52 protein-coding genes (2 of these 52 only partly in view) are annotated in these 56,774 nt (G+C 60.9%); 25 read left to right on the forward strand and 27 right to left on the reverse strand.

Features of this window, described 5'->3' with window-relative positions:
- Positions 1–225 carry the 3' portion of a DUF488 domain-containing protein gene (locus G7025_RS04155; RefSeq protein ID WP_181076800.1) on the forward strand. The gene continues 252 nt to the left of window position 1, outside the view, so 225 of the gene's 477 nt are visible here — the last part of the coding sequence; its start codon lies beyond the left edge, outside the window; the stop codon is at positions 223–225.
- On the opposite strand, the gene G7025_RS04160 is transcribed toward G7025_RS04155, so the two are convergent.
- A complete protein-coding gene (locus G7025_RS04160; protein WP_253508114.1) occupies positions 182–1,003 on the reverse strand; it encodes a hypothetical protein in 822 nt (273 codons plus the stop codon). The two genes, G7025_RS04155 and G7025_RS04160, sit on opposite strands and share 44 nt — an antisense overlap.
- Before the next feature lie 371 nt (positions 1,004–1,374).
- Here G7025_RS04160 and G7025_RS04165 point away from each other — a divergent pair, with 371 nt between their 5' ends.
- Positions 1,375–1,704, forward strand: coding sequence for a DHCW motif cupin fold protein (locus tag G7025_RS04165; protein WP_181076801.1), 330 nt, complete (start codon positions 1,375–1,377; stop codon positions 1,702–1,704).
- A gap of 42 nt (positions 1,705–1,746) precedes the next feature.
- On the opposite strand, the gene G7025_RS04170 is transcribed toward G7025_RS04165, so the two are convergent.
- Both G7025_RS04170 and G7025_RS04175 read right to left on the reverse strand, forming a co-directional pair.
- Positions 1,747–2,214 carry a copper chaperone PCu(A)C gene (locus tag G7025_RS04170; protein WP_181076802.1) on the reverse strand — a complete coding sequence of 156 codons (468 nt, stop codon included), beginning with the start codon at positions 2,212–2,214 and terminating at the stop codon, positions 1,747–1,749.
- On the reverse strand, positions 2,214–2,819 hold the full coding sequence (locus G7025_RS04175; RefSeq protein ID WP_181076803.1) for an SCO family protein: 606 nt from the start codon (positions 2,817–2,819) through the stop codon (positions 2,214–2,216). Before G7025_RS04175 ends, G7025_RS04170 begins: the two co-directional genes overlap by 1 nt.
- A 194-nt stretch (positions 2,820–3,013) precedes the next feature.
- Between G7025_RS04175 and G7025_RS04180 the strand changes: the two genes are divergently transcribed.
- Together G7025_RS04180 and G7025_RS04185 are read left to right on the forward strand one after the other, a co-directional pair.
- Entirely contained in the window at positions 3,014–3,397 is a 384-nt protein-coding gene (locus G7025_RS04180) for a DUF2946 domain-containing protein (RefSeq protein WP_181076804.1), read from the forward strand.
- 62 nt (positions 3,398–3,459) lie between these two features.
- On the forward strand, positions 3,460–3,981 hold the full coding sequence (locus G7025_RS04185) for a putative natural product biosynthesis protein (protein WP_181076806.1): 522 nt from the start codon (positions 3,460–3,462) through the stop codon (positions 3,979–3,981).
- Between the two features lie 33 nt (positions 3,982–4,014).
- Here G7025_RS04185 and G7025_RS04190 read toward each other — a convergent pair whose 3' ends face one another.
- From G7025_RS04190 to G7025_RS04200, 3 genes are all read right to left on the reverse strand, one after another.
- Positions 4,015–8,886, reverse strand: coding sequence for a dermonecrotic toxin domain-containing protein (locus tag G7025_RS04190; protein WP_181076808.1), 4,872 nt, complete (start codon positions 8,884–8,886; stop codon positions 4,015–4,017).
- A gap of 413 nt (positions 8,887–9,299) precedes the next feature.
- Positions 9,300–9,575 carry a hypothetical protein gene (locus tag G7025_RS04195; RefSeq protein WP_181076809.1) on the reverse strand — a complete coding sequence of 92 codons (276 nt, stop codon included), beginning with the start codon at positions 9,573–9,575 and terminating at the stop codon, positions 9,300–9,302.
- Positions 9,576–9,644: 69 nt separating this feature from the next.
- Positions 9,645–10,118 carry a hemerythrin domain-containing protein gene (locus tag G7025_RS04200; protein WP_181076811.1) on the reverse strand — a complete coding sequence of 158 codons (474 nt, stop codon included), beginning with the start codon at positions 10,116–10,118 and terminating at the stop codon, positions 9,645–9,647.
- Between the two features lie 293 nt (positions 10,119–10,411).
- Between G7025_RS04200 and G7025_RS04205 the strand changes: the two genes are divergently transcribed.
- Positions 10,412–10,618, forward strand: a complete 207-nt coding sequence (locus G7025_RS04205; RefSeq protein ID WP_181076813.1) for a PLD nuclease N-terminal domain-containing protein — start codon at positions 10,412–10,414, stop codon at positions 10,616–10,618.
- Positions 10,619–10,679: 61 nt separating this feature from the next.
- On the opposite strand, the gene G7025_RS04210 is transcribed toward G7025_RS04205, so the two are convergent.
- Positions 10,680–11,240: a type 1 glutamine amidotransferase domain-containing protein gene (locus tag G7025_RS04210; RefSeq protein ID WP_181076814.1), complete on the reverse strand. Its 561-nt coding sequence runs from the start codon at positions 11,238–11,240 to the stop codon at positions 10,680–10,682.
- Positions 11,241–11,326: 86 nt separating this feature from the next.
- Positions 11,327–11,830, reverse strand: coding sequence for a DUF4142 domain-containing protein (locus G7025_RS04215; protein WP_181076815.1), 504 nt, complete (start codon positions 11,828–11,830; stop codon positions 11,327–11,329).
- A gap of 195 nt (positions 11,831–12,025) precedes the next feature.
- On the opposite strand from G7025_RS04215, the gene G7025_RS04220 reads away from it, so the two are divergent.
- The 5 genes from G7025_RS04220 (at position 12,026) to acpP (ending at position 14,043) form a co-directional block, all read left to right on the forward strand.
- Positions 12,026–12,250, forward strand: coding sequence for a hypothetical protein (locus tag G7025_RS04220; protein ID WP_181076816.1), 225 nt, complete (start codon positions 12,026–12,028; stop codon positions 12,248–12,250).
- Positions 12,251–12,252: 2 nt separating this feature from the next.
- Entirely contained in the window at positions 12,253–12,684 is a 432-nt protein-coding gene (locus G7025_RS04225) for a DNA methylase (RefSeq protein ID WP_181076817.1), read from the forward strand.
- Complete coding sequence (locus G7025_RS04230; RefSeq protein WP_181076818.1) at positions 12,681–13,421, forward strand: DUF72 domain-containing protein; 741 nt, start codon at positions 12,681–12,683, stop codon at positions 13,419–13,421. The genes G7025_RS04225 and G7025_RS04230 overlap by 4 nt, the downstream gene beginning before the upstream one ends.
- Positions 13,422–13,541: 120 nt before the next feature.
- Complete coding sequence (locus G7025_RS04235) at positions 13,542–13,793, forward strand: hypothetical protein (protein ID WP_181076819.1); 252 nt, start codon at positions 13,542–13,544, stop codon at positions 13,791–13,793.
- A 10-nt stretch (positions 13,794–13,803) separates the two neighbouring features.
- Positions 13,804–14,043: an acyl carrier protein gene (gene acpP / locus G7025_RS04240; RefSeq protein ID WP_181076821.1), complete on the forward strand. Its 240-nt coding sequence runs from the start codon at positions 13,804–13,806 to the stop codon at positions 14,041–14,043.
- A 354-nt stretch (positions 14,044–14,397) separates the two neighbouring features.
- On the opposite strand, the gene G7025_RS04245 is transcribed toward acpP, so the two are convergent.
- Positions 14,398–15,324, reverse strand: coding sequence for an alpha/beta hydrolase (locus G7025_RS04245; protein ID WP_181076822.1), 927 nt, complete (start codon positions 15,322–15,324; stop codon positions 14,398–14,400).
- 141 nt (positions 15,325–15,465) lie between these two features.
- On the opposite strand from G7025_RS04245, the gene G7025_RS04250 reads away from it, so the two are divergent.
- The 5 genes from G7025_RS04250 (at position 15,466) to G7025_RS04270 (ending at position 20,215) form a co-directional block, all read left to right on the forward strand.
- Positions 15,466–16,053, forward strand: a complete 588-nt coding sequence (locus tag G7025_RS04250) for an NUDIX domain-containing protein (RefSeq protein WP_181076825.1) — start codon at positions 15,466–15,468, stop codon at positions 16,051–16,053.
- A gap of 96 nt (positions 16,054–16,149) precedes the next feature.
- On the forward strand, positions 16,150–16,740 hold the full coding sequence (locus G7025_RS04255; RefSeq protein ID WP_181076827.1) for an antibiotic biosynthesis monooxygenase: 591 nt from the start codon (positions 16,150–16,152) through the stop codon (positions 16,738–16,740).
- A complete protein-coding gene (locus G7025_RS04260; RefSeq protein ID WP_181076828.1) occupies positions 16,737–18,575 on the forward strand; it encodes an amidohydrolase in 1,839 nt (612 codons plus the stop codon). The genes G7025_RS04255 and G7025_RS04260 overlap by 4 nt, the downstream gene beginning before the upstream one ends.
- A gap of 22 nt (positions 18,576–18,597) precedes the next feature.
- The gene (ycaC, locus tag G7025_RS04265; RefSeq protein ID WP_181076830.1) at positions 18,598–19,215 is read left to right on the forward strand and encodes an isochorismate family cysteine hydrolase YcaC; all 618 of its coding nucleotides are present in this window, start codon (positions 18,598–18,600) and stop codon (positions 19,213–19,215) included.
- 118 nt (positions 19,216–19,333) lie between these two features.
- Positions 19,334–20,215 carry a LysR family transcriptional regulator gene (locus G7025_RS04270; protein WP_181076832.1) on the forward strand — a complete coding sequence of 294 codons (882 nt, stop codon included), beginning with the start codon at positions 19,334–19,336 and terminating at the stop codon, positions 20,213–20,215.
- On the opposite strand, the gene G7025_RS04275 is transcribed toward G7025_RS04270, so the two are convergent.
- Positions 20,202–21,239 carry an AraC family transcriptional regulator gene (locus tag G7025_RS04275; protein WP_181076834.1) on the reverse strand — a complete coding sequence of 346 codons (1,038 nt, stop codon included), beginning with the start codon at positions 21,237–21,239 and terminating at the stop codon, positions 20,202–20,204. The two genes, G7025_RS04270 and G7025_RS04275, sit on opposite strands and share 14 nt — an antisense overlap.
- Before the next feature lies 1 nt (position 21,240).
- Positions 21,241–22,155: a GGDEF domain-containing protein gene (locus G7025_RS04280; RefSeq protein ID WP_181076836.1), complete on the reverse strand. Its 915-nt coding sequence runs from the start codon at positions 22,153–22,155 to the stop codon at positions 21,241–21,243.
- A 398-nt stretch (positions 22,156–22,553) separates the two neighbouring features.
- Between G7025_RS04280 and G7025_RS04285 the strand changes: the two genes are divergently transcribed.
- From G7025_RS04285 to G7025_RS04305, 5 genes are all read left to right on the forward strand, one after another.
- Positions 22,554–25,067, forward strand: a complete 2,514-nt coding sequence (locus G7025_RS04285) for a TonB-dependent receptor (RefSeq protein WP_181076838.1) — start codon at positions 22,554–22,556, stop codon at positions 25,065–25,067.
- Positions 25,068–25,198: 131 nt separating this feature from the next.
- Positions 25,199–27,064: a phytase gene (locus G7025_RS04290; RefSeq protein ID WP_181076840.1), complete on the forward strand. Its 1,866-nt coding sequence runs from the start codon at positions 25,199–25,201 to the stop codon at positions 27,062–27,064.
- Between the two features lie 63 nt (positions 27,065–27,127).
- Positions 27,128–27,820 (forward strand): protein TolQ, encoded by a 693-nt coding sequence (gene tolQ, locus G7025_RS04295; RefSeq protein WP_181076842.1) that lies wholly within the window; start codon positions 27,128–27,130, stop codon positions 27,818–27,820.
- A 14-nt stretch (positions 27,821–27,834) separates the two neighbouring features.
- Entirely contained in the window at positions 27,835–28,281 is a 447-nt protein-coding gene (gene tolR / locus G7025_RS04300) for a protein TolR (protein ID WP_181076844.1), read from the forward strand.
- Positions 28,278–29,048: an energy transducer TonB gene (locus G7025_RS04305; protein ID WP_181076846.1), complete on the forward strand. Its 771-nt coding sequence runs from the start codon at positions 28,278–28,280 to the stop codon at positions 29,046–29,048. The genes tolR and G7025_RS04305 overlap by 4 nt, the downstream gene beginning before the upstream one ends.
- A gap of 819 nt (positions 29,049–29,867) precedes the next feature.
- On the opposite strand, the gene G7025_RS04310 is transcribed toward G7025_RS04305, so the two are convergent.
- The 3 genes from G7025_RS04310 to G7025_RS04320 all read right to left on the reverse strand — a co-directional run bounded on the left by G7025_RS04310 (position 29,868) and on the right by G7025_RS04320 (position 31,883).
- Complete coding sequence (locus tag G7025_RS04310) at positions 29,868–30,413, reverse strand: thioesterase family protein (protein WP_181076848.1); 546 nt, start codon at positions 30,411–30,413, stop codon at positions 29,868–29,870.
- A gap of 176 nt (positions 30,414–30,589) precedes the next feature.
- The gene (locus G7025_RS04315) at positions 30,590–31,015 is read right to left on the reverse strand and encodes a hypothetical protein (RefSeq protein ID WP_181076850.1); all 426 of its coding nucleotides are present in this window, start codon (positions 31,013–31,015) and stop codon (positions 30,590–30,592) included.
- A 145-nt stretch (positions 31,016–31,160) separates the two neighbouring features.
- The gene (locus G7025_RS04320; protein WP_181076852.1) at positions 31,161–31,883 is read right to left on the reverse strand and encodes a pirin family protein; all 723 of its coding nucleotides are present in this window, start codon (positions 31,881–31,883) and stop codon (positions 31,161–31,163) included.
- A gap of 179 nt (positions 31,884–32,062) precedes the next feature.
- Here G7025_RS04320 and G7025_RS04325 point away from each other — a divergent pair, with 179 nt between their 5' ends.
- Together G7025_RS04325 and G7025_RS04330 are read left to right on the forward strand one after the other, a co-directional pair.
- Positions 32,063–33,013 carry a GlxA family transcriptional regulator gene (locus G7025_RS04325; protein WP_181076854.1) on the forward strand — a complete coding sequence of 317 codons (951 nt, stop codon included), beginning with the start codon at positions 32,063–32,065 and terminating at the stop codon, positions 33,011–33,013.
- Between the two features lie 150 nt (positions 33,014–33,163).
- Entirely contained in the window at positions 33,164–34,636 is a 1,473-nt protein-coding gene (locus tag G7025_RS04330) for a winged helix-turn-helix domain-containing protein (RefSeq protein WP_181076855.1), read from the forward strand.
- Here the strand turns inward: G7025_RS04330 and G7025_RS04335 are convergent.
- Complete coding sequence (locus tag G7025_RS04335) at positions 34,583–37,354, reverse strand: ATP-binding protein (RefSeq protein ID WP_181076856.1); 2,772 nt, start codon at positions 37,352–37,354, stop codon at positions 34,583–34,585. The genes G7025_RS04330 and G7025_RS04335 overlap by 54 nt on opposite strands.
- Positions 37,355–37,412: 58 nt before the next feature.
- Positions 37,413–37,811: a helix-turn-helix domain-containing protein gene (locus tag G7025_RS04340; RefSeq protein ID WP_181076857.1), complete on the reverse strand. Its 399-nt coding sequence runs from the start codon at positions 37,809–37,811 to the stop codon at positions 37,413–37,415.
- Positions 37,812–38,025: 214 nt separating this feature from the next.
- On the opposite strand from G7025_RS04340, the gene G7025_RS04345 reads away from it, so the two are divergent.
- Entirely contained in the window at positions 38,026–38,934 is a 909-nt protein-coding gene (locus tag G7025_RS04345) for a LysR family transcriptional regulator (RefSeq protein WP_181076858.1), read from the forward strand.
- Positions 38,935–39,021: 87 nt separating this feature from the next.
- Here G7025_RS04345 and tkt read toward each other — a convergent pair whose 3' ends face one another.
- Entirely contained in the window at positions 39,022–41,076 is a 2,055-nt protein-coding gene (tkt, locus tag G7025_RS04350) for a transketolase (protein ID WP_181076859.1), read from the reverse strand.
- Positions 41,077–41,251: 175 nt separating this feature from the next.
- Between tkt and G7025_RS04355 the strand changes: the two genes are divergently transcribed.
- Positions 41,252–41,476, forward strand: a complete 225-nt coding sequence (locus G7025_RS04355; RefSeq protein ID WP_181076860.1) for a DUF465 domain-containing protein — start codon at positions 41,252–41,254, stop codon at positions 41,474–41,476.
- Positions 41,477–41,714: 238 nt separating this feature from the next.
- On the opposite strand, the gene solA is transcribed toward G7025_RS04355, so the two are convergent.
- From solA to hglS, 5 genes are all read right to left on the reverse strand, one after another.
- A complete protein-coding gene (gene solA / locus G7025_RS04360; RefSeq protein WP_181076861.1) occupies positions 41,715–42,884 on the reverse strand; it encodes an N-methyl-L-tryptophan oxidase in 1,170 nt (389 codons plus the stop codon).
- A gap of 3 nt (positions 42,885–42,887) precedes the next feature.
- Positions 42,888–43,793 carry an EamA family transporter gene (locus G7025_RS04365; protein WP_181076862.1) on the reverse strand — a complete coding sequence of 302 codons (906 nt, stop codon included), beginning with the start codon at positions 43,791–43,793 and terminating at the stop codon, positions 42,888–42,890.
- A gap of 4 nt (positions 43,794–43,797) precedes the next feature.
- Complete coding sequence (locus tag G7025_RS04370; RefSeq protein ID WP_258197636.1) at positions 43,798–44,694, reverse strand: methyltransferase; 897 nt, start codon at positions 44,692–44,694, stop codon at positions 43,798–43,800.
- 44 nt (positions 44,695–44,738) lie between these two features.
- Positions 44,739–45,464: a pyrroline-5-carboxylate reductase family protein gene (locus G7025_RS04375; protein ID WP_181076863.1), complete on the reverse strand. Its 726-nt coding sequence runs from the start codon at positions 45,462–45,464 to the stop codon at positions 44,739–44,741.
- A gap of 166 nt (positions 45,465–45,630) precedes the next feature.
- Positions 45,631–47,007, reverse strand: coding sequence for a 2-oxoadipate dioxygenase/decarboxylase HglS (hglS, locus tag G7025_RS04380; protein WP_181076864.1), 1,377 nt, complete (start codon positions 47,005–47,007; stop codon positions 45,631–45,633).
- A 196-nt stretch (positions 47,008–47,203) separates the two neighbouring features.
- On the opposite strand from hglS, the gene G7025_RS04385 reads away from it, so the two are divergent.
- A complete protein-coding gene (locus tag G7025_RS04385) occupies positions 47,204–49,837 on the forward strand; it encodes an MGH1-like glycoside hydrolase domain-containing protein (RefSeq protein ID WP_258197637.1) in 2,634 nt (877 codons plus the stop codon).
- Between the two features lie 18 nt (positions 49,838–49,855).
- Here G7025_RS04385 and G7025_RS04390 read toward each other — a convergent pair whose 3' ends face one another.
- From G7025_RS04390 to G7025_RS04410, 5 genes are all read right to left on the reverse strand, one after another.
- A complete protein-coding gene (locus G7025_RS04390; RefSeq protein ID WP_181076865.1) occupies positions 49,856–50,182 on the reverse strand; it encodes a hypothetical protein in 327 nt (108 codons plus the stop codon).
- 217 nt (positions 50,183–50,399) lie between these two features.
- Entirely contained in the window at positions 50,400–50,714 is a 315-nt protein-coding gene (locus G7025_RS04395; RefSeq protein ID WP_181076866.1) for an SCP2 sterol-binding domain-containing protein, read from the reverse strand.
- Positions 50,715–50,770: 56 nt separating this feature from the next.
- Complete coding sequence (locus G7025_RS04400) at positions 50,771–51,481, reverse strand: histidine phosphatase family protein (protein ID WP_181076867.1); 711 nt, start codon at positions 51,479–51,481, stop codon at positions 50,771–50,773.
- A 134-nt stretch (positions 51,482–51,615) separates the two neighbouring features.
- The gene (locus G7025_RS04405) at positions 51,616–56,295 is read right to left on the reverse strand and encodes a hemagglutinin repeat-containing protein (RefSeq protein ID WP_181076869.1); all 4,680 of its coding nucleotides are present in this window, start codon (positions 56,293–56,295) and stop codon (positions 51,616–51,618) included.
- 29 nt (positions 56,296–56,324) lie between these two features.
- Positions 56,325–56,774, reverse strand: partial view of a ShlB/FhaC/HecB family hemolysin secretion/activation protein gene (locus G7025_RS04410; protein WP_181076870.1) — the 3' end only. Its footprint extends 1,245 nt past the window's final position; only the last 450 of its 1,695 coding nucleotides appear in the window; its start codon lies beyond the right edge, outside the window; it ends in the stop codon at positions 56,325–56,327.

The following is a 56,774-nucleotide window of genomic DNA, read 5'->3' on the forward strand; positions in this document are numbered from 1 at the left end:
CGCGAGTTCAGGACTTATATCCGCACCCAAGGCACGGTGTTGAACGAGCTGGTTTGCAATGCAGCCCAGCAGCGGATTTGTATGGTCTGTTATGAGGCGGACGCCCGTTTTTGCCACCGCAGTTTGATCGCTGAAGCCGCGCAGGAGTTGACGCCCTCGCTCGACATTCAACACCTACCCTTCAAAACAACGCTATTTGATGATCGTCTTCTTTCTGTCGCTTAGGCGGATAAATCAGGCTCACGATCAACCACTGGCTGGGGAAACGATGAATCGTGCCCATCAAGAGCATGAGCTCTTTGCTCGGTAGATGGGTTTCCAGCTTTTGCCGAAAGGGGAGTTCCCAGCCCTTTGCCCCGTGTTTGCGATAGACGTTCCTATAGAGCTGGCTGACTTCCCAGTCGACAATTTTATGAATATGGGTTCTCAATTCTCCGTCGGTCACACACTCATAAACGTAATGAAAGTCAAAGGGCACTTTTTCAAGGCGCTTGATGCTGGCGTGTTCTTGCTCTTCAAACAGGCTGGGTTGGCGCTGCATTGATTGCAGCTTGTCAATTTCCTCCGAAGTCCATCCTTGCGAGGCTGATTTCTGAATGCGAAGTGCGGTGACGCGTGCAGGTTTGATCAGGCCTAGCGTGACGTTATGCTCAGTCCTGGCTTTATCCAATGCGTCAAAATTCTCATAAATTTTCAGCCTGTCCAGCAACACCCGCCGCTCGCACCAATCACCTGCGGGCAAAACTTTTCCCGCACAAATGCTGTCCACACCGATCTTATGGCTTTCTGGCCTGCGGTCCGCAGGGCTTCGTTCGATGGAGGCTTCGATCCATTGCCACTTGGCAAACTGCTGATCGCTAGTGATCAAGCGGAACGGTACTGGATACAGCCTTATAAGATTGCCTTCCTCATCCATCCCTGCGACGCAGGACGTTTCGGCATATTTTGCGCTTGGGGAAGGGTAGGTTTTGCATAGGATCAATATCCGAACTTTGCGTTTCATGCAGGCCATATCCAGATGTCTTTTTTGAACTGTATCCAGAGATGGGAAAACTGCCAGATAGACGTGTAACCGCATATGCAGATCGACTGCATCACCGCTATGTCAGTCCACGCAAAGGTCGGTATCAGGGCGCATACAGGCGCGCAGGCAGTCGATGACCTGCGCGACGGACGGTCCTTGAATCGCCGGCGGGGTCGGTCTCAAACAAGACGTAAGCGGGGTCGATCAGCATCAGCATGCCTCCTCGGTGATGGGGAAGCAGAATAACAAGCACGGTTGCCTGTATGCCGCAAAACTACTCCATCTGTGTCTACCGCCCCCCTTGTCAGCCCATTAGCCTCAAGCCCCCTTAACTCACACCCGAGCCCCCCATGGATCTTACCGCCGTCCCGTTTTGCACCACCGATTGGTCCAGCGTTGAACCCGTCATCTATCCCGGCGTAACGGGCAGTGCCACCTGGCGCACCGGGCACTTTGGCACGACTCGCGTGCGCATGGTGGAGTACAGCGCCGGTTACCTGGCGGATCATTGGTGCACGCGCGGTCATGTGCTGTTGTGTCTGGAAGGCGAGTTGCACACCGAGCTGGCGGATGGGCGTCGGTTTACGTTGACGGCCGGGATGAGTTATCAGGTGGGCAATGATATGGAAGCGCACCGTTCATCGACGCTGGACGGTGCGAAGCTGTTTATCGTGGACTGATGGACGGGTTGAGGTGAGCCAACCCGAACCAAGCAGCTGCAATCAGTGCTTATGGCTAGGGTCCATGCCGTCTACGCCTCGGGCGGTGGCCTTGACTTCAATCGCCTGCTGTTCGCCCTTGGCATTTTCCACGGTCAGGGTCAGCGGCACCTGGTCACCTTCCTTGATCTGCCCGGTCAGGCCCATCAGCATTACGTGGTAACCGTTGGGGTCGAGAGTCACGGCTTTGCCGGCAGGCAGGGCCACCGAGTCCACGGGGCCCATGCGCATGACGTCGTCCTTCATGCTCATCTCATGGATCTGCACGTCCTTGGCCACCGGCGAGGCTACACGCAGCAGCTTGCTGTCGACGTCGGCGGTGACGGTCATGAACGCGCCGCTGGAGGGCTGGCCCGCAACGGTCGCGCGAACCCAGGCGTCGCTGACCTGCACCTGGGCGCTGGCGTGAGCGGCGAGGCCCAGCAGGGTCAGGCCAAGGGTGAGGCGCTTGAGGTGTTGAACGGCAGTCATTAGCAGACCTCCATGACGGTGAGCAGGTCTTCTGCGCACTCTTGAGCGGTGAGGGATGCCTGGAGCCCCAGGCGCAGGTTGCCACGGGTGTCGAAGACAAAACTGGTGGCGGTGTGGGACAGGGTGTAGGTGTCGCCGGCGGGGATCTTTTCATAAAAGATCCCGAATTCCTTGGCGGCCACGGCGATTTCTTCCGGCGTGCCGTACAGCGCTTCAAAGCTGGGGTCGAAGGCCTTGACGTACTTGTCGAGAATCTCGGGCGTGTCGCGCTCCGGGTCCAGGGTGATGAAGATCACTTGCATGATTTCACCGTCGCGGCCCATCAGCTTCTTGGCCTGGGCGGCGCGGGCGAGGGTAGTGGGGCACACCGCCGGGCACTGGGTGAAGCCGAAGAACACCACCGGCATCAGACCACGGTAGGAACTGAGGGTGACGGTGTCGCCCTCGGTGTTCTTGAGCTTGAACGTGCGGCCCATGATCTTGTCGCTCAAGTCCTTGCCGTACTTGAAGTTCAGTTTGGGGCTGTTGTCACAACCGGCCAGCAGGCCCAGGCCCATCAGGCCCATACCGGCCAGGACCTTGCGGCGGGTGAATAACGTACTCATCAACTGTGCATCCTGTAAAACGCCTGCATTGCGCCGGGTCTAGCCGTCAGGCTGGGAAAAGCAGGCATTTGAAGTAAGAAACGCGAAGGGCGCCAAGTCTACCAACCCCTACCCGCCTGCGTAATCTGCGACGTTCTGCCACAGGGGCGCGTCGCGCTTCATCCGTTGGCGGCGGTGATGGTAGAGTCGCCGCCATGAAATTGAGCCTGCCCGACCGTTCCCTGATCGCCTGGACCCTGTACTGCTGCGTGCTGATGAACCTGTTCGTGTGCGGTTTGAGCCATGGTCAGATGCTCGGCCAGCAGCTCAACGGGATCGGCGGGGCGTTCTGTTCAGTGGACGGCAAACCCGCGCCACTTTCCGATAAAGGGTCGGGTGACGCGGCTTCCAGCAACATTTCGAACTACATTGCCTGCCCGGTGTGCGCAGCCCTGAACGTGGCCCTGGTGTTCCTGATCGGCCTGGCCTGGCTCCTGGGCCTGGGTCAAACCCCGTGCCCGGCCCATGCCCAGCGCAACAAAGCGCCGCCGCGCTACGCCTGGCCCTCGGCCAACCCTCGCGCTTCTCCCGCCTTCTGACGTGTGCCTTGGGCCTCCTGTGACCAGGGGGCATTCTATCGTCACGACTGTGAGTGCGTTTCATGAGCTATCCATCGCCAACCGGCGCCGTTCGCCTGCGCGCAGCACCGGCGCCTGCGCAATACCCCAGCAATGTCCGTTGTTTCGTCCACCTGGACGCCCGTTTGTTGCCCTATTGGCACAGCCTGTTCGACATCTGCCCGGCGCTGCTCAAACTCGACCCGCCCGAAGGCCTGAACCTGTTTCGCAGCTTTATGACCTGGGCCTACCGCAACCAGCCGGCCGGGGATTGGACCTACCACCTGAACGTGTGCCGTTGGTTGCTCGGCTCGGCCTACCGCACGCGCATCAATGAGGAACCCGTTGAAGCGTTCATGGCCGCCGCTGCGGCAGGCTGGATCAATACCGATCACAGCCGGGCCGAAGGTATCGTGCTGGCGTGGCGCACGCTGCGGGTATTCGATTGGAAAGCCACGCCGCCCGTCACCGTTGAACAACCGCCTTTGCCGCCGCCCGGTTGGGATTTCGCCTGGAGCGCGCTGACCCGGCGCGGTGAGTTCCGCGGCTGGCAGGCGCTGACTTGATCTGACTCAGTTGTTCGCGGCGCTGACCTGTCTTCAGTCGATGAAATCCAAGACCTCCTTGATTTTGTCCGGTCTGAAGACACCTTCCGTGCCGCCGTCTGTGACCAGGGTAAAGGTCCCGTCCGGCTTCACATCGATGGCGGTCGCGCTGGCCAGGGTCATTGTCACACCGGGTTTTTGCACAATCGAGAGCAGAGGTTTGCGACCGTTTACTTCCTGACCCAACACACTGGCCATGCCCACAACGGATTTTGAGTTGCTGCCGCCGACGAAAATGACCTTGCCGCCGCCGTCCAATGATTGTTCCAGGGCCGCCAGTTCAGTGGCCGCGTGTCCATGGCTCAAGCCCATCGCCACGTTACTGCCGGTCAGGTGCATCAAGGTGCGTTTGCCATAGACGCCGTTCTTAAGATCCGTCAGTACCACCAGCGCTGAGCAGTCCGACAGACCTCGGGTGGACAACACCGTATCGCTGTCATCGAGCGTGCGGCTGAACCCCATTTCCACCTCTTCGCGGGGGGCCGTCCGGGGAGGGATGACCTCGGCGAGCGTGCCTGGCGCGCTGGGCGTCTCATAGCTGTGGTCGTAAGGAGCCTTGGGCTGTTCGATCAGCTCGTCCAGCCACTTTGGATCGGTGGGGCTCATAACCCCGGTGGGGCCATTCAGTATTTTCCGCCCACCGGCCTGCCATTCGGTCATTACCGCTTTGAGCCGGCTCGTGTACTCACGGGCCGGGCAGGCAATACCGGCCCAGGGATCGACGATCCATGCATCCCGCCATATAGCCTCGGAAAAATCACGGGTTGCCGGCGGGCGCTCCACAGGGCCCCCGATCACGGTGAACGCATGAGCGTTACCCGCCGACCATTCATAAGCCCGGCCACCGCTTTTGGTGACGATGTCCTTCGACAGCTGGCTCATTTCGCCACAGTTGCCGGCTCCGGCCTTCAGGATCATGTCCCCCCGATTCGGTGCATGGGGGTTAGTGGTACGGCGCATCCACTCCACGGTGGTGGCGGCCGCTTCGGCGCGTGCAAGATCGCTGGCTGAGTGCACCTGGTTACCCGGCCCCAGGCCTGTCGCCTTGAGCCCGCGACTGACCGAGTCCTGCGTGCCTTTAGCGTAGAAGGCGTTTTTTTGCTCGGCCGTCAACGTGCTGAATCGAGCGGGTTTGGTCAATGGGCGCACACGTGCCGGCTTGAGGGCAATATCCGGCTTTTCGATGGCGTGGCGGCTTTGCAGTTGATACACCACTTCGCGTTTTTGCTCGACGGTCATACCTGAAACGCTGGCTTTGAGGTCCTGGATCTGGGCCTTTGTGTAGCCATTTTTTCGCAACTGTTTCAGGGCCTTGTCCAGCGGTGGCAGCGCAATCACGTCGGCGTCGAAAGGCACCGCGGCAGTGCCTTGGCGCTGGGTCAGTTCACTGCGGTAGTGCTTGACCAGATCCAGATCCGCCGCGGTGGCTTCGCAGCGAATGAAGTTCACTTTGCCGGTCTGCCCATCCGTAATCAGCGCTTTGTAGAACGCTGCGGTGTCTGCTTCGACGATCAGGTACTTGCGGGTGTCGGCGGGGTTGGAACTGGAAACCACAACGCCACGGACTTCACGGGAATCATTGCAAGCGTCGCTGATTCGGCCAAGTTTCACCGCATAGGTGCGCTCGCGCAGGAACGCGCTGTCGCTGTTGTCGTACATGCCGAATCGAGCGTTTTTGCTGATGTCGCCTTTGACCACGGTTTTGTATCGGACGTGCGCTTTACCGGGCAGCGGCACCAGCTTGCTCCCCAGTTCGGTATCCACCACTCGATTGATGCGCTTTTCGAAAATCACTTCCCGGTCGCCGTTGAACAAGGATTTGCGCGCAGCGGGGAACAGCCGAACGTGCTCCAGCGATTGCAGCTCTTTGCCCGCCAAGTCGGTGACGGGCTCCAGGGCTTTGATGAAGCACCTATCATTGGCGCCGCGTTTGGCTCTGCGCGACAGGGCAGTCGGCGCCGGACAAACATCCTCGAACCGGTCGAGGCGGTCCGTGCGTTCGGTGGACTCCAGATCACTCAACAGCCCAGGCTGGTCGGCATCGTAGCGATAGACCTTTTCGCCCTCTACCAGATCGAAGCCGCTGGAGCGGGCAATGGTGTAAGCGTCGGACGAAACAGGCCGTTCGAGCAGCAGCGGCGCGGCACCGTCGGCGAAGCGTTGCCGGCCGACTGCTGGACCTGTGGCCGCCGCCTCGCGGGAGACAGAGAAGGGATCTTCGGGCCGCTCGGCGGCGCCTATGGAGAACAACGTATTGAGCAAACCGTCGAGGGCCTTTGCTGCGCCGTCGCGGCGTTCGGCCTCGGTGTCGCCTGAAAGGGATTTTTGCGCCCCCAGAACGCTTTCGCCGAGGCCTGCCAGAAACGCCAGCGCCGCCACCGGTTCGGCGATGGGGGCCAGTTTGCCCAGCAGGCCGGCTGCCACACAAAGGTCGTTGAGCCAGGTGTCGCGCGTCACTTCATCGTTGGACTTGATGGTGACCTCTGCATCACGGCTCATCCGCTGGCAGGTCGCCCGCATGATGCTGTCGAACACATCGCCGGTGATGCGTAGGTTGCCGCTGTCGATCACGGTGCCCTCCAGACGATCCCAGGCGCCGGTGCTCAAGTTGCGCAGGGCGGTGTCGACGCCTTTCTCCGGGCGATCCTTGAGAAGCTGGTCACCAAACGGAATCAGCGCCTTCAAGAGGCTCACGACAGCGCTGCTGGAGGTGTCCTGGCGGTCGGACAGGCTGAAGTGCGATGCCAACGCTGTGCGCTTGTTCGGGTCCTTGCATTCATCGGCGATCCATTTGTCCATGCTTTCGAGCGAGGCGAACTTCAGGAACTCTGGCGTGCGGCCTGGGATGTAGAGGATCTGCCGACCGTCACGACGGCCTTTGAGGTAGAGGTACCGGCCGTCGTCCTGCTCGGTGAATCGCAGGATGTCCGTGGATCTGAAACCATTGATATCGAATGCATGCACGCGGACCTTGCCCTTGACCGGTGCGCGTGCCTGCAGTGCTTGGAGCGGCACCGGTTGCTCGGGACCCACCGGCACATTAGAGACGGCCTTCATGACCCACTCATAGTCGCTGCGGGTAAATTGTTCTGCGGCCGGGATTCGGGCACGTTCGGCAGGGGAGGCTCGTTCGTACGCATTGAACTGGTTGCGGGCACTGTAGATAAACTGGCCTTTAAGGATGTCGCGATACTCGTCGGCGTGGTCCGTCCAGAAACTGTCCAGCTTGTCGTTCATGTGTTTCTGGAAGTCGGTGGACCACGCTTCGTGCATGATCTTTGAGGGGGGCAGGGGGAATTCGTTATGTTTGCCGTAGCCTCCGGCATGACTTTTACCGGGGCCGTCGAAGTAGAGGCCGGCTTCGAAATCCAGGTTGTTGGGCACCGCGTCGTGTTCCGAAAAATTCTTGAGCAAGGCATCGGGCAAGCGCAGTGAAGACTTCGGTTCCTTGCCCATGTGCTCCCATCCTGTCTGGGTGTCCGCGCTTTGGGAGCCGTCGAATCGGTTCAGATAGATTGTGTCGGCATCGAAGGGCTTGCCGGTCAACTTGAGGATGATTGCTTCGGCCCACTTTTTCGCTTCCTGACGAACATTCGGCAGCGCTCGATTGACATTGAGCAGGCGCGTAGCGAAATCACGTTTGTCGGCCCTGGACTCTGCCAATGCCGCGAACTGCGCCTGAGCCTGGGTGCCGAGGTTGCCAAGGGCTACACAAGATCGGGTGTCGGCAGACCGCAGTGGGTCATTTGGTGCAATCGGATCAAAGGCCCGCTGTGCGTTCAGGTGCTGGATACGCGCGCGTTGGGCGGCGCTGTCGGCCTGGGGCGGTTCGCCCTGGAAGTCGGCAACCACGCCCAGTGGCGTGGCAATGAAACCGTTGCCTGGAACGATCTGCAGCGACTGATCGGGTGAAGGCGCGATCACCCTGGCCACCTTCATGATCGGGCCGGCGATAGCCCCCCAGCCGGATTCGTCCGTCGGTGAAAACACCGCGACATCATCGGCTTTTTTGACCAACAGCGTACCGGTGGACGGGTTCAGTTCCAGTTGTGCCAGGTCGAGCCCCTTGATCTGCATCCACTCCCGCACCGCTGGATGGTCGAACAGGCTGCGATACAGCTCCAGCCATTGGCCTAACGCCGTTTGGGCGGGCACGCGCACCCAGGCAGGCTCCTCGCCCCGGTTCGCCTTGCTTAGCTCGTCGGTGAAGGCCGTGACCAGGCGTTGCTCATGCGCGTCGCGAGGCTCACTCGACAGCGATTGCTGCACAACCGACCACGCTACGCCGAACACGGACGCCGCTGCGGGGCCGAGGGTGCCGGATAAGGAGTCGACCATGTGTTTGCGGTTTTGTGTGACGCGTTGGTAGTCCGATGGTTGATAGCTCGCATCCGTCGCCAGGGGCACCTGCAGGGAAGGGACGTCGCGTGATGGCTTCAGGCTGTTGCTTGCAAGCGAGGTCGTGGGCAGGTCGGTGGCGCCACGGGCCGCATAAAAGTTGCTGACGATGTTCAGGGGCGCACTGCGCGCGCCGGTGTATTCGAAGGCGCCCGGCAAGGTTGGCATCAGCTCGCGCGTTGCGGCGAGCAGGTCGCCGGATACCTGGTTCCAGGCTGGGTTGTTATGGGTGAGCTTCATCCGTACGCCATTGCTGACCCATTCGATCCGACCCTCTGACGGGACCACGCTGAAGTGCGTGAGGTTGATCTTTTTATTACGCGCGAACGAAGCAAACGGCTCTTGCTTGAGCGTTTCGGTAAACCGTGCCAATGCCTGGCCGAAGGTTGAGTTGGCCGGGATGTTGTCGATGGTTGCGGCGGGTGGGGCGTTTGTCGGGTTGGCTTGCAGTGCAATCACTCTGTCCATGAGGGCGGCGGAGCACGAGCGTCTCAGTAAGTCGTCCGCCTCCTTTACCGAGTCGCCCGGTGCCGCGCGTGTCGATCGGCCACTGTTGGACGTTTCGCCGGGCCGAAGGCTGTCTACATTCTGCGGGTTTTGCCGCGCGAAGGCCGAGGCTGGAAAGCGACTCGCTGGAGATTGAGTTGTACGCATGCAGGTGTCTTCACTGTGAAGGGAGATTCACCTGTGTGGACAATGCATGCCGAGGGTTCCAATGGCGGTGCTGCGCTCGAACCTGTGAGAGGGCGGTGCGACTTGCGCCGATAACCACGGAGTTATTTGTCAGGTCAGGTTTTCACCGAAGCTGTGTAGACACCTATGGTTAACGCAAGCAAATCGCACCCTCACATTTGAATCGCCCTACAACCGCAAATAACCCGTCAGTTACCTGAACGCGCTTTGTCCTTGCGCTCTTTGGAAGTTTCGGCAGGTTTGGGGGCTTTTTTCTGAGGCTGTTTGCGGGGGCTGTCGTCGGTGTGTTTGCTGTCGCTGTTGCCAGTGCTGGAGGCGCTGCTGGGACTGCTGGGGTAGTTGCCCGGCGGCAGTGCCGAACCGGCTGCGCTGTTGTTATCGCCGAATGCCGCAAGGACGGGGCCGGCGAGCAGCGCCGACAGGCAGACGGAAAGTGCGATCCTGCGGGACGTGGTGGTCTTCATGACGCGATCCCCTTATGTCATTGCACAAACCCCGGGCCCCTGGAGGGTGGCCCGTGGTCCGGCCGGCGGTTAGGCGGCCATCGGCTTGGTCATGGTTTTTTTATAGTCGGCCTTCATGGCCTCCATCGCGGCGCCGAGCTCTTCCAGCTGCGCCTTGCCCAGCAGCTTGCGGGCCTGGGGGAACATCTCGGTTTCCTCTTCTTCGATATGGTGCTCCAGCAGTTCCTTGACCACTTTCACACGCCCGGAAAATTCGGTGGTGGACGGCTCGGTCTGCTTCAGATCAGGCAGCACCAGGCTGTCGACGGTGCGGTGCTCTTCCTTGGCTTCGTGGTACATGATGTCCTGCTCTTTGCCACCCGCTTTGCGGAAGGCCGGGTAGAGAATTTCCTCTTCAAGCTTGGTGTGCAGGGTGATCTCCATTTCGAGCTTGGCCAGCAGCTCAGTACGCTTTTTCACGCCGCGCTCGGTGGATTCGCTCAGCTGGGTCAGCAGTGCCTTGACGCGTTCGTGGTCGGCTTTGAGCAGGTCGATGGCATTCATGGTGAAACCTCACGGATAGGATTCGGGCGCGTCGAAGTGCGCGCCTCGTCCGTCAGGCTGTTGCATCAGCCGTACCAACTTAGGCTTTTGCATAAAGATGTTTTTAATCAGCAAGTTAGACGACATCAACGCGAGGCGCGATCGTGCAGCTTGCATGGTCCGGCACCGGTTACCTTGCATTACGCCGCACCGAACCGAGAGGCGCGTGCGGGGTGCTGGAGGCACGCATAAAAATCCGATGGAACCCTGGGCGCAACCGGTTGACCTAAGCCTTAGACCTCAGGAGGTGAAACATGCAATTAGAATATGTCTGGATCGGGTTGGCGGTGGTTGTGCTGCTGTTGGAATTGTGGGCGATCAATGCCGTGCTGCGCAGCACCAGCGGCTGGGAAACCAAGGGGTTGTGGCTGATCATCCTGATCTTCGTGCCGTTGCTGGGGTTGATTGCGTGGGCAATGTTCGGGCCTAAGCGCGAGATGCCGCAGCAGGATAAACACTGAGCATCCGCTGTACAGCAAACAGGCGCCCCATGGGGCGCCTGTTTTTTTAACGATCCACTGATCAGCCGGCCAATGCCTTGGCAATCGCGTCGTTGAAGGCCGGCAGATCATCCGGCGTGCGCGAGGTGATCAGGGTCCAGCCATTGGCCGTGCATTGCTTGACCTGCTCATCCACCCAGCCTGCCGCACCGGCGTTTTCCAGGTCGATGCGCACGCTCTTGTAGGAGGTGAGGGTTTTACCTTTGATCACGCCCGCGTCGATCAGCGTCCACGGGCCGTGGCAGATGGCGGCGATGGTCTTGCCGGCGTCGGCAAAGTCCTTGATCAGTCGTAGCGCTGCCGCGTCCTGGCGCAGGGTGTCGGCGTTGACCGTGCCGCCGGGAATCACCAGCGCATCGAAATCCTGGCTGACCACATCCGACAGTTGCGCATCGGACTCTACGGTCTTGTCCTTTTCGGTGTCGCCTACAAATGTCTGGGTGGTGCCACCCTTGCTGGAGGCGTGAGTGACATTGGCGCCGAAACCGCGCAACGCTTCCAGCGGCTTGACCAGTTCGTCGCGTTCAATACCGGTATTGGAGGTGATGATAAGGATGTTCTTACCGTTGAGTGATGTACTCATGATCGCGTGTCTCCTGTCTGAGGGGCATCAATATCCGCACGTAAAAAGCCCCGCGCCGTATTCATGCGCAGGGCTGATCGCGCTCTTTATTTGGCGTATTTGCTTTGCAGCTCCTTGGCCATTTGCAGGTGTTTTTCCAGGGTCGGCAGCTTCTCGGTGGCGAAAGCTTTCAGCTCGGCATTGTCAGACGAGCTCGCCTCTTTCTTGAACAGCTCCACGGCTTCTTCATGGGCGTTCACCTGGTTATTGGCGTAGGCCTTGTCGAAGGACTCGTCACGCATTTCCAGGATGGCTTTCTTGGCCTTGTCCATCAGTGCGGCGTCGTCCGGCACTTCCAGGTCATGCTTTTTGGCCAGGGCCATCAGCTGCTGGTTGGCTTTGGTGTGATCATCCACCATGTGCTGGGCGAAGGTTTTGATGTCAGCCGAGCTGCTTTTCTGCAAGGCCAGTTTGCCGGCTTCGACTTCGGTGATACCGCTTTGCGCAGCGTTGTCCACGAAGTCGTTGGAGGTGGCGGCGAAGGCAACGGACATCGAACCGGCAACCAGCGCAAAAGTCAGGCCCATCTGTTTCATCAGCTTGGTAGTCATGGTGTCTCTCCTTGTGAATGACGAGTGTCGCTACCTGGGTGTTGAGCCGGCACGCACGCAAAAGGTTTAAATTTTTTTGCGCTTTTTTCACCAACGGTTTGGCTGGGCAATTTCCTTGAACTATCGAAATTCCCCAGGCTCTGCTGAATGAGTCCGGCGCGTGATGCCGGCTCTTCAATCTCAGGAGAATTCCCCATGACCGACCTTAAAAACGCCGACAAAACCCCCACCCCCGTCAGCTCCGAAGAGGCGCAGAAAGGTACGGACACTCCCGTCAAGGGACAGACCCTGGAGCGCCCCAATCCCAACACCGAAAAGGTCGACAAGGTGCTCACACCCACCTCCATCAAGGACACCGAGCGTCAGACCGATGCGATCAATGAGCAGGCCGCCAAGGCTGAGCGCAAATTGGACCACTGAGCATGGCCAAAGCGATCAGCGCGGCCGAGCTGGGCATCGACCTCAAGCCTGAGGATGACGCCAGCCTGTTCAAGTGGTTTGTCGCCAGCTTTCTGATGGGCAAGCGAATCCAGGCGCCCATTGCGGCGCAGGCGTACAAGGTGATCGTCGAGGAGCACGGGCGTGACACGCCGCACAAGTTGCAGCACTGCACGTCGCGCGAGCTGGTGTCGATGCTTGGGCGTGCCCACTACGTGCGATATGACGAGAGCACGGCCCAGCGCCTGCTGGACCTGAGCGCCAAGCTCAACGCCGAGTACGCCGGCAGGATCACGCATATCCGCCGTGCCAGCGCTGACCGCCATGGGTTCGAAAAGCGCTTGGGCGAGTTCGAGGGCGTAGGGCCTAAGACCATTGAAATCTTTATGCGCGATGCCGCCAAGGTGCTGTTTTGACGGCGCCGTTGTACATCGGCTGCGCCGGCTGGAGCCTGCCGCGCGAACAGTGGCCGGCGTTTGCCGCCCACGGCACGCATTTACAACGCTATGCCTCGCGCTTCAATGCGGTGGAAATCAACAGTTCGTTTTACCGCGCACACCTGCCCGCGACCTACGCGCGCTGGGCGCAGTCCGTGCCGGCTACGTTTCGGTTTGCAGTGAAAGTACCCAAGCTCATCACCCATGAGCTGCGCCTTGCGCACTGCGAAACCGCGCTGGACGAATTCCTCGCGCAGTGCCAGCGACTGGGCGACACGTTGGGCTGTCTGTTGGTGCAATTGCCGCCCTCGCTGGCGTACGAGCCGGTGACGGCCGCAGTGTTTTTTCGTGCCCTGCGTCAACGCTATCTCGGCGCGGTGGTGCTGGAACCTCGCCATTGCAGTTGGCTTGAAGCCGAGGGGTTGCTGCAGGACCTGCACATCGCTCGGGTCGCCGCCGACCCGCTGGTACTGGAAGGTGGCGACGCGCCCGGCGGCTGGCAGGGTGTGCGCTACTGGCGCCTGCACGGCTCGCCACGCATCTACCACAGCGCATATGGACCCGAACGGGTGCGCGCGTATGCGCAACGTCTGGCTCAGTCCATCGAGGACGGTATTCCCACGTGGTGCATCTTCGATAACACCGCCAGTGGCCACGCGCTGGATGATGCCTTGTGCTTGCTTGAGCAAGAGCGGGCAGGGTTCAGCGCACTATGACTGGCGGTTAGTCGCTGTTTATTGCCAATCGTTCTATAGACCTGTCAGATCTGACAGTAGGCACTTTGGCTACGGTGGATATAGTTATAGGTGTACACCTACTCAGCCAGGAGAATGGCCATGACTAAATCCGAGTTGAAGCAGTTTTTACAAGTCAATATCGACCGAAAAGCCAACATCATCCTCGACGAGCGTGTGCGGTATGACGACGCAGCTATCGGCGAGTTGAAAATTTACGCCTGTCTGCGGCGCATCCTGAATAAGAACGCAACACTTGAGGACATTGGCGTGTTGCATGCCGTCGACAAACTACTGCATGCGACCGGCGTACTGGGCCCCAAAGAAACGCTCGGCTCCAAGGTCACCCAGTGAGGATATTTAAATGAGTGACATCGAACAGCGTGTAAAAAAAATCGTTGCCGAACAGCTGGGCATCGCAGCAGCCGACGTCAAGAACGACAGTTCATTCGTGGACGATCTGGGGGCCGACTCACTGGACACGGTGGAACTGGTGATGGCTTTGGAGGATGAGTTTGAAATGGAAATTCCAGACGAGGAGGCCGAGAAAATCACCACGGTTCAACTGGCCATCGATTATGCGACGTCACACGTTAAGCCATAGCACAAACCCACACCACTGCGGTGGCTAGGCATCCCCGTGCAGCGCCTCCAGCTGGGGTTGCGTATATGCCTCGATATTCGACGCATGCGACTCGGTGATCAGGCTGCGCAATCGCAGTGGCGAGGGTTTTGCTGGCAAGCCCCTTTGCCGAAGTGCCAAACCGCACAAAAAAATCGTAAAAAAATAAAAAGAGTTGTCCACGAAAACCGTGGGTATCTCTGTGGATAACTTTGCCGGACCCCGGCGGGGTTGGCGATTTCGCCGAAGGTCATTATTTGATCAACCGGTGGTTTGGCCCAGCATGGCCAGGGTTTGCGCTTGACAGGCCTGTTCGAACCCAGTGCCGAAAAGCGCTCAAGAGTCGCCGTCACGGCTTGTGGAGTGGGTAATGGCCTGGGTCGGCATCTTCGATTGCATCAGGTGATCAAGGGCCTCACGGTATGTGCGGCCGGCCAGGCTCATGCTGTTGTTATGGCTGGCACCCGGCACCAGCAACAGGCGCTTGGGTTGCTGGGCGGCGGCGAACAATTGCTCGCTGAAGCGCGGCGGTACATAGCGGTCGTCCAGGCCGTGCACCACCAGCAGCGGCATGCGAATGTCGGCGATCTTGTCGATGGAGTCGAACTTCTGCGACAGCAGCCAGCGCACCGGCAACGACGTATCGGCGACGGCCGTAGCCACATCGGCCAGGGAGGTGAAGGTCGATTCGATCACCAGCCCGCGTACCGGCACGGGTGACTGCCGGCCCAGTTCCGCCGCCAAGTCGATGGCCACCGCACCGCCAAGCGAGTGCCCGTAGATCAGGCGTTTGCGTGGATCGGGTTGCAGCACCTGGAAGCGTTCCCAGGCGATGCGTGCGTCCTCATATACCGTGGTTTCGGACGGCAGGTCGCCGTGACTTTGGCCAAAGCCCCGGTAGTCGATGGCCAGCACCGAAAAACCCAAGGCATGCAATTGCTCGATGCGAAACAGTTGCCCGGTCAGGTTCCAGCGCACGCCGTGCAGGTAGAGGATCGCCGGCGCGTCCTTGCTGGCCGCCGGGTACCACCAGGCGTGAATGTTCTGCCCCGCTTTGAAGCTGGCCGGCTTGAGTTCGAATTCCTGCACTGCCTTGGGCAGGCCGCTGTACCAACTGGCGGTGCCCGGCTCGATGCGAAACACCAGCTCGCGCTCCTTGTGTTGCAGCAGACTGCAGCCCACCGGCAGGCCCACGATCAATAACGCCATGCACAGCAGGGGAAACCAGCGCAGGCCCAGGCGAGACAGCAAACGAGACGACATGAACGTTCCAGGTCAACGGATCAAGCAGGGTTTTTACCAGATGCTCCGCACCGGCAGGAACTATTTCGACCATCGTAGGCCGGCTTGACGCTGGCGACAGCTGCGGGACATGCTCCTGCTCTTTTGAGCAAAGGCCCGATCATGGACAGCAGCCCCGTACGCATCACCGCCGAAGAAACGCTCTCGGACAACTGGTACAACCTCAAGAAATACAGCTTCGACCTGCGCCGTCGCGATGGCAGCTGGCAGGCCCAGACACGCGAGGTGTACGACCGTGGCAATGGCGCGACCATCCTGCTGTACAACCGTGCGCAACGCACCGTGTTGCTGATCCGCCAGTTTCGCATGCCCACATTCGTTAATGACTACCATGGCTACCTGATCGAAACCGCGGCCGGCCTGCTCGACAATGCCAGTCCCGAAGAACGCATCCGCCTGGAAGCCGAGGAGGAAACCGGCTACCGCGTCGGGCATGTCGAGAAGGTGTACGCGGCATTCATGAGCCCCGGCTCGGTGACCGAGCGCATCCACTTTTTCATCGGCGAATACCAACCCGCCGACCAGGTCGGCCAGGGCGGTGGCCTGGAAGAAGAGGGCGAAGACATCGAAGTGCTGGAGCTGGGTTTCGAACACGCATTGGCGATGGTGCAAAGCGGCGAGATCGTGGATGGCAAGACCATCATGCTGCTGCAGCACCTAGAGTTGCGGATGTTGAAAGAAGGCTGGTAGGCCACCTCATCCACACAGCACGTATATCCAATTTTCCCAAGCCCGCCCCCGGCAAACTCCCCTCATCGCTGAAATCTCGAAGCAGAGGGGCACGCCATGGAACCAGCACCCAAGACAGGGCCCGACGAAATCGTCACCCTGGTGGTCAAACACCGCATCAAACCCGGCCTTGAGGCGGACTACGAAGCCTGGCTGCGGCGCATCGTGCGCATTGCCGGCGAACGGCCCGGGCACCTGGGCGTCGACGTGGTACGCGGCAAGCAGGACGGCCTCGCGCTGTTTACCTGCGTGCTGCGCTACCGCTCCACCGATGACCTGGAACGCTGGCTCGACTCCCCCCAACGCAAGGCCCTGATTGACGAAGCCGCACCGATGCTGGCCGATGGCGACCAGACCGAAATCGGCGCCGCCAATGAATTCTGGTTCACCCCGCTGGCCGACAGCGCCGCCAAGCCACCGCGCTGGAAGCAGGCCGTGGTAACGCTTTGCGTCATCCTGCCGCTGACCTTGCTGGTGCCGATCGTCTGGGGCCCGGTGCTACGCCTGCATCCTTTGCTCTCCAACTATGTGGTGTCCACGTTCCTGGTCACCGTGACCATCGTGGTGCTGGTGGTGTACCTGCTGATGCCGGCCGCCACACGCCTGTTCGCTCCCTGGCTCGAAGCCTCTGTAAAGGAAACCCTATGAACGCTGATCTGATCCTGTTCAATGGCCAGTTCCACACCGTGGACCGTGAAAACCCGCGTGCGACCGCCGTCGCCATTCACCAGGGGCGCTTTGTCGCCGTCGGCACCGACGGTGAAGCCCTGGCGCTGCGCGGCAGCGCAACGCAGGTTATCGACCTCAAGGGGCGCACGGTCATCCCCGGCCTCAACGACTCGCACCTGCACCTGATCCGTGGCGGCCTGAACTACAACCTCGAACTGCGCTGGGAAGGCGTGCCGTCCCTGGCCGATGCCCTGCGCATGCTCAAGGACCAGGCCGACCGCACCCCGACGCCGCAGTGGGTGCGGGTGGTGGGCGGCTGGAACGAATTCCAGTTCGCCGAAAAACGCATGCCGACCCTGGAAGAACTCAACCAGGCCGCGCCGGACACCCCGGTGTTCGTGCTGCACCTGTACGACCGCGCCTTGCTCAACCGAGCGGCTCTGCGCGTGGCTGGCTACACCAAGGACACGCCGAACCCGCCGGGTGGCGAGATCGTGCGCGACAGCAATGGCAACCCCACCGGCATGCTGGTGGCGCGGCCCAATGCGATGATCCTGTATTCGACCCTGGCCAAAGGCCCGAAACTGCCATTGGAATACCAGGTCAATTCGACTCGCCAGTTCATGCGCGAACTCAATCGCCTGGGCCTGACCAGCGCCATCGATGCCGGCGGCGGTTTCCAGAACTATCCCGATGACTACGCCGTGATCGAGCAATTGGCCAAGGACCAGCAGCTGACGGTGCGCATCGCCTACAACCTGTTCACCCAGAAGCCGAAGGAAGAACTCAGCGACTTCAAGAACTGGACCGGCAGCGTCACCCTGCATCAGGGCGATGACTACCTGCGCCACAACGGTGCCGGTGAAATGCTGGTGTTCTCCGCCGCCGACTTCGAAGACTTCCTCGAACCGCGCCCCGATCTGCCGCTGACCATGGAGCAGGAACTGGAACCGGTGGTGCGTCACCTGGTGGAGCAGCGCTGGCCGTTTCGCCTGCATGCCACCTACGACGAATCGATCTCGCGCATGCTCGACGTGTTCGAGAAGGTCAACCGCGATATTCCGTTCAATGGCCTGCCGTGGTTCTTCGATCACGCCGAGACCATCACCCCGAAAAACATCGAACGCGTACGCGCCCTGGGCGGCGGTATCGCGATTCAGGACCGCATGGCGTTCCAAGGCGAATATTTCGTGGAGCGCTACGGCGCCAAAGCGGCCGAAGCCACGCCGCCGATCAAGCGCATGCTGGCCGAAGGCGTACCGGTAGGGGCCGGCACCGATGCCACGCGGGTCTCGAGTTACAACCCGTGGACCTCGCTGTACTGGATGGTCAGCGGTCGCACCGTCGGCGGCCTGGAACTGCACGCCGAAGGTCTGCCGCGTCTCACCGCGCTGGAACTGTTTACCCATGGCAGCGCCTGGTTCTCCTCGGAGCAGGGCAAGAAGGGCCAGATCAAGGTCGGCCAATTGGCGGACGTCGCCGCGCTGTCGGCGGATTTTTTCAGCGTCGATGAAGAAGCCATCAAGTGGATCGAGTCGGTGTTGACCGTGGTCGGCGGCAAGGTGGTGTATGGCGCCGGCGACTTCGAAAATTACGCACCGCCGCGCGTGCCGGTGCTGCCGGACTGGTCGCCGGTGGTCAAGGTGCCGGGGCACTGGCGCCCCAGCTCGCCGTTGCAGGCCCAGGTTCATCAATGCAGCGGCCCGTGCGGCGTGCATGCCCACAGCCATGAAAAGGCGCGCCTTTCCAGTGTGCCGGTCAGCGACTTCCAGGGTTTCTGGGGCGCGTTCGGCTGCTCGTGCTTTGCCTTCTAATCCCAACCCAAGGAGTTAACCCATGACGTACAAGCGCTTGAACAAAGATGACGCAGTGGTGCTGTTGGTGGATCACCAGACCGGCCTGATTTCCCTGGTGCAGGATTTCTCCCCCAACGAGTTCAAGAACAACGTGCTGGCCCTGGCCGATGTCGCCAAGTTCTTCAACCTGCCGACCATCCTCACCACCAGCTTCGAAAGCGGCCCCAACGGCCCGCTGGTGCCGGAGCTCAAGGCACTGTTCCCGGACGCGCCGTACATTGCCCGGCCTGGCCAGATCAACGCCTGGGACAATGAAGACTTCGTCAAGGCCGTCAAGGCGACCGGTCGCAAGCAGATCATCATTGCCGGTGTGGTGACGGATGTGTGCGTAGCGTTCCCGACCCTGTGCGCCCTCGACGAAGGCTTCGACGTGTTCGTGGTCACCGACGCGTCCGGCACCTTCAACGAAACCGTGCAACAGGCCGCCTGGGCACGCATGACCGCCGCCGGCGCGCAACTGGTCAACTGGTTCGCCGTGGCCTGCGAGCTGCAGGTTGACTGGCGCAACGACATGGAAGGCCTGGCCAACCTGCTGTCGCCGCGTATCCCCAATTACCGCAACCTGATGAACAGCTACTCGGCGTTCACGGCCAAGTAAGCGGTTTTCAAGTCTGTAGGTCATCAATGTGGGAGGGGCTTACCCCCTCCCACATTTTATTTGTGGTGTTGCGACCGTCCGGTTATAAAACCCTTCAAATGTCCACCGAGAAGCGACAATGAACCCCTTCGAAGACATGCGCCTGTTCTGCCAGGTCATGGAATCCGGCAGCTTTACCGCCGCCGCCGAGCAACTGGGCCTGTCCAAGCAGTTTGTCAGCCGTCGCCTGATCCAGCTGGAAGACCGACTGGGCGTGCGCTTGCTCAATCGCTCCACGCGCCGCCTGGATGTCACGCCCCTGGGGCAGAGCTATTACGAATCCGCCTTGCGCCTGCTCGGTGAAGTCGAGCAGGTCGAGCAGGGCATCGCCGGGCAAAACAGCGAGCCGCGCGGGACCATTCGCCTCAGCGCGCCGTTGTCGTTTGCCATTGCCCACCTGGGTTGCCTGTTGCCATTGTTCCTGCAGCGTTATCCGCAGGTCACGGTGGAGGTGGACCTCAGCGACCGTCCCGTGGACCTGATCGGCGAGGGCTACGACCTGGTGCTGCGCATCGGCACCCTGGAGGACTCCACATTGATCGCGCGGCGCATCGCCAGTGTCGCGCGGGTCTATTGCGCCAGCCCGGATTACCTGGCGCTGCGCGGCACGCCGCTGAAACCCGAAGACCTGGTCGACCACGACTGCCTGCCCTACGGCCACGGCCGCCAAGTGCAATGGCGCTTCAAAGGCAAGGTGCAGGCGCTGAGTGTCAGCGGGCGCATGCGCGTGAACAACGGCGATTTACTGCGCGACACCGCGATTGCCGGGTTAGGCGTCACCTACCTGCCCACTTTTATCGTCGCCGAGGCCCTGCAGGACGGGCGGCTGGTCACCGTCCTGGATGCGTTTGCCCCCGAGGCCTTGACGCTCTCGGCGGTGTATCCGCAGCACCGGCAAAGCTCACGGCCGGTCCAGGCGCTGGTGGAGTTTTTGCGCGAGCGCCTGGCTAGCGGCTGTTGAACAACTGACGGATCAGGCTCGGCGTGCTGCCGGTCCAGCGCTTGAAGGCGCGGCGGAAATTGGCCGCGTCGTTGAAGTTCAGATACGCCGCCACCTCATCGTTGCTGTAACCCTTGACCTGATACAGGTGCAAGGCCACCTGTTTGCGCACGCGGTCGACCTGTTCCTGAAAACCGGTGGCGTGTTTGTGCAGTTTGCGCTTGAGGGTCGCCGGGCTCATGGCGAACGCCTGCGCCGCCTGTTCCAGGTTGGGCGGCTGGCGCACCTGATCGCGTAGATAATCGTAGAGGCAGTCGAGAAAACTGTCGGCGAAGCCCAGCTGGTCGATCTGTGCGCGGGCCTGTTGACGCGCAACCTGAGCGGCGGTGGCCGAGGCGCCGGGCCAGGCCTGCGCCAGGTACTCGCGGGGGATGCACAGCATGTCCAGGGGGCGTGCGAAGCGGGTGTCTTCGCCCAGGTGCACCCAATACTGCTCGACGTAGCGCGGCTCGTCGTGGCTCAAACTGCAGGCCCAGGGCAGGCGCTGGCCGCTGAGCCATTGGCTCATGGCAACCAGCGAAGTCATGCTGGCCTCGAGCAGAAAGCGCCAGTGCTCGCCCGCCCCGCAACTGTCCTGCCAATACAGGTAGGCGTGGTGTTCGTCCAACTCCAGATGCAGCGCTACCAGCGGGCTGAGCAGCACCTGCAACTGGATCAGTACCTCCAGCGCCTGGTGCAGGTTCTGCGCATGGCCCAGGGCGTGGCTGGCGGCGCCGTAGTAACCGGGCAACAGGCGTTGGCCGAACAGAAAACTGCTGTCGTCGGCGTCGAGCAACCTGCGGCTGTTGCCGATCAATCCCAGAAATTGCTGCGGGCTCAAACGCGCGTTGCCGGCCAGGATGTCTTCGTGGAACAAGCCGGTACCGCGCAGCAGGCGATGGCTGTCGATGTCCCGCGACAAAGCCAGGTCGATCAGCGTGGCGGGTTGATAGTGCCCAGGGATGAAGCGGCTGTCGCTTTCATACCAGCGGGTTTTGATCGCCATGTCAGGCACTTTTCGCCAGGGGTTGCTTGGCCTTGGCCAAGGCCAGGTTAAGGCGTTTGAGCAGGTCGTGGGGTGGCTCGTCCAGGGCCATCACCACCGCCGTGGAGGCCGCCAGCTGCAGGCGCTCGCCCTGTTGGCGGGTCTTGTGGGCCAGGCCACGCACCGCTTGCTGCAATTCCAGGGCAATGTCCTGGGCCTGGCGCTCGCCAGTATTGGGCAGCAGCACCACAAAGCGGTCGCCGGCCAGTCGGCACAGCAGGTCCTGGCGACGCAGGTTGAGCAACAGCAACTGGCTGAGGGCCTGCAACACCGCATCGCCCTCGGCATGCCCATAGGCCTGGTTGATGGCCGCGAAGTTATCCAGGTCCAGGGCCAGCAGCGACAGCGGTTGGGCCTGCTCGCGGCTGTCCTGCAGGCTCTCGGCCAACTGACGCTTGAGGTAGTCGGCACCGCCCAGGGGCGTGAGCTTGTCGAACAGCCGATGTTCGCGGAACACCCGCTCGCGTTTCTCCATTTGCGCGCTGATCGCCAGTTGCTCGCGGTGCCAGTGGTAGATGCCGAGGGTCAACAGGATCATGCCGACCGGCATCGGCCCGGACTCCAGCCAATGGTCCCAGGTGACGCTGTCGGGCAAGCGGATAAATTCGTCCAGACTGTCGATCCACCAGGAAAAGAAGATGCACGACAGGCCCAGTACCAGGTAGTTGGTGACCCGTCCGGCGGGGCGGCTTTTCAGCACCAGGCCCAGCCACACCAGCGCCAGCAGCGCCGAGCCGCCTTCACCGACGATATCCAGCCATTCCCATTCGCTGACGCTTTTGAGCTCGCCACAGGCCAGGTGCAGCATCAGCCCCAGGTTGGCGGCAAGCAGCAGCAGGGCGAGTTTCCAGCGGTGGGGTTTGAGCACGGAGAACATGGCCGCGAGTCCTTGGGCAAAGAAGCGAAGGGCGCCAGCACAGCAGATGGATGTGACGGTTGGATGACAACGGGGAAGGGTCGAATCAGCTCACCCCAAACACGCTGCGCCACAACAACCTCATTTTCTCATGCTATGTAGATACCTATTCCCCTGATGGCGGTGGGGCAGCTGGCATATCTGTCGGCTGCTAGACCGCCATCGGGGGCAAGCCTCCTCCCACAGGGGATATTTGCAGGTCATATCAGCTCATTTCGTCTCAGTTCATGGCTGAAAGCCGCGGTTTACAGGGCTTTACGCCGATCGCTGTCACAGAACCGTCATCCCCCACCCCTAGCGTGCCCTCCCAGTTGCCGGGCCTTTTGCCTGGCGCCGAACGGATTCTTGGGGAGGATTGCATGTACAAGCGCACCGGGCTCGTCAGCTTCACGCTTACTGCCTTGGCCCTGGCGATAGCCAGCGAGCGGCTCTATGCGGCTGACGTGGCCGCCACCGAGCATGTCGACGTGGTCGGCCAGGCCGCCGCCATCAGCCAGGCGCTCAAGGAGCAGCGCAGCGCCGACAGCATCAAGAGCGTGGTGCACGCCGACGGCGTGGCCCAGTTGCCGGACGAGAACGTCGCCGAAGCGGCGCAGCGTCTGCCTGGCGTCAGTGTAGAGCGCGACCAGGGCGAAGGGCGCTTCGTCAGCGTGCGCGGCCTGGGCCCGGACCTCAACAGCGTGACCATCAACGGCACGTTGGTGCCATCCCCGGAAAGCGCCCGCCGCGCCGTGGCCCTGGACGTGTTGCCATCGGAGCTGGTGCAGTCGCTGTCGGTAATCAAGACCCTCACCCCGGACATGGACGCCAATTCCCTGGGCGGCACCGTCGACGTACAAAGCCTGTCGGCCTTCGATCACAAGGGCCTGTTCTACACCGGCAGCAGCGAAGCCAGCTACGACAAGAACACCCGTCAGACCAGCCCCAAATTCTCCGGGGCCGCCAGTAACCGCTTCAGCCTCGGCGATGGCATCGACAACTTCGGCGTGGCCGCGGCGCTGAGCTGGCAGAAGCGTGATTTCGGCTCGGACAACGTCGAGACCGGTGGCGCCTGGGACTTCACCGACGGTGCGCGGCTCAACGAGTTCGAGCAGCGCGACTACGACATCAGCCGCGAACGCGCCGGCGGCGGCCTTAACTTCGACTACAAGCCCGATGACCTGAGCAGCTACTACCTGCGCACCCTCTACAGCCGCTATACGGACACCGAAACCCGCAACTCCACCAGCCTGGAATTTGCCGACCCACAGGCGCCGGGCCAGTTGGGCGATGCCGAGGGCAAACGCAAGCTCAAGAACCGCGAAGAGACCCAGGAGATCCAGTCCTACGTGTTCGGCGGCGAACGCATGCTCGGCCTGTGGACTCTCAGCGGCCAGGCCGGCTACAGCCAGTCCAGCGAAGACAGCCCGGCGCACATTGCCGGCGCCACCTTCGACGGCGGCGACTTCGCCGACAGCGGTTTCTACGACAAAGACAAACCGCGCCCGATCATCGGCAGCGCGTTCTACGACCCGGCCAACTTCACCCTCGACAAAGTCGACTGGGAAAAACAGAACACCAAAGACACCGAGAAAAACCTGCGCCTGGACCTGGCCCGCGACTACGACCTGAGCGGCTACGCGTCCCAGGTCAAATTCGGCGGCAAGGTCAGCCGGCGCAACAAGGACAACGACCTGCAAGCCTGGGTCTACAAGGATTTCGACAGCCTGGGCTTTACCGACCAGCAGCTCAACCTGACGCAGTTCCAGAAGGGCAACGTCGACTATCGCTTGGGCAACTACGGCCCTGGCATCAGCGCCAGCGGCATCAAGCAGTTGATCGGCGGCCTCAACCGCGCGGACTTCTACGACGAGACCGAATCACGGGTCAACGACTTCACCCTGCGTGAAGACATCAACGCCGGCTACCTGATGAACACGATCGATATCGACGACTGGCGCTTTATCGCCGGCCTGCGCTACGAAGGCACCGAGTTCGAAGCCAAGGGCACCGGCGCCACCGACGGGCAATTCACCGCCACCGACACCCGGCGCCGCTATCATCACTGGCTGCCGGGCCTGCACGCGCGCTATCAGATCGACAAGAACACCCAGGTGCGCGCGGCCTGGACCAAATCCGTGGTGCGCGCGACTTTCGGCCAACTGGCGCCGGGGTTTGTGATCGACGATGACGAAGCCACCTTCGGCAATCCGGACCTCAAACCCCTGGAGTCGAGCAACCTGGACCTGGGCATCGAGCATTTCATGGGGCGTGCCGGCACCGTCTCGGCGTTCGTGTTCTACAAGGACATCCAGAACTTCGTCTACAACACCGACCTGGCCGGCAGCGGGGCCTGGGCCAACTTCGCCGAGGCCCACACCTACGCCAATGGCGACAGCGCCAAGCTGTATGGCCTGGAGCTGGCCTACTCGCAGAAATTCGACTGGCTGCCCGCGCCGTGGAACGGCCTGCTGGTGGGCGCCAACAGCACGTTCAGCCGCTCCAGCGCGGACATCGAAGGTTTCGACGCTGCCAGCGGCACTAATCGCAAACGCAACATCAGCCTGCCCAGCCAGTCGGACACCGTCGGCAACCTGATGCTTGGTTGGGAAGACGACAAGCTCAGCCTGCGCCTGTCGGCCAACTATAAATCGGCCTACCTGTATGAGCTGGCGTCGATCAACGACAAGGCCCACGACCTGCATGTCGACGCGCAGACCTTCGTCGATTTCAGCGCGCGCTATTCCCTCAGCAAGAACCTGCAAGTCAGCTTCGAGGCCCAGAACCTGACCGATGAGTCGTACTTCGTCTACACCGGCCACCGCGGCTACAACGGCCAGTACGAAGAGTACGGCCCCACCTACAAAGTGGGCCTGACCTTCACGCATTTCTAACTCACCCAATTCCAATGTGGGAGGGGGCTTGCCCCCGATGAGGGCCTGGCAATTGACGCATCAGTAGCTGACCCACTGCAGCCCCCCAAGCCCACAGCGTTCTGCATTTTTGTCGAAGGATTTGTTCGTTCATGAGAATTTCCAAGCTGTACCTGCTGATCGCCCTGGCCACCAGCGGCCATGTCTCTGCCGCCGACCTGGCCCTGACCCCCTGGGCACCCAGCCTTAAGGCCGAAGCCGTGGCCTTCCTGCCCAATGGTCAGACGCGCCTCACCGCCAGCCCGCGCGACGGTCTGCAGATGCTCGACAGCCAGGGCGCCGAACTGGCGCGTTTCAACGGTCACTTCAGCGGCCTCGATACACGTGCCACCGGCACCCAGGCAGTGGTCGCCAGCCTCGACAACGACCGCCAGCAGGCACTGCTGGTCAACCTCGATTCCGCCGCCAAAACTTGGGGCCAGCCGTTGTACCTGCCGCCTCGCGACTTCCCGGTGAACGGTCTTTGCCTGTATCGCGACGCGGCAGCCAACCTGTTTGTGTTCCTGGTCGGGGAGGAGGGCAAGGGCGAGCAGTGGCTGGTAGGCAACGGCTCGACACTGCTTGCTGAAGCCCGCCGTGTGCGTGGGGTGCCGCTGCCGCCATCGGCGCAGTTCTGCCAGGTGGACGACGCCACGCAGCAACTGGTGGTGAACGAAGAAAATGTCGGGTGGTGGGCCTACCCGGCGCATCCCGAGGCAGCGGTCAAACGCACGCCGGTGGCGCTGTTCGATGATCCCAAGCGTGAAGCCGGGGCCATGGCGCTCGTGCCGGGGGGGATGGTTGCGCTGGACCCGAAAACCGCGCAACTGCATCTGTTCCAGCACACCGGCACGCGCTGGGTGGAGCAACCGAGCCTGCGCCTGCCCGGCCTCAAGGAGCCGGAGCAACTGGCGGTCAATGGTCGGCAATTGCTGGTACGCGATGACGACAACGGCCAGCTGTACCAAGGCACCCTCGACTGGCAGGCCAAACCCGTGCCGGTCGCGCCGGTGCTGCCGGAGGTCGCCGCGCTGCGCCAGAGCGAACCGGTGGGGCGCCAGGGCGATGCGGCGGATGACCCGGCGATCTGGGTTCACCCCGAGCACCCAGGGCAGAGCCGCGTTCTGGGCACCAACAAAAAACAGGGCCTGCTGGCCTACGATCTCGACGGCAAGTTGCTGCAGGAGCTGGCGGTGGGGCGTTTGAACAACGTCGACGTGCGCCCGCGTTTCAAGCTCGGCCGGCAAACGGTTGACCTGGCCGTGGCGAGTAATCGCGATCGCAACAGCCTGAGCCTGTTCAGCATCGACCGGCAGACCGGCGAGTTGCGCGAGGCCGGTGAGGTGCCGACGCCGCTCAAGGAGATCTACGGCATGTGCCTGTTCCAGCCTGCCGGCGGTGAGCTTTATGCGATTGCCAACGGTAAGGACGGCACCTTCCTGCAATACCGCCTCAGCGCCCCGGACGGTCACGTGCGGGGCGAGTTGGTGCGCCAGTTCAAGGTCGATAGCCAACCTGAAGGCTGCGTCGCCGACGATCAGCGCCAGCGTTTGTTTATCGGCGAGGAAGACGTAGGCGTGTGGGCCGTGGATGCCCGCGCCGATCAACCGGCGACATTGACCAGTGTGATCAAGGTCGGCGCGCACCTGCAGGCGGACGTCGAGGGCCTGGCGCTGTACCAGAGCGCGCAGCATGACTACCTGGTGATCTCCAGCCAGGGCAATGACAGCTACCTGGTGCTGGATGCCGAACCGCCGTTCGCCAGTCGCGGTGCCTTCCGGGTCGGCCTGAATGCCGCTGCCGGTATCGATGGCGCGTCGGAAACCGATGGCCTGGAAGCGACTGCCATCAACCTCGGCGGGCCGTGGAGCCAGGGCATGCTGGTGGTGCAGGACGGGCGCAAGCGCATGCCTGAGCAAACCCAGAACTTCAAGTTTGTGCCCTGGGCCGATGTGACCCGCACGTTGAAACTGCCCTGAGCTGTCATCAGCCAGTCATGACTTTTTAATCACTGCACGTTAAACCGATAGAGGACATTCACCATGCACGCGACGATGGAACATATGACGATCTGGGGCCTGATCAGTGACGCCAGCCTGTTGGTCAAGGCGGTGATGATTACTTTGCTGCTGGCCTCGTTGTGCAGCTGGTACCTGATTATTCAGCGCGGCACGGTGCTGCGGCGTCTGGAGCGGCAGTTGAACGGGTTTGTGCAACGCTTTCGCGCGGCGCCGGATTTGCAGGGGCTTTACCGCGACACCCTGCAGGCGGGCGAGGGTGGAGTGGCGCCGATCTTCATCGCTGGGGTCCAGGAATACCAGCACCTGCACAGCCATGATCCGGCAGTGCTCGAAGGCGTGGAGCGGGCCTTGCAGGTGGCGATCACCGCGCAGGAAATCGAACTGGAAAAAGGCTTGCAGTTCCTGGCCACCGTGGGCTCGGTGAGCCCGTATATCGGCTTGTTCGGCACCGTGTGGGGCATCATGAATTCGTTCCTCGGCTTGTCCCAGGTGCAGCAGGCCACGCTGTCCACGGTGGCACCGGGGATTGCCGAGGCGTTGATCGCCACGGCCATCGGCCTGTTTGCGGCGATTCCGGCGGTGATTGCCTATAACCGTTTTTCGGCGCGCAGCCAGACCTTGCTCACCCGCTATTACGCCTTTGGCAACGAGCTGCAAGTGCGGTTGCATCGCACCTTGCGCGGTACGCCAATCAACCTGGCCGTGGCCGCCTGAGCAGGAGCACTCCGATGTTAGTCAGGCCACAACGCAAGCACGGGCCCAAGGCCGAAATGAACGTGGTGCCGTATATCGACGTGATGCTGGTGCTGCTGGTGATCTTTATGGTCACCGCGCCGATGCTGACCCAGGGCGTGAAGATCGAACTGCCCAAGGTCGCCGCCGAGGCGCTGGCCACCGACACCCGCCAGCAAATCCTCACCTTGTCGGTGCAGGCCGACGGCGGCTACTACTGGAACCTCGGCGAGGAACTGGACACCCGGCACCAGACCGACAGCGCAGTGAGCCTGGAAGAAATGGGCGCCAAGGTCGCGCAGGTGGTGGCGGCGCGCAGTGACACCCAGGTGTATATCCGTGCCGACGACAATGCCGGTTATGGCCGTGTGGTGGCTGCCATGGCGGTGTTGCAGAAGGGCGGTGTCAGTAACCTGGGGCTGGTGACCGAGGCCCCGCAATGACGGCGATGATTATGCACAGTCCAACCTTGCCGATGGCCTCCGCGGCGCCTTCGGGCTTCTGGCGCAATAGCCTGGCCGCCGGCCTGGCGGTGGCCTTGCATGTGATTGTGCTGGCGCTGTTGATGCTGGGCTGGGCGCCACAACCGCCCACGCCGGAGGCCCCGAGCGTGATGCACACCCAACTGGTGATGCTGCCCCCGGCGCCGGTCCCAGTACCGGCCCCCGAACCGGTTGCGGTAACGCCGCCAGCGCCGGAACCGGTGGTACTGCCAACGCCGGTCAAACCCGCAGTCGATCCTCGTGTGCAAGCACAAAAGTTCGAAAAAGCCGCCCTGGCGCGCAAGCGTGTCGAAGAAAAGAAAGCAGAGCAGCAACAACAGCAGCGCTTGGCCAGCGAACAGCGCGAGCGTGAACAGGAACAGCAACGCCAGGCCCAACAACGCCAGGCCGCCGAAACAGCCCGCGCCGCCGTACCTGCTTCGGCTCCGGCGTTCGACAGCCGCCAATACATGCCATTGAGCAAGGAAGCCCCGGAATACCCCGAACGGGCCCTGGACAAAAACATCGAGGGCGACTGCTCGGTGGAGTACACCGTCAACCCCCAGGGCCGCGTGGAAAACCCCAAAGTACTGGACGGCTGCCACCCGTTGTTTATCCGCCCATCATTGGCGGCGGCCAACACCTTCCGCTACCAGCCGAGGATCGTTGATGGCAAGGCCGTGGCCGTGCCGGCGGTGCGCAATACCTTTCACTACCGCATCAAATGACCGACCGGGCCTTGCGCCAGTCCTAAGACCAGCGGTAACCCAAGGTGGGATGGGGCTTGGCCGATAGCGGTGGGTCAGCAACACAGGTATCGACTGAGCAGGCCCCATCGGGGGCAAGCCCCCTCCCACAGTTTTGACGGTGTTCACTTGAGCACAGTGGTCCCCGGCTCGGTCGTCAGGTGTTACACCCATCCAAAGGCCAACGGTAACCAGAGTGGGAGGGGGCTTGCCCCCGATGGCGGTGGGTCAGCAACACAGGTATCGACTGAGCAGGCCCCATCGGGGGCAAGCCCCCTCCCACAGTTTTTGACGGTGTTCACCTGAGCACAGTGATCCCCGGCTCGGTCGCCAGGTATTACAGCTATCCAGAGGCCAGCGGTAACCCAAGGTGGGAGGGTTGTACACCCCTCCCACAGTTTTGACGGTGTTCACCTGAGCACAGTGGTCCCCGGCTGGGTCGCCAGGTATTACAGCCATCCAGAGGCCAGCGGTAACCCAAGGTGGGAGGGTTGTACACCCCTGCCACAGTTTTTGACGATGTTCACTTGAGCACAGTGGTCCCCGGCTCGGTCGCCAGGTATTACAGCTATCCAGAGGCCAGCGGTAACCCAAGGTGGAAGGGTTGTACACCCCTCCCACAGTTTTGACGGTGTTCACCTGAGCACAGTGGTCCCCGGCTCGGTCGCCAGGTATTACAGCCATCCAAAGGCCAGCGGTAATCCAAGGTGGGAGGGGGCTTGCCCCCGATAGCGGTGGGTCAGCAGCGCAGGTATCGACTGACCGAGCGCTTTCCACCGGGTTTGTGTCACGAAAAAATGCCTAGGGGATCTGCTCTTCAGTGCGAAGTTGCACACTCATTTCATCGCAGCTGCGTGCCCAGTCCTGCAGCCACTGCGGCATGGGCGGCGAAGCTTCGTCCAGTCCCAGTTCCCGGACAAACTCGCTTGGCGGCAAGGTGCCCTTGGCCGAGCGGAACAACCCGCGCATGACCACCACTCCAACCACGCGGCCGCGACTGACGAAACGATGTTCCATCAGGCTCCACTTAGCGTCCCAGCCGAGCATGCGGGTGTGCACTTCGAAGGCTTCGAACAGCTTTAATTCACGGCGGAATTTACCCCAGGTATCACCCACGATCGGCAGCGCTTTGTGCCGCAGTGCGACGCGAAACGCCCCGGTGCGCAGCACGAAATCCATGCGCGCCACGTCCGCCAGGGAAAAGTAGCGGCCATTAGTGACATGCCGGTTGATGTCCAGGTCCAGGGGCCATACGCGCATACGCACCACCGTAGTGGCCAGGCCATGGGCAGGTTTGCGCCAGGGACGACGGCACAGCAGGTACAGCAAGCGAAACCACAGATTCATCAGCCCATCCGAGTCTTGATCAAAGGGTGGCACTTTAATGAGCGGGCGAGGGCTGGGGTAGGTCTGCAAATGACTGATTTCAGGCAAACCGTGCGATTGGGTGAATCGGCGCTATTACACGCGAAAAAAAACCGGCTGATCAGGCCGGTTTGGGGTACCTCGCAAACAGCGAGGGGTCAAGCATGGTTGTCCAGCAGACGATCCGCACCGCCTTCAGCCAGGCCGCGTTCCTGCAGACGGTCCGCACCGCCTTCAGCCAGGCCGCGTTCCTGCAGACGATCCGCACCGCCTTCAGCCAGGCCGCGTTCCTGCAGACGGTCCGCACCGCCTTCAGCCAGGCCGCGCTCCTGCAGACGATCCGCACCGCCTTCAGCCAGGCCGCGCTCCTGCAGACGATCCGCACCGCCTTCAGCCAGGCCACGCTCCTGCAGACGATCCGCACCGCCTTCAGCCAGGCCGCGTTCCTGCAGACGGTCCGCGCCACCTTCGGCAACACGTGTTTCCATCAGACGATCCGCGCCGCCTTCGGCCACGACGGGGTGAGCAAAAGCGCTGGTAGCGAGTACCGAGAAAGCGAGGCTAAGCAGGAGTTGGCGTTTCATGAGTGTGTGCTCCGAGTCATTAAGTTGGGGTGTTGCCGGGTATGGGTTGAATGTTACGCCTTGCATTATTGAAGAGAACTTCATTGGGCTGATGGTGACTATCGACGCCAGCGATGGCCCGTTGTCCGGGTCACCGCACGGTCGGTCATGGCATCTGCGGTAAGTCAAGCGGGCGCAGGTCGAACACCAGCACCTCGGCGTCCTCGCCCTGGCTGAGGCGAATCTGACGTTCATCCCGCACGCGGGCACCGTCGCCTTCCTGCAAGCGTTGGCCATTGATTTGCACGCTGCCCCGGGCGACATGAATGTACGCATGGCGGTCTGGCGGCAGGTCGAGGGTGGCGGTTTCATCGCCGTTGAACAGCCCGGCATACACCCGCGCGTCCTGGCGCACGCTCAAGGAGCCGTCGGTGCCGTCCGGCGAGATGATCAACTGCAGACGCCCACGTTTCTGCGCTTCGCTGAAGTGCTCCTGCTGATAGCGCGGCTCGGCGCCGGCCACCGAGGGCACGATCCAGATTTGCAGGAAGTGCACGCCACGGGTCTGGCTATGGTTGAACTCGCTGTGGGCCACGCCGCGGCCGGCACTCATCAGTTGCACATCGCCGGGGCGGATCACCGAACCGGTGCCCAGGGTGTCCTTGTGTTCCAGAGCACCTTCCAGCACGTAGGAAAAAATCTCCATGTCGCGGTGCGGGTGCTGGCCGAAGCCTTTGCCGGCGGCGACGCGGTCATCGTTGATGACCAGCAGGTCGGAAAAACCCTGCTCGGCGGGGTTCCAGTAGTTGGCGAACGAGAAGGTATGGAACGACTTCAACCAACCGTGATTGGCGGCGCCGCGTTCGGAAGCTTTGCGAAGGGTCAGCATGGTCTTGTCCTCAAGTAAGCGCGGGCTGCGACATGCAGGGCGCTGGCGTTGAGAAGAAGGCTACTGGTTGCCATAGAATTCATTAAGAAGATCAAAACTGAATAACTGTCCACTTATGGTTGACAGTCGCCGGCGTGCCATAATGGCCGCCGCATTTCCTTCTCTGGAGCTTTCGCTGTATGAAAACCGTGGCCATGGCGCTGTTCCCGGACTTCCTTCTGCTCGACATGGCCGGTCCGCTTGAAGTGTTTTCCATTGCCAACCGCTACCTGCCGCCCACGCAGCATTATCGGATCCTTACCCTGGGCACCGAGCCCGGCCCGTTGCGCGCCTCCAATGGCGTGATGGTGCAGGCCGACCTGTTGCTGGAGCAGGCCGACGATGCCTACGACCTGCTGCTGGTGCCCGGTGGGCCGGGGGCCTACAACGAGTGCCATCCGGCGTTGCTGCCGTGGCTCAGGGCGGCGGTGCCACGGGCGCGACGCTACGGCTCGATCTGCACGGGTGCCTTTGTGCTGGGGTACGCCGGGCTGTTGGACGGCCATCGCGTGACCACCCACTGGCACTACACCGAGCGATTGATCAAGGCCTTTCCCGAGGCCATCGTCGAGACCGATCGCATCTACTTGCAGGATGGTCGCCTGATCACCTCCGGTGGGGTCACGGCGGGGATCGACCTGGCGCTGTCGGTGGTCGCCCAGGACCATGGCAAACAGGTCGCGGTGGAAGTGGCCAAAGTGCTGCTGGTGGTGATGAAGCGCCAGGGCGGCCAGGCCCAGTTCAGCCCCATGACCTCAGCCGTGGCGCCTCAGGAAACCCCGATCACCCGCGTGCAGAACCATGTCCTGGCGCACCTGGAGCAGTCTTTCACCATCGAATCCATGGCCGCGCTGGCCGGTATGAGCGCACGCCACTTTGCACGGCTGTTCGCCAAGGACGTGCAGATGACGCCCATGGCTTTTCTGCAGGGCGCGCGCATCGACCGCGCCCGGCATCTGCTGGAAACCACCGAGCTGCCGCTCAAGACCGTGGCGTTCCACGCCGGGTTCGGCAGCGTGCGGCATATGCGCTTTCTCTTCAGTGAAAAACTCGGCCTGACCCCGACCCAATACCGACAACAGTTCAGTTAACGACAGCGTGTCCGTCTGGCGCACCGGATTGTCCGTATCGCTCCCTGTGCCAGCATTGTCCCGTCATGGCCAGCTGGCAAGATAGCGCCAGGCCCATGGAAAAGGATGCGCGAACGCCCAAGACCGGGTGTTCCAGCGCGATGACGAGACATGAACAACCTTCAGTCGATGGGCGCTGATGGCACGCTGCGCTTCGGTGCTTATGTCTTCCACCGTCAGCAACGCCTGGTCAGCAAGGCGGGTTGGCCCGTGCCCCTGGGCGGGCGGGCGCTGGATATTCTTGCAGTGCTGCTCGAGGCACCAGGGCAATTCGTCGATAAGGCGACCTTGATCGAGCGCGTCTGGCCGTGCAGCGTGGTGGAAGAAAACAACCTGCGCGTGCACATCGCCGCCTTGCGCCGTGCCTTCGATGGGCAGCGCTACATCCTCAATGATCCTCAACGCGGCTACTGCTTTGCGGCCGTGGTACAGGGCGCGCCGCTGCTGGCTGCGGCGCCGCAGCACAACCTCGGCGCCCGACTCAGCCCGGTGATCGGGCGCGACGAGCTGCTGCGCATGCTGGCCCGACGCTTGTCCGGGCAGCGCCTGATCACCCTCAGCGGGTACGCCGGCGTGGGCAAGAGCACCTTGGCCCTGGCGCTGGCCGAACGCGTCCTGCCGCGCTACCGCGACGGAGTGTGGTGGGTGGAACTGGCCACGGTGAAGGCGCCGAGGGCGATGTTCGAGCAAGTGGCGGCGGTGTTGCAGCTGCAACCCCCAGGCACTCCCGACGAGCTGGCGCGTCAATTGGCGTCGCGTCAGTTGCTGCTGGTGCTCGATGGCGCCGACCTGCTGCTGAGCGCTTGCCGCCAGTGGCTGCGAGCAATACGCGCGTACGCGCCACGGGTCAGCGTCCTGATCAGCAGCCGTGAACCGTTGCACCTGCCCGGCGAATGGGTGCAGCAGGTGCCGCGCCTGGCGGTGCCGGCGCCGGCCGCGCTGGGCAGTGTCGAACAGGCGCTGGCCTGCCCGGCGGTGCAGTTGTTCGTGGCGCGCGCACGCGCCGGTCAGCAAGGCTTCGTGTTGCGCCCCCAGGATCTGGCGCCGTTGCGCGATATCGTATGGCGCCTTGACGGCCTGCCTTTGGCGCTGGAACTGGCGGCGGCGCAGGTGGACGCCCTGGGCATGCGTGGTGTGCAGGCGCAACTGCGCAAAGGCCTGCAGGTATTGACCCGAGGGCGCCGCACCGCAGTGGAACGTCACCGGTCCCTCATGGCCGCACTCGATTGGACCTATGAGCGCCTGAGCCTGCCGGAACGCTGGTTGTTCCTGCAATTGGGCCTGTTCAAACAGGCGGTGGACCTGCCGACATTGAGCGCGCTGGTCACCGGCACCGAACTGGAACATGCCGACCTGTCATACGTGCTGGCGCGCCTGGTGAATGTCTCGCTGCTCAGCGTCCAGCCCGGCCCAGGCGCCCGTCGCTATCGCCTGCTTAACTGCCTGCGCAGCTACGCCTTGGCGCAATTGCGCGACCCGCGCCAGGTGGAGCGCCTGCAGCACGGCTACACGCATTACCTGGGAACGTTCTCAGGCCGGCCGTTTGTCCTGCAGCTGGTCGAGCAGGCGGCGAGCGTCGACTAGATCCGCCGTGGCGAAACCTTCGCTGAAACGCTCATACACGGCCTTGAGCATGTCCCGTGCAGCATCCGCGCGGCCCTGGCCCTGCCATACCCGCGCCAATGACACAGCGCTGCGCAGCTCCCAGGCCAGCGCACCTTGGCGCCGCGCCAGCTCGATCGCCTCCTGCAGCAGGGTTTCGGCGGCCAGCGTGTCGCCCTGGCGCAGCCGTTGTTCGGCGCTCACTCGCAGAACCTCCGGCGCACACCAGCCTGCGGCACCGCTGCGGGCGCGGGCCTCGCCGTGCTCATCGACGTCGCTGGCGCCCAGGGTGATCAGGATGTCATCGATCAATCCCAGGCCCTGCAGGTCGTTGCCGGTCAGGATTCCCGCGTAATGCGCGGCCCAGGTCTGGAACAGCTGCACGCCATGCTTGTGCGACTGCTCCAGCAGCAGCGCCTGCAGCGACTGCGCCGCAGCCTGGTCGCCGTTATAGCGGGCAATTACCACGCCCGCCAGGGCCAGGGTGTAGCAGATCGACGTGCCGTGGTTGATTTGCTGTGCCAGCTCCAAGGCCTGGCGGGCGGTGCGCCAGGCGCGTTCGGCATGGCCTTGCAGCCACAGGATGCGCGCCAGCACGGTCAGCGAGGCGACACACTGGTCGTATTGCACACCAATGCCGTGGGCGAACCGGTTCAAGTGGCCGCTGTGGGCCATGCGCTGGAGCACCTGCTCGGCATTCTGGCGGGCCAGAATCTGGTTGCCCGTGTAGTGCTGCGCCAACACTTGCAGGCGTTGATTGCTCACGCCCAGCAAGGGGTCGGTGCGCGGGTCCAGGCGGTCGAACTGTTGGCTCTGCGCCAACGCTTCGCCATAGCGACCGCTACACAGATTCACCGCCAAATGCCCGGAGATCGCACGCAACTGCCCGCTCAGGTCCTGGCATTGCTCCGCCAGGCGCCTGGCATCGTCGAACGCCGCGCCGCTCTGAAAGGCGCCGCCCACGGCATGGTATGACAGGCTGCCGAGGGCCAGTTGCAGCTGCATGGCCAACTGCGGGCAGGGCACATCGGTATTGGCCATCAGGTCCAGGGCCTTGCCCACGTACAAACCGTGTTCGCGCAGCAGTGACAACTCCTGCCACAGCGGCATCGTGCTGACGGTCAGGCGGATGGCCAGCGCGTGCGCGCCTTTTTCGCCCAGGCCCCAGTCGAGCGCGGCGCGGATATCTTCGCGCAGCGGTGCGTAGCGATCGATCCACGGCTGCGTGGCCAACGATGACCAATCGGCCTGCGCCTGTTCCATCAGCGCCAGGCAGCGCTCGGCGTGGCGCTCGCGGGTCGCGTCGAGTTCCTGGGCGAGGCTGAGTTTTTCCAGGGCGTAGGCGCGCGTGATATCCAGCAGGCGATAGACCATGTCGTCATCGCCGGGCTCGACGTTCAGCAGCGATTTGCCCACCAGCTGGGTGATCGCGCCGGGCACCTGCGCCGCCGAAAGCGCTTGGCCGGCGATGACCGCTGTGGCGCTGGCCAAACTGAAGCCATCGCGAAACACCGCCAGACGGCGCAGGCAGATCTGCTCGTCGGCGCCCAGCAGGTTGAAGCTCCAGTCCAGCGTGGCGCGCAGGGTGTGATGGCGGGGCAGGGCATTGTCCCGGCCACGGTTGAGCAGGCCGGGATTGTCGTCCAGTTGCGTCAGCAGTCCCGGCAGGCCGAAGCGCTCGATCTGCGCCGCTACCAGTTCGATGGCCAGGGGAATACCGTCGAGGCGTTGGCAGATATCGATCGCCAGGGGCAGCTCGGTTTCGCTGAGTTCAAAGTGCTCCTGATGCGCCATGGCCCGTTCGATCAGCAGTTGCAGGGCCGGGTAGCCAAGGGCCTGGGCGCGGTTGACACTGGCGGATGGGCAGGCCAGCGGGTCCAGGCGCTGCACGTACTCACCCTCGGCGCGCAGCGCTTCGCGGCTGGTGGCCAGGATGTGCACGTGAGGGGCGTGGCGCAGCAGGGTTTCGCTGATCAGCGCGATGTCGTCCAGCAGGTGCTCGCAGTTGTCGATCACCAACAGCAGCTGACGCTCCTGCAGGCTGCGCGCGAAGGTCACCAGCGGCCCGTGTGCGGCCGGTGCGAGGTCGAGCAGGGCGGCGAGGTTGGGCAGGATCAGCGACGGTGTGCTCAGGGGCGCCAGGTCCAGCAGGTGAATCCCGTCGCGGTAATGGCCGATCAGCAATTCCGCCACGCGCAGCGCCACGGTGGTCTTGCCGATGCCGCCGGCGCCGGTCAGGGTCACAAAGCGTTGTGCGGGCAACTGCTGCACCAGGCTGTCGATCAGCGCGTGGCGCCCAATCATGCGAGTACGGCGCAGGGGCAGGTTGTGGCATGGACGCTGGGGAACACCGTCGCTGGGCAGGCTCATCGGTTCAATGCTCAGTGGCGCAACAAAACTGTAGCCGCGCTGGGCCACCGTGACGATATAACGCTGCCCGGCCTGGCCATCGCCCAATGCCTTGCGCAGCGCCGCCATGTGCACCCGCAGGTTGCCGTCTTCCACCACGCTTTTAGGCCAGACCCGCGCGATCAGTTCCTGCTTGCTCACCACATTGCCGGCCTGCTCCAGCAGGATCAGCAGAATATCCACCGCCCGCCGGCCCAGGCGCAGGGGGCGATCGGCCTCCAGCACCAGGCGTTGGCGTGGGTGGACGCGGTAGGGGCCGAACTGCACGGCCTGATCACGAAGGTCACTCATGGGTGGCCATGCTCTGGGAACGGTAGGCGGCCAGCATAGGCCAGGCGCGTGCATACCACTAGGCGGCGATCACCTGCGACTTGTGACGCAGTTGGTGATTTCGCCAGGTCATCGGGTTGACCCCTTCGCTGCGGGTGAACATATGGCAGAAGTGCGCCTGGTCGCAGAACCCGCACTCCAGGCTGATTTGCGTCAGGCTCAGGGAAGACGAAATGATCAGCTCTTTGGCGCGCTGGATGCGTTGTTGACGAATCCATTCCTGGGGCGACAATCCGGTGGTGCATTTGAACGCCCGGGAGAAATGGCTGCGCGACAGCGCGCAGGCCTGGGCCAGGTCGGCGATGGCCAGGCTTTCGCCCAGGTTGGCCAGGATCAGTTGTTTGGCGATACGTTCGCGCCGGGGGCAGAGGCCGCCGGTGGCGGGCAGGCGGGGCGCACAGTACTCAAGTCGGGCCATGACAGTTATCCGCAGTCGATGGGAACGTTCCCGGTGAATGGATGCAGTGTAGACCGCTGCATTCTTGGCGCCGGAGCCTGTGCCTGACGAGTTAATCGTTGTTAATTTTGCCAGGTTCGGCCGCCTGGATCGGCGAAAAAGACAGCACAGGCATGCAACCCGCAACATGCTGAATGTGCTTAGCTGGCGGCCTGATAACCGTCTGGATAGCGCCATGAACCGCAATGACCTGCGCCGCGTCGACATGAACCTGCTGGTGATTTTCGAAGCCTTGATGTTCGAGAAGAACCTGACCCGGGTCGCCGAAAAACTGTTTATGGGGCAACCGGCGGTAAGCGCGGCGCTGGGGCGTCTGCGCGACCTGTTCGACGATCCGCTGCTGCTGCGCAATGGGCGGGGCATGGAGCCTACGCCACGGGCGGTGGCGATTCTCAAGGAGCTGCAACCGGCCATGGACACCATTTCCGGAGCGGTCAGCCGCGCCAAGGATTTCGATCCTTCCACCAGCTGCGCGGTATTTCGCATCGGCCTGTCCGACGACGCCGAATTCGGCCTGTTCCCGCCCTTGCTCAGCCAACTGCGCGAAGAAGCACCGGGGATTATCGTGGTGGTACGCCGGGCCAATTACCTGCTGATGTCATCGTTGCTGGCCAGTGGCGAGATCTCGGTGGGCGTCAGTTACACCACCGAACTGCCGGCGAATGCCAAGCGCAGGAAGCTGCGGGATATCCCGTGCAAGGTCCTGCGCGGTGACGACGGCGCAGCGCCGCTGAGCCTGGATGACTATTGCGAGCGGCCCCATGCGATGGTGTCGTTTTCCGGGGACTTGAGCGGCAATATCGACCTGGACCTGGCGCGCATCGGTCGGGCGCGGCGAGTGGTGCTGGCGGTGCCGCAGTTCAGTGGCCTGCGAGCCTTGCTGGCCGGCACGCAGATCATCGCCACCGTGCCGGACTACGCGGCATGCGCGCTGACCGAGGGCACGTCATTGCGCGCCGAAGACCCGCCATTCGAGATTGATGCGGCAGAGTTATCGATGGTGTGGAGCGGGGTCCATGACAACGACCCGGCGGAGCGCTGGTTGCGCGCGCGGATTGCCGAGCATATGGCGCGCAAAGTGTGAAATCGGCGCTAGGTCGTAGTCGCAAAAAGAGCTGAGGGAGCCCGATTCAATCGAGCTCCCCGCGCCGCCCTGGCAAAGAGGTGACTGTCAGTGGGTTGCCAGTCGAATCTGGGCCTTGGCTTCTTTCACCACATGCTCAACCGTGAATCCGAACTTCGCCTGGAGTTTGCTCAGCGGTGCCGAAGCACCAAAACTGTTCATCACCACCTTGGCGCCCGTCTGGCCCACATACCGATCCCAGCCCAAGGGGCCGGCCTGTTCGACTACCACTCGGGCGGTCAGCGCCGGGGGCAGCACGCTGTCGCGGTACGCCTGGTCCTGATCCTCGAACAGCTCCCAGCTGGGCATGGACACCACTCGCGCGCCGATCCCGTCAGCCTTGAGCTGTTCATAGGCCGCCACGGCCAGGCTGACCTCACTGCCCGTCGCGATCAGGATGACTTCAGGCGCGTCAGCGCCTGCCAACACATAGGCGCCCCTGGCGGCACCGCAAGCCGGCGCGTACAGCGTGCGGTCCAGCGTCGGCAGCGGTTGGCGTGACAGCACCATGCAGCTTGGCCGATGGGTCTGGGCCAGGGCGACCTTCCACAGTTCCAGGGTTTCATTGGCGTCGCCAGGCCGCAGGGTGAGCAATCCGGGGGTGGCGCGCAGTTGGGTCAGGTGCTCGATGGGTTGGTGTGTCGGTCCGTCTTCACCGACGCCAATCGAGTCGTGGGTAAACACGAACACCACCGGCAATTCCATGATTGCCGCAAGGCGGATCGGCGGTTTCATGTAGTCGCTGAACACCAGGAACGTCGAGGTGTACGGCCGCAGGTAGGACAATGCCAAACCATTGGCAATCGCGCCCATGGCATGTTCGCGGATGCCGAAGTGCAGGTTGCGACCACTGTAGTCGTCGGCGCTGAAACGCCCGGCGCCGTCGAACGTCAGGTTGGTTTTGGTCGACGGCGACAAGTCCGCCGAGCCACCGAGCAACCAGGGGATCTGCTGGGCGAAGGCGTTCAGCACCTCACCACCGGAGGCGCGGCTGGCGACGCCTTTGGCATCCGCTGCAAAGCTGGGCAATTGTGTCTGCCAATGCTCGGGCATCAAGCCTGCGCGCATGCGGCGTAACTCATCGGCGCGCTGCGGGTCGAGGCCGGCCAACGCCTGGTTCCACGCTTGGAATAACGGCTCGGCGCGCTCGTACAGCGCATCGCGCAGGGCCGTGCGCGCGGCGTCGTGCACCAGGAAACTGGCATCCTGCGGCCAGCCGTACGCGGCCTTGGTCAGGCGTATTTCCTCGTCGCCCAACGGCTCGCCATGGGCGGCGGCGGTGTTGTGCTTGTGAGGCGAACCGTAGCCGATCACGCTGTCGACCACGATCAACGTGGGCGCGCCGGTATTGGTTTGGAATGTCTGCAGTGCGTGGCTCAACGCGGCCAGATCGTTGGCATCGGTGACGTGCAACGTGTGCCAGCCATAGGCCTGGAAGCGCTTGATCACATCCTCACTGAACGCAAGCTCAGTGTGGCCTTCGATGCTGATGGTGTTGTTGTCGTAGATCCAGCACAGGTTATCCAGCTTCAAGTGCCCGGCCATGGACGCCGCTTCGCTGCTGATGCCTTCCATCATGTCGCCGTCGCCGCACAGGGTGTAGACGTTGTAGTCGAACACCACCTGGCCGTCGTGGTTGAAGCGCTCGGCCAGCCAGCGTTCGGCCATCGCCATGCCGACGCTGTTGGCGCACCCCTGGCCGAGCGGGCCGGTGGTGGTTTCCACACCGGTGGTCATGCGGTATTCCGGGTGGCCGGGCGTCTTGGAGTCCGCCTGGCGGAACTGCTTGATATCGTCCAGGCTGATCGCCGGCTCGCCGGTGCGTTGGCCATGAGCGTCGATCTCCACCACACCGGCCAGGTGCAGCAGCGAGTACAGCAGCATCGAGGCATGGCCCACCGACAACACAAAGCGGTCTCGGTTAGGCCAGTCGGGTTGCTCCGGGTGGTAGCGCAGAAACCGGCTCCACAACGTATACCCCACCGGCGCCAGGCCCATGGGCGTGCCGGGATGGCCGGAATTGGCCTTCTGCACGGCGTCCATCGCCAGGGTGCGAAGGGTGTTGATGCATTGGGTGTCGACAGCAGTGGCTGGGTGAGTCATGAACCGGTCTCCCTCGGTGTGCGATCTGCAGTGGAGGGCAGGACGGCGCAAAAGGTTTGATCTCATCTCTCCTGCCGCGACGAACGGGGCGAGATTGATCCTGGACATGACAAGACCCCGGTCAATGGTCTAGCTTCAAGGGCGTCAGCCATTGATCAACATGCGGAGGTACGCCATGCCAGTGAAACACGACCTGTATCAGGATTTGGGGTTGAGCAAGGAAGCCGTTCACGAACGCAGGGCAAGCGACAAACGTCTGGACTCGCTGCTCAGCCAATACGACGCCGCCGATGCGGAGGTAGTGAAGGCCGAAGGAGCAAGTGCCAGCGATGAGGACGTGGAAAAACTGAAGAAAAAACGCTTATTGGTGAAAGACAAGATCGTGGCGCAATTGGGCTGAAGAACAACTTAGAGCGAACGGGCTCGCGAAAAACGCTAACGATAACGCAGCGCATCTGATTCAACGCTGTGTTCTTAGGTTCTTCGCGGGCAAACTCGACTGAGCTAAGTTCACCTATATTTAATCCAAAATGGTTTCGATCGCGTCTGATATATCATACCAATGGTGCTCTTGGCCTGCCTACTGACATCCAAGAGCGCTAATAAGTGAAGGCTAGCTTCGCTGAGCGCGTAGGTTCTCAGAATCTAGATGATGATAGATTGAAACGCTTTACTTCAAATTTTGAAAGCGAGGCAACAGGTTGTTGCCCAGCGGCCATATTGGCAAGAGCGTCACCTATAGCTGGCGCAAATTTAAATCCGTGTCCAGAGCAGGCGGACGCGAAGTAAACTGATTTCTTTTCGTGGGATCTCCCTATCAAAAATGATTCATCAATACTCATTGTATAAAAGCAATTTTTTGCGTGGGTGGGGGTATGTTCTAACTCAGGAAATATAATTTTAACCGCTTCAGACATCTCATCGATATTGTGTTGTTGTATGGGGGGCTTGGCCAAATCAGGAGTAGCGCGAGTTTGCTGTCTATTATGGAAACCAATTTTTACCCCAGGTTCAGACCTGCTGATTGATGGTACACCATACATAAGGGCGCCATCTTGATGCTCGTACAAAAAAACGGGGAATTGATAAGCTGAGAAATTATTTTTTGATGCGTCTTTCGGTTTAAACCAGTATATTGGAACCAGCCGCGGATCCAGTAAGTCTTTTAACTCAGGTATCAAGCTTCTAGCCATCCAAGGGCCAATCGTAACTATGACAGATTTTGCAGTATAAACCTGGCCGCGTATCGTTTTTACACGAACTCCTAGATTGTGGTTTTCTAATGCAACAACGCAGTCACCAAAGACAGTCATGGACCCACTTTGTACGGCCTGATTTAACATTGATGATCTAGCATTGCTGGCTGATATCGCATATGCCCCCGGCTCGAATACCCCGCTCATTTGATGTGATATGTTAAATGCGGGAAAATTATTTCTAATATCTGATCCCGTCCATATTTCGTGTTCGATATTTCCTTCTCTAGCGGTTTTAACGCTTCCCGCGACGAGACGGCTATCCTGATGCCCAATGAAAACTCCTCCTGTCCGAAAGAGTAGTTGCATCTGACTTGTTTCTTCGAGTTCATTCCATAATGAGTTAGCATGTCTAAGTAAGGGTAGGTAGTTGCCACCTTCCCAGTACGCTTGGCGAAAAATTCTTGAGGCTCCTTGAGAGGACCCACCGCTATGAGTTGGACCTGCGGCTTCGATGCCCAGCGTTCTAGAGAATTTCAGCGAGGATCTCCATAACGCTGCTGCGCCCATTATTCCAAGGCCGATAATAATAACGTCATAAAGTTTATTCATTTTTTATTCCGGTTTTTTTGCTTTGTGAGTGGATAATGTTTCGCATGCGATAATAGCTAAGAGTATGCTTATTATTGCTAAAATAATTATTTGGGATTGGCTGGTATCTTCAGGGTCGCCAAAGAATAGTCCGATGCTTATAAGTGTGAGTGGTAAAATAAATTGCAAAATTCCGGTTAAGGATAGTGGGATTTCTCTAGAGGCAAAAGAAAACATCAGCAATGGTGTAACGGACACGATACCAGCCAGCCAAATTAAGTGAGTTATACCTTCGGGAAGTTCGTCAGGGAGAGCAATGGGCAAGCCTAATAACAAAAAGGCTAATAATATGCATAAAGTTAAAAAAAGGGTCTCTAAAAACAATCCATTTATGGCATTCAAGCTTGTTTCTTTTTTTATATACGTATACGAACCCCATGTGAGAGCAATTAAGAGATAAGTGAGATGATTGAGGTTTTCACTTGAGAATACGAGAAAAACGATTGAGGCGAATGCAATGGCAACCGACCAGACTTTACTGCGACTGATTTGATCGTTATAAAATACAATGCCTAGTGTAATGGAAATAAAAGGAGCCAGTAGATAGCCAAGCCCACTTTCGAGTACAAAGTCATTTACAGATGCCCATATGAACGCACCCCAATTTATGACGATAAAAAAAGAAGCGGTGCAATGTGCAATTATTGATTTTTTATTTAGATTACTAATTTTATTGAAGTTTTTGTAATATATAAAAAGTGCGCCTAGGATGATGGTTGATAATAAAACTCTATAGGAAACCAGTGTTAAGACTGGAACTTCACCAAGTTTTTTCCAGTAGAGAGAAGACGCTCCAAGACTAAAGTTCGCTATGCCTGATAGCAGCACTGCCGAGAAATACCTTGGGCGTGAGTTTTTTTGTATAATCATGGCTTTATGTGGTCCGATGATAAAATTCAATAATCTCATATGACCAATATATATTTCCGAATTTATCTATTGAGTAAGCGGCTAGATTTTTGTTAGACCATTTTTCAAATTCTTTTATTATGTTTTTTTCGAGGCTCTTCCAGAAGTTCGAATAATAGATAAGTGGTAGGGTGTGTCGCTCTATTAATTTATAGGATAGTGGAGGCGCACCTTTGTGTTTTTGCCCGTATCTATACAAGACGTCCTGTATTCCGATCAGCGAGTTAAGACCTACTATTGCTCTTCCCTTAATGCTAAGGTGTTCGGGGAGTTGTTCAAGAAAACGCGACACTACCTCCTCGCCACAAAACATTGCCTGGATAGGAAGTTCTGATGCTTGGTCTGCGGCATTCAGTTTATTAATAAGAGCTTGTGACGGTGTTCGCCAGCCGGGAGGGTTAAAAACTATTGTTTGAAATTGTTTTTTTGGCAGGCTTTCGAATAAATCGCCGGTGTAAAATTCTATTCTGTTATTTTTTAAGTTTAAATGTTCGTTAAGCTTTGCGTGCTCGATAGATTTTTTAGATATATCCGTAGCTATTATGTCGTTGTTGCCAAGCTTACGCATCAAAAGAGCATGAACTCCGCTGCCCGTACCAAGATCCAAAAAACTTTTCTTTGAAGCGCTAGAGTCTAATGATCGTACTAGGTAGTCTCCAAGCCTTACACCGGCCAAGCTTACTTTAAAGACATTGGGTGAATGAATTAGACTAATGCTCTGTCCCAGGCCGAAGTAAATTTTATATGTGTTATATAAATTTCTTGCGTGCTCAGTGTTAAGGCCTTTTTCCGCGTATGTGTTATGATCAATAAGTCCCTGCATTTTTATAAGCTCCTTCCCAGTTTCGCTGAGTGCGCGCAAGCCTTCTTTAGTCCTTTAGTAATGATTTTTTTTATTTTGTTTTTTTAGAATATCTCAATGGCTTGTTGTGTTGTTCCTCCGGGTGTCATAATTTTTTCGCAAAGCTTCATCGGGTGCTCTTGGTTTAATTTTATTAGTGTTGAAGTGCCGCTCATTATTTTTGTTGTAATCGATGAAGAACTTTCTTTGTCGAAGCCGACACTTATTGCATATTCATAAATTGCTGAAGCAAAGAAAGAGAAATATGCCGGTCCGCCCCCGACTAAGGCGGTGGCACCATCCATCAAACCTTCGTCTTTGATGGAGATCAGTAAGCCGAGTTTTGAAAGTAGATTTTTAACTTTTCTATCGTTTTTTTGTGTCGTGGATGGAGCGGCGGTTAAAATGGTAACGCCTTCATTTTCAATACAAGGAAGATTTGGCATCGCACGAAATAGTTGTGAGCAATTCAGGCGATTTGCCAACTCGAATATGCTAATGCCCGCGAGCACCGAGATTATGATGCCCGAGTACTGCCTAATTTGTGGACTTTTTTTTAAAAGTCGTGAGAGGTCTTGAGGTGTAGTTGCTAAGATTAAAAATTCTGAAGTTATTGGATTTGGCAGGGTTTCTGTCGCAGTGATCCCCCTATTGCTAATTGATGTCCGGCGAATGGCATCGGGATCAATCGCAACTATCGAGGTGTTTTGGTCAGCACGTCGTAAGCCAAGCGCTATCGCGCTGCCCATTTGACCAGCCCCTACAATTATAATTTTCGTCAGCGCTTTCATGATATTTCCTATTCGAGTGCTGTTTTTTCCAGCTTCGTCTCGAATTGAAAATTCATCAAATTGTTAGCGTCCTAAAATCGTGTAGTCCATTTCTCATGAAGGAATGCGATGGAAGACTGTAGAAAGAAATATTAAGTACGGAACGCCGTAAATTCAGGCAATTAGGTCAGGCCAACAACACCCGCAAACACTCCTCCATCGATCGCTGTTGCGTCTCTGCATACAACTTCAATTCATCAAGGGTCGGGCTGCCCAGGGCCTGCTCGAACTCGGCCTGGTTCGAGTTGGCCGCGTAGTGACTTTGCGCAGCGTCCCCCAGGTTCGACTGGAAGATTCCGGCTGCGCTCACTGGCAGGAAGTCCTCATAGACCAATGGTTCTACATCGATGTGTCCTGCGTCGATCAGCGCCGGCAGGGTGCGGGGTTGGTCGGCCTGGCCGCGGGCTGCCATGCCTGTGTGCGTGGCGAAGTAGCGAAAGTACGCCAGGCCCTGTTCGCGCATGTGCGTGTAGTTATCGGGGAACGCCTGGAAGTGCTGCGCCATCAACTGCGTGTAGCGCGCGGCGTTGCTCTCGTTGGGGAAGGCGCCCAACTCATCACGGGCGGCATTCAGCAGGCGGTCATACAGCGCGCGGCCCTTGGGCGTGAGTGCGACGCCGCGGTGTTCGATTTCGCCAAAACGTGCGCTGTGGCTGCCTTGGGCGTCGGTGAATGCGATGGGTTCGTCGAGGGCTTTGAAGCTGGTCTGGCGCAGCAGGATCGGACACTGGCGGCGGGGCGGGCCTTCGATCACGGCTTTGGGCGTGATGCCTTTACCGGGCATGGCGGCTTGTACTTGGTCGATGTCCAGGGTGCGCGGGGTGAGGTGGTTGATATGCGGGCCCTTGAAGGCCACCACGTCGGCGATCAGGCGATGCTGGTCGCTGAGTTGCCGGTATTGCGCGGCGGTAACCGTGGCGGTGTGGTGCCAGCGGAACGTTTCCAGGGCCTGGCGGATAAATTCATCGGCATCCGCTGCGTTGAGGCCGCCGTCTCGCTCCGCCTGCTCGATCAACGCCAGGGCGCCCTGGGTGAAGATCGAGCGTTTGGCCAGGGCGGTTTCGGCGAAGACGCGCAGTTCGGGGTTTTCGATCAGTTCCAGGCGCAGCAGCGACGTGAATACGCGAAACGGGCTGGCTTGCAGCGCGCTTTCATGCACCGCGCGGAACGCGGTGGAATGCACCGGTACACCCGCCGGGGTCAGGTCGTAATAGCCCACCGGCTGCATGCCCATGACCGCGAACAAACGGCGGATGGTAGCCAGCTCGGCGGCCGTGCCCAGGCGAATGGCGCCATGACGTTCCATGTCCAGGCGCTGGATTTCGCCGGTGCGTTGCAGCTGTTGCGCCAGTACCGGGTCGGCCTCAAGCGCCTGTGCGTTGACCTGCGCCACCAGTTCCATCAGCGCGCCATACAGCGGGACTTCCTCGCGGTACATCTCGGACATGGCCTTGGAAAAGCCCTTGCGAATCTCGTCTGGGCTGACAGGTGCGCTGGCTGGCATAGAAAAATTCCTGATGACAATGGAAGAGGGCGTGAGCGTTGGCTGGATTTTGTTGAGCCCTGGGGCGGCTTGCAAACGAAGAATCCTCTGGACTTCATTCTGCAAACGAATGAGTCAAGGTAAAACCGAGTTCATGTGCATTGATACGCGCAGGGGTTCTACACTGGCCGCCACCCATTGCCTGATGGAGGATTGGATGAGCGCGTCTATTCTGCAAACGATCGAGGGCCGGCGCCTGCTTGGTGAGTGCGCCGACGCCTGGCGCGCGTGGGGGCCCTATCTGAGCGAACGCCAGTGGGGCACGGTGCGCGAGGACTACAGCGCCGACGGCGATGCCTGGCGCTACTTTCCCCACGATCACGCGCGCAGCCGTGCCTATCGCTGGGGAGAGGATGGCCTGGCCGGTTTCAGCGACAAGGCGCAACACTGGTGCCTGGGCCTGGCGCTGTGGAACGAGCGCGACGCGATCATCAAGGAGCGTCTGTTCGGCCTGAACAACGCCGAGGGCAACCACGGGGAGGACGTCAAGGAGCTGTACTTTTTCGTCGACGGTGTACCGAGCCATGCCTACATGCGCATGCTGTACAAGTACCCGCACGCCGCGTTCCCCTATGACGACCTGGTCGCCGAGAACGCCCGGCGCAGCTTGAGCGATGCCGAGTATGAAATCCTCGATACCGGGGTGTTCGAGGACAACCGTTATTGCGATGTCAGCGTCGAATACGCCAAGCACCAGCCCGACGATATTTTCATGCGTATCACCGTGCACAACCGCTCGCAGCAGCCCACGCGCCTGCAGGTGCTGCCGCAATTGTGGGCGCGCAATGACTGGAGCTGGACATTCGATGCACCCAAGCCACGGCTGAGCCTGGACGGCGAGCAGGTGTTGGCGCGTCATCCTGAGCTGGCGGATCGCCGTCTCAGCGCCTGGGGCCAGGACGGGCTGGAATGGGTGTTCTGTGAAAACGAGAGCAATGGCGTTCGGTTGAACGGTCAGGCAGCGCCGGGTCCGTTCAAAGATGGCATCAACGATTACCTGGTGAGCGGCGTTGATTCGGCGATTCGTCGCGACGCCGGCACCAAGGTCGCCGCGCGTTTCATCCTCGATCTGGCGGGGCTGGCCAGCCAGACCCTGTACGTGCGCTTCGCGCCGTTGGCAGCGCCCCAGGTCAATGCGCGCAAGCTGTTCGAGCAGCGTCGCCAGGAGGCAGATGATTTCTATACGGCGTTGCAACACGGCATCAGCGACGCGGACGCGCGCAATGTCCAGCGCCAGGCTCTGGCGGGGTTGCTGTGGTCCAAACAACTCTACTACTTCGACGTCAATCAATGGCTCGACGGCGATCCCACCCAGCCTGCGCCGCCTCGCGAGCGCCTGCATCTGCGCAATAGCCATTGGCGGCACCTGTCCAATTTCGACATCCTGACCATGCCCGACACCTGGGAATACCCGTGGTATGCCTCCTGGGACCAAGGGTTCCAGGCCGTTTCCATGGCGCTGATCGATCCGGGGTATGCCAAGCATCAGTTGTTGCTGCTGGTGAAAGATCGCTTCATGCACCCCAACGGCCAACTGCCGGCGTACGAATGGCGTTTCGACGACGCCAACCCGCCGGTGCACGCATGGGCCAGTTGGCGGGTGTATCAGCAGGACAAGGCGCTCACCGGTATCGGCGATTTGGATTTTCTTGAGCGTATCTTCCACAAGCTGCTGTTGAATTTTTCCTGGTGGGTCAACCGCAAGGACGCCGAGGGGCGCAACCTGTTCCAGGGCGGTTTCCTGGGCCTGGACAATATTGCGTTGTTCGATCGCTCGGCCGCGCTGCCGCCGGGCTATCAGCTCGATCAGGCCGACGGCACGGCGTGGGTGGCGGCGTATGCCCTGGACCTGATGCGTATCGCTCTGGAGTTGGCCAAGCGCAATGCCGTATATGTCGATATCGCGGTGAAGTTTTTCGAGCACTTCCTGTATATCGCGGGCGCTATTAACCGGGTCGACGACAGCGCCGAAGGCCTGTGGGACGAGCAGGATCTGTTCTTTTACGACGTACTGCACCGTCCCGACGGCCAGAACGAGCCGGTGCGCCTGCGCTCCATTGTCGGCCTGATGCCGCTGTTTGCCGTGCTGGTGCTGGAACAGCGCGAACACGAAGGGCTGGCGGGGTTGCGTGAACGGCTGTTGGGTTTCATGCATCACCGGCCGGACCTTGCCAAGCTGGTGTCGCGCTGGAACGAACCGGGCCAGGGCAATCGCCTGTTACTCGCGCTGTTGCGTGGCGAGCGCACCAAGGATTTGCTGCGGCGGATGCTCGATGCCGACGAATTCCTCTCGGCCTTTGGCGTGCGCTCCCTGTCCAAGGCGTTCGCCGAGCAGCCACTGGCGCTGAAGATGAATGGCGATACCCTGTGCGCCCGTTACCAGCCGGGTGAATCCGACTCGCGCCTGTACGGCGGCAATTCCAACTGGCGCGGGCCATTGTGGATGCCGGTGAACTACATGCTGATCGAATCGTTGCGCGAATTTCACCGCTACTACGCGGACAACTTCTCGGTTGAATACCCTACGGGCAGCGGGTATCTGGCATCCCTGGAGGACGTGGCCGACAGCCTCAGCCAGCGGATGACCCGCCTGTTTCTGCGGGATGAAAACGGTTCACGACCGTCGATGGCGGGGTATGCGCAATTGGAGGCGGACCCGGCCAGTCGTGACCTGGTGTTGTTCCATGAGTATTTCCATGGCGAGACGGGGAGGGGGTTGGGAGCTTCACACCAAACGGGTTGGAGTGCGCTGGTGGCGTTGTTGCTGCAACCTAAGGGCAGACCCAGATAGAGCTGCAGCAACGTATGGCTATTTTAGCGACACCTTGATTCCATTGATGTAAGTGAACGTCAGCGGAGGACTTGGTTGGCTTTGGTTTCCCCCCGCGCTGGTAGCGATACTGCCAGCAGCCAACGCTATTCCGCCGAAAAATCTAGGCTTAATCGGTGGCGGCGACGGGGAGATATCAGTGACTTCATCAAGTTTGATCGTTTCACCTGAGGTCGTGATAATGCTCGCGTTGTCTTCGCTTAGGGCGACGATCCCAGTGGTTTTAACGATCGTTATTTTGACCAGCTCTTCGGCATTAATGGTTACCGTCACACTGCCGCTTTCGTCGTTGGTTATGCTGTCCATGATGAGTACCCGCTTCGGTTTAGGAGGGTTTAGCGTGCAGTGATGTCCAGCTCGCGAATACTGTCAGAAATACTAGTTATCAAGATTGTTTGGCGATAAATCGTCTGACCCAAATAGTCGGATAAGAGGTTTTCCAAGCGCCATGCGGCAGTTGCTTTCCAGCATGCAAAAAAAATCCCGCCTTAAAGACGGGATTGGCATCAGGGTTGCCCTTGAATCAAGCTGGGAACAGTTCGCTCAGCTTCATCGCCAGCATCATGTCGCCTTCGGTGCGCAGCTTGCCGCCCATGAAGGCCTGCATGCCATCGGTCTCGCCGCTGACGATGCCTTCCAGGGTTTCGCTGTCCATCACCAGGGTGACCTGAGCGTCTGGGTTTTCGCCTTCCTGCAGTTCGCAGGTCTTGTCCTTGACGATCAGGGAGAAGTTCTTGGTGTCGTCGATACGGAAACCGAACACCAGGTCCAGGCCTTCGGCGGCGCTTGGGTTGAATTTGGCTTTCATTGCTTCTACAGCTTTGGCTACGTCAGTCATGGTTTCGATCCTTAAGGGTAGAGTCCAGTGACCTTGGGGTCACGGTTGGCCGCGGTTCATCGGAAGGTGATGAGCTGCGGCGCCTTCAACAGTTGCAAGTGGGTATGGCTGTTGAAGGAAGCCAGGGCCACCTCGCGGCCGCGGAATTTCAGCTGGTTGAGCGAGGTGTTTACAATTTGCCAGTTCAGTTCGAAGGCCTGGGCGGCGGGCATTCGGGTGATCAGATGGAGTAGGGCGGTGATGGTGCCGCCGGAGGTGAACACCGCAATTTTGTGCGAGTTGCTCGCCGCGTCCAGGATGCGTTGCAGGCCGCCTTGCACCCGTTCGATGAACCCCAGCCAGCTCTCCAGCCCCGGCGGGTCGTAGGTGCCGGCCAGCCAGCGCTCGATGATCAGGGCGAAGATGCGTTGGAATTCACTGCGGTTCTGCGCGGCATTGCGCAGGATGTCCAAGGCTTCGGGCTCGCTGGTCAGCAGGTCGGGGAGCAGGGCGCGGATGATGGCGTCGGCGTCGAACTCGTTGAAGGCGCTGTCGGTTTCCAGGGCTGGTATCGGCAGGCCGAGCGCGCTGTACTGGTCGAAGGCGGCCGTCGCGGTGTGCTGCTGGCGGCGCAGGTCGCCGGCGATGCAGCGGTCGAACACCAGGCCCATGTCCGCCAGGTGGCGACCGAGTACTTGCGCTTGTTCCACGCCGATGGGCGACAGCACGTCGTAGTCGTCTGCACCGAAAGAGGCCTGGCCATGTCGAATCAAATAGATGCTGCCCACGTCCGTCACCCGGTACGTTGAAAGTCTGGCGAGGTTATGAGGATGCCGGGGAGCTGTCAATGAAAAAACATACGCTTGTTTTAAAAGCTCCTTAGAGTCCGCTCAAGGGCCCCGCCGTGCGGGGCCGGTGCACTTCAGCGCAGGCGTTGATCGACCCCGCCGGTCAACCATTGGCTTTGGTCATGGCCGCCACCGCGCAGCAGGCCCAGGTTGAATTGTTCATCGCGCTGGCGCTGTGGATCAGCGCTGTCGGTGAATTGCGCGTACAAGGCCTTGCTCAGCTGCTCGGGGGAGGTGGAGACATTCAGCGAGAAGTCCGTACGGGTGTCACGGCCCCGCACATCGTGGGTAGTGACGTTCGCGCCACCCAGCGTCACGCCGCCATCACTGGAACGGATGCGAGCCCCGGTCAGCTCGACCTCGCCGCCCACCTGCAGGGCCACGCCGTCGCGGCCGCTGATGCCGGACGCCTGGGCGACTGTGTCATTGCTCAACCGGGTGACATCTACCAGCAGCGTCGGGGTGGTGCTGCGATGGGCCGGGTTCTGGAACAACAGATTTTTCAACGCGGAGCCGCTATCGGCAGCACCGCTTGCGGGACTGCCCGAGGGCGCGGCGGCGGTTCTGCCGGTCAGCTTGTCCTTGAGCGTACGCGCCTTGTCGGCGGTTTTTTCATAGAGATTTTTGCTGCCGCTCTTGAGCTTGCCGGCCAGGGGGCCGCTGGCCACGCTGAGTTTATCCACGGTGCCGGCCGGGTTCTTCTCGGTGGTCAATTGCGTATCCACCTGCACTTTCAAACCGGTTACCTGGTCTTGCCGGCTCTGCACGATCAGGTCGCCGCCGACAGTGCCGCTGACGTCGTGCGCCGTGACCACAGCGCCCAGCAGCCGCGTATCGCCCCGGCTGTCGAGTTGAATGCGATCGGCCTGCAGGCGCGTATTGGTGTGGGTCTGGCTATTGAGTGTATCGACCCCACCCTTGGCCCGGGCGAACAGCCCGGCGCCGTTGCTGGCTGCGTCCGAACCGCGGCTGCCGCTGAGCCCCAGGCCACCGGCGATGGAGCGGTTGTTGCGCTGTTCGTGGGTCAGCGCGGACTCCAGCAACAGCTGGCCTTGCGTCGCGGCCAGCTCGAATGCCCGCGCCTGGCCCTGGACGCCTTGCAGTCGCACGCTGCCGGCCTGCAGGCGCACGCGCCCGGAGCTGTCGAGGGAGCCGCTGCGCTGCACGGTGCTGCGTTCATTGACATCGGCCAGGCTGAACTGGGCACCGGCACTGCCGCTTTTGCTGTTGGCCGTGTCACTGCGAGAGCCTTTGACGCTGGCGCGACCGCCGCCGCCGAGGCTGTTGCCGTCGGCCGTGTGGGTATCGATGCCGGCCAGGAACTCAAGGCGGTTGCCGGCCGAGAGGTTAACGTCGCCGCCGTCCGCCGCGCCGACTTGCGTACCGTGCAAGGTCAAGTCCTGCCCGGCGCTGATCTCGGTCAGCCCTGCGGCGACCAGGCTGGCTGCGCGGCCCTGGGAGTCCTCTACGGTCAGCTCGGCCTTATCCAACTGCCCGCCGGCGTTGGCTTTTTTACTGCTGGCGGGGCTGCTGCCCACTTCGAGCCAACCGAAACCGCTCAAGGTGCCTTCGCCGGAGCGCTGCCAGTTACGGGCTTCATCAAAGGTCAGCGAGCCCGGCGTGTGCACCTTCAGGTCACCCAGCCCGGCGTTGAAACGGGTGCCCTCATAGCGCCCGTCGCTGCCCAATTGCACGCTGATGCCGTGTGTCGCTTCAAGGCTGCCTGGCACTGCGGTGCCGGTGGCGCCCGCCAGATCAAAACTGCCGCCCACACCGAGGATTCGCCCGTTGATGTCTCGGCCAGTGGTGGTGTAGAGCCGCAGTGAAACATCGGCGTCGGTGCCGGTGTCCCGTTGCCAGGTGCGGTTTTCGGCGGCCGTGAACGCGTGGCTGTCGGCGTTGATCGAGACGCTGCCGGCGTTCGCCACATAGCGAGTGCCGGTGTCCACCAGCGCCCCGTCGACCTGCACCTTCACCGAGGCACCTTCGAGCGTCGTAACCACCGCCGTGCTGACGCCTTTTTCGGCGCCGGTTTCCAGCGCATTGAACGCCAGGTCGACGCCCAGGTTGGGTGGGTCAAGCGCATCCAGCACCGAGGGCTGGTAGAACTTGCTCTGATCCACCCCGTCGACGACTTTCTGCACCGGCCGTGTGACGTCTTTGTATTCCACATTGCCGCCGATGCTGGCGGTCCAGCGGCTGACCTGCTCGGTTTCGACCGTGCTGTCGGACACCGCGCGGTTCTCCACGCTGCCGGCGCTGATTGTCAGGTCCTGGCCGGCTTTGAGCTGCGCCGCTTCGGTGACAACCTGCCCGGCGACAAGCGTGAGGTCGCCCGCGCTGTCCAATTGGCTTGTCTTGACGGTATTGGTGGTCTGGGTTTGCACCCCTTGCTCCTTGCCGACTGTGTAACCGCCGCCCGCACGGTCCATGCCACCGGTGGTGTAATAGCCAAGGGCAAAATTGTCGTTTTCATGGGTCTGCGTGGTCTGGTCGGCGGCGCTGAGCAACTCAATGGATGAGGCGCTCAGGTTCAAGTCGCCGTGGGTTGCGCTGACGTCAGAGGCCGTGACGCGCAGCTTATCGCCTGCGGTAAGGTCCACCGTGCCGCCTTTGAGTTGACTGCCCTCATGGGACAGCCGCTCCAGGGTGGTGGTGTTCTGCTGTTGAGTGTAATTGACGCCCGCCTGGAACTGATTGGAGTCCTTGATGCCGGGTGCTTGCTGTTTGGTCTCGCTGGTGGAGGGGGAAAAACCATTGCGCACGGTCTGGGTGACGGTGGTCTCGCGCTGGGTGGCTGCCAGCACATTGATATCTGCGGCGGCGCTCAACGCCAGTTCGGCCTTTGCCTGGACATCGGAGCCGATCACGTTCAGGTCTTTGGCGCTTTGCAGGCGTAGGTTGCTGTGCGATTGCACCTGGCTGCGCACCTGAGTACTGGTGTCTTTTCGCTCGCCGGTGTGATCCTTGAACAAGCCGAACAGTTTGCTGTCGGTATTGGATTTGTCCGAGCTCACCCGGCTCTCGGCACCGTCAATCGTCAAGGCGCCGCTGTTGCTGACCAGCAGCGCATCGCGTTGGCCGAGCACCTGGCTGCCGCTGATCAGCACATCCTCGGACTGCACGCGCAGCGTACCTTGGGCGCCGACGCGGCTGCCGACCGCTGTGTCCTGCGAGAGGTTGTCCTTGTTTTTATTGCCGAAGAACGCGCCGGAGACCAGGTCGCCTTCGTAGTTCTGCTCAATGCGCTTGCGGGCGGCCCGTGTTACGCCGATGTTGACCTGTTTCCCGGCCTCGATGGTCAGGTCGCGCCGGCTCTGCACCTGGCTGCCGAGCACGGCAAGGTTTTTGCCACTGCTGAGGGTCATCGCGCCGCCGCTCGAGAGGCTGCTGCCGCGCGCGGTCTCGGTGCCGCGGGTGGTGTCGTAGTCGCCGCGCCACAGGCCTTTGCGGTGCTTGAGCGTTTCGCGTGTGGTCTCAGCGTCGTTCAGTGCGGTCAGGCGCAGGTCCCGGCCGGCCGTGGCGCGCAAGGTGCCGCCGGCGGTCGCGGTGGAGGCGGCCAGCTGCAGGTCTGCGCCGGCCTTGAGCGTCAGGTCGGTGCGCGCCTTGAGGTGGGTGCCGAATTGCTCGACGCGGGTTTTCAGGGTCGTTTTGTCGTAGGTTTCGTGGGTGACGAACAGCACCTTCTTTTTCCAGGACTCACGTTTCTCGTCCCGGCTAGTGCGGGTTTTGGCGTCAAGCCGCAGGGTGCCCCCGGCGCTCGCATCGATGGCGCGGCCCTGCACGTCTACCGCCGACAGGTTCAGGTCATCCCGAGCCTGCAGCGCAATATCGCCGGAGGTGCTGCTGACCCGCATACGCAGGGGGTCGGGAATGCCGGAGATTTCCAGATTGCCGGCTGAGGTGACCTTGATATCGCCGCGTGCCGTCAACGGCGCGGCGATCCTGACCCCGGCGCCTTCGGCAGTACTGACCAGCGTGATACGCCCGCCTTGCATGGCGCCCAGCAGTTGCGCATCCACCGGGCGCGTGTTGGCCCGGCGGCTGCTTTCAAGGCTGCTGTCGCTGTAGCGCAGGCGGTTCTGTCCGAGGACCAGGTTGAGGTCGTCTCGTGCGCTGACAGGCCCGGTGGTGTCGATGCGCGGGGCAATCAGGTCGATAGCGCCGGTGCTGTTGTGCACACCTCGCTCGCCGACGTTCAGCGCGTTGACGCTATCGAACGTGGTGAGGCGCTTGAGCGCACCGTTCTCGAACTCCGGGCGTCCCACCACAAAGCTGGCGCGCGGTGTATTGATGAAGCTGGCGCCATTGACGTGGATGCCATTGGGGTTGGCCAGGACGTAGTCGGCGGGGCGGCCGAACACTTCCTGTGCGCCATTGATGCGGGAGGCGTTGCGGCTGACCACTTCATTCAGAATCAAGCGTGCCTCGTGCCCGCGCAACTGTGGGTTGGCCGACAGCCGCCCGGCCAGTTGCGACTGGCCCGCGGTCAATGCGTTGTTCAGCACCAAGCCTGCACGCTGGACGTTGTAGTCGACAAATTTGTTGTGGGAGACCCCGGCCGCGTTGGGCGCGACGATGTTCACCACCGGCACGCCCTGTGCGGTGACAAGCTGCGCATTGCCGGCCACCGGTAGCACGTCGGCGGCGAAGGTTTGTTGCCCTGAGTGAAGGGTGATCAGGCTGCAGATTGCCCAGCGCAGGGTCTGGGAGGGTTTGAGGTGAACGCGGGGAAATCGAGAATGACGGCTCATGGTGTGGTCTTCTTGTTGTTGTGAAAGGGTCATTTCAGAGGCAGGCTCAACTCCATCAGCCAGAAGCCTCGCGCCTTGGCTGGCAACGCCGGCCCGAACAGGGCGCGCTGGTAATCCAGGTCCAGCTGCCAGTCGCGCCGGGACAGCGCCATGCCAAGGCTGGCGCCGCCCACGCGCTGGATGTCGGCGCCGTTTACGTACTGGCTCCAGCCCAGGTCGACGCCCAATCGGGGGCTGATATGCCATTGCTCGGCAAGCGGGCGTGGCAGGCTGAGGGTATTGCGCCACACCGCACCGTTGGCGGCGGCCAGTGTGCTCAGGCGAAAGCCGCGCACCGCGTAATGGTCGGTGACCAGCAGCTGCTCCAGGCCCGGCAGCGGGTCGGGGCTGTATTGCAGCGTCAATTGGCTGCTCCATAACCGCTCGACACGCTGGCTTTGACGCGTGTAGTCGATGTCGAGGCGGTACTTGCGAAACTG

The organism is Pseudomonas lurida (assembly GCF_013522705.1).
Taxonomy (GTDB): Bacteria; Pseudomonadota; Gammaproteobacteria; order Pseudomonadales; family Pseudomonadaceae; genus Aquipseudomonas; species Aquipseudomonas quebecensis.

Bases quoted from the DNA above. Each gene is read 5' to 3' on its own strand.
- G7025_RS04160 (WP_253508114.1), bottom strand. From the start codon at position 1,003: ATGAAACGCAAAGTTCGGATATTGATCCTATGCAAAACCTACCCTTCC.
- G7025_RS04165 (WP_181076801.1), top strand. From the start codon at position 1,375: ATGGATCTTACCGCCGTCCCGTTTTGCACCACCGATTGGTCCAGCGTT.
- G7025_RS04170 (WP_181076802.1), bottom strand. From the start codon at position 2,214: ATGACTGCCGTTCAACACCTCAAGCGCCTCACCCTTGGCCTGACCCTG.
- G7025_RS04175 (WP_181076803.1), bottom strand. From the start codon at position 2,819: ATGAGTACGTTATTCACCCGCCGCAAGGTCCTGGCCGGTATGGGCCTG.
- G7025_RS04180 (WP_181076804.1), top strand. From the start codon at position 3,014: ATGAAATTGAGCCTGCCCGACCGTTCCCTGATCGCCTGGACCCTGTAC.
- G7025_RS04185 (WP_181076806.1), top strand. From the start codon at position 3,460: ATGAGCTATCCATCGCCAACCGGCGCCGTTCGCCTGCGCGCAGCACCG.
- G7025_RS04190 (WP_181076808.1), bottom strand. From the start codon at position 8,886: ATGGACAGAGTGATTGCACTGCAAGCCAACCCGACAAACGCCCCACCC.
- G7025_RS04195 (WP_181076809.1), bottom strand. From the start codon at position 9,575: ATGAAGACCACCACGTCCCGCAGGATCGCACTTTCCGTCTGCCTGTCG.
- G7025_RS04200 (WP_181076811.1), bottom strand. From the start codon at position 10,118: ATGAATGCCATCGACCTGCTCAAAGCCGACCACGAACGCGTCAAGGCA.
- G7025_RS04205 (WP_181076813.1), top strand. From the start codon at position 10,412: ATGCAATTAGAATATGTCTGGATCGGGTTGGCGGTGGTTGTGCTGCTG.
- G7025_RS04210 (WP_181076814.1), bottom strand. From the start codon at position 11,240: ATGAGTACATCACTCAACGGTAAGAACATCCTTATCATCACCTCCAAT.
- G7025_RS04215 (WP_181076815.1), bottom strand. From the start codon at position 11,830: ATGACTACCAAGCTGATGAAACAGATGGGCCTGACTTTTGCGCTGGTT.
- G7025_RS04220 (WP_181076816.1), top strand. From the start codon at position 12,026: ATGACCGACCTTAAAAACGCCGACAAAACCCCCACCCCCGTCAGCTCC.
- G7025_RS04225 (WP_181076817.1), top strand. From the start codon at position 12,253: ATGGCCAAAGCGATCAGCGCGGCCGAGCTGGGCATCGACCTCAAGCCT.
- G7025_RS04235 (WP_181076819.1), top strand. From the start codon at position 13,542: ATGACTAAATCCGAGTTGAAGCAGTTTTTACAAGTCAATATCGACCGA.
- acpP (WP_181076821.1), top strand. From the start codon at position 13,804: ATGAGTGACATCGAACAGCGTGTAAAAAAAATCGTTGCCGAACAGCTG.
- G7025_RS04245 (WP_181076822.1), bottom strand. From the start codon at position 15,324: ATGTCGTCTCGTTTGCTGTCTCGCCTGGGCCTGCGCTGGTTTCCCCTG.
- G7025_RS04250 (WP_181076825.1), top strand. From the start codon at position 15,466: ATGGACAGCAGCCCCGTACGCATCACCGCCGAAGAAACGCTCTCGGAC.
- G7025_RS04255 (WP_181076827.1), top strand. From the start codon at position 16,150: ATGGAACCAGCACCCAAGACAGGGCCCGACGAAATCGTCACCCTGGTG.
- G7025_RS04260 (WP_181076828.1), top strand. From the start codon at position 16,737: ATGAACGCTGATCTGATCCTGTTCAATGGCCAGTTCCACACCGTGGAC.
- ycaC (WP_181076830.1), top strand. From the start codon at position 18,598: ATGACGTACAAGCGCTTGAACAAAGATGACGCAGTGGTGCTGTTGGTG.
- G7025_RS04270 (WP_181076832.1), top strand. From the start codon at position 19,334: ATGAACCCCTTCGAAGACATGCGCCTGTTCTGCCAGGTCATGGAATCC.
- G7025_RS04275 (WP_181076834.1), bottom strand. From the start codon at position 21,239: ATGGCGATCAAAACCCGCTGGTATGAAAGCGACAGCCGCTTCATCCCT.
- G7025_RS04280 (WP_181076836.1), bottom strand. From the start codon at position 22,155: ATGTTCTCCGTGCTCAAACCCCACCGCTGGAAACTCGCCCTGCTGCTG.
- G7025_RS04285 (WP_181076838.1), top strand. From the start codon at position 22,554: ATGTACAAGCGCACCGGGCTCGTCAGCTTCACGCTTACTGCCTTGGCC.
- G7025_RS04290 (WP_181076840.1), top strand. From the start codon at position 25,199: ATGAGAATTTCCAAGCTGTACCTGCTGATCGCCCTGGCCACCAGCGGC.
- tolQ (WP_181076842.1), top strand. From the start codon at position 27,128: ATGCACGCGACGATGGAACATATGACGATCTGGGGCCTGATCAGTGAC.
- tolR (WP_181076844.1), top strand. From the start codon at position 27,835: ATGTTAGTCAGGCCACAACGCAAGCACGGGCCCAAGGCCGAAATGAAC.
- G7025_RS04305 (WP_181076846.1), top strand. From the start codon at position 28,278: ATGACGGCGATGATTATGCACAGTCCAACCTTGCCGATGGCCTCCGCG.
- G7025_RS04310 (WP_181076848.1), bottom strand. From the start codon at position 30,413: ATGAATCTGTGGTTTCGCTTGCTGTACCTGCTGTGCCGTCGTCCCTGG.
- G7025_RS04315 (WP_181076850.1), bottom strand. From the start codon at position 31,015: ATGAAACGCCAACTCCTGCTTAGCCTCGCTTTCTCGGTACTCGCTACC.
- G7025_RS04320 (WP_181076852.1), bottom strand. From the start codon at position 31,883: ATGCTGACCCTTCGCAAAGCTTCCGAACGCGGCGCCGCCAATCACGGT.
- G7025_RS04325 (WP_181076854.1), top strand. From the start codon at position 32,063: ATGAAAACCGTGGCCATGGCGCTGTTCCCGGACTTCCTTCTGCTCGAC.
- G7025_RS04330 (WP_181076855.1), top strand. From the start codon at position 33,164: ATGAACAACCTTCAGTCGATGGGCGCTGATGGCACGCTGCGCTTCGGT.
- G7025_RS04335 (WP_181076856.1), bottom strand. From the start codon at position 37,354: ATGAGTGACCTTCGTGATCAGGCCGTGCAGTTCGGCCCCTACCGCGTC.
- G7025_RS04340 (WP_181076857.1), bottom strand. From the start codon at position 37,811: ATGGCCCGACTTGAGTACTGTGCGCCCCGCCTGCCCGCCACCGGCGGC.
- G7025_RS04345 (WP_181076858.1), top strand. From the start codon at position 38,026: ATGAACCGCAATGACCTGCGCCGCGTCGACATGAACCTGCTGGTGATT.
- tkt (WP_181076859.1), bottom strand. From the start codon at position 41,076: ATGACTCACCCAGCCACTGCTGTCGACACCCAATGCATCAACACCCTT.
- G7025_RS04355 (WP_181076860.1), top strand. From the start codon at position 41,252: ATGCCAGTGAAACACGACCTGTATCAGGATTTGGGGTTGAGCAAGGAA.
- solA (WP_181076861.1), bottom strand. From the start codon at position 42,884: ATGAATAAACTTTATGACGTTATTATTATCGGCCTTGGAATAATGGGC.
- G7025_RS04365 (WP_181076862.1), bottom strand. From the start codon at position 43,793: ATGATTATACAAAAAAACTCACGCCCAAGGTATTTCTCGGCAGTGCTG.
- G7025_RS04375 (WP_181076863.1), bottom strand. From the start codon at position 45,464: ATGAAAGCGCTGACGAAAATTATAATTGTAGGGGCTGGTCAAATGGGC.
- hglS (WP_181076864.1), bottom strand. From the start codon at position 47,007: ATGCCAGCCAGCGCACCTGTCAGCCCAGACGAGATTCGCAAGGGCTTT.
- G7025_RS04385 (WP_258197637.1), top strand. From the start codon at position 47,204: ATGAGCGCGTCTATTCTGCAAACGATCGAGGGCCGGCGCCTGCTTGGT.
- G7025_RS04390 (WP_181076865.1), bottom strand. From the start codon at position 50,182: ATGGACAGCATAACCAACGACGAAAGCGGCAGTGTGACGGTAACCATT.
- G7025_RS04395 (WP_181076866.1), bottom strand. From the start codon at position 50,714: ATGACTGACGTAGCCAAAGCTGTAGAAGCAATGAAAGCCAAATTCAAC.
- G7025_RS04405 (WP_181076869.1), bottom strand. From the start codon at position 56,295: ATGAGCCGTCATTCTCGATTTCCCCGCGTTCACCTCAAACCCTCCCAG.